61 protein-coding genes and 1 pseudogene (1 of these 62 only partly in view) are annotated in these 57671 nt (G+C 34.7%); 27 read left to right on the top strand and 35 right to left on the bottom strand.

The features are described from left to right. The first annotated feature begins 1670 nt into the window (after positions 1–1670). The 4 genes from AC0ONG_RS09250 (at position 1671) to AC0ONG_RS09235 (ending at position 5448) form a co-directional block, all read left to right on the top strand. Positions 1671–2135 (top strand): hypothetical protein, encoded by a 465-nt coding sequence (locus tag AC0ONG_RS09250; protein WP_474203558.1) that lies wholly within the window; start codon positions 1671–1673, stop codon positions 2133–2135. A gap of 280 nt (positions 2136–2415) precedes the next feature. Continuing rightward, a complete protein-coding gene (locus AC0ONG_RS09245) occupies positions 2416–3099 on the top strand; it encodes an exosporium leader peptide-containing protein (RefSeq protein WP_474203557.1) in 684 nt (227 codons plus the stop codon). Between the two features lie 289 nt (positions 3100–3388). Beyond that, positions 3389–4255 (top strand): exosporium protein D, encoded by an 867-nt coding sequence (locus AC0ONG_RS09240; protein ID WP_474203556.1) that lies wholly within the window; start codon positions 3389–3391, stop codon positions 4253–4255. A 554-nt stretch (positions 4256–4809) separates the two neighbouring features. Continuing rightward, positions 4810–5448 carry an exosporium leader peptide-containing protein gene (locus tag AC0ONG_RS09235; protein WP_474203555.1) on the top strand — a complete coding sequence of 213 codons (639 nt, stop codon included), beginning with the start codon at positions 4810–4812 and terminating at the stop codon, positions 5446–5448. 81 nt (positions 5449–5529) lie between these two features. On the opposite strand, the gene AC0ONG_RS09230 is transcribed toward AC0ONG_RS09235, so the two are convergent. The 8 genes from AC0ONG_RS09230 to AC0ONG_RS09195 form a co-directional block, all read right to left on the bottom strand. Then, entirely contained in the window at positions 5530–5721 is a 192-nt protein-coding gene (locus AC0ONG_RS09230; protein ID WP_474203554.1) for a DUF3954 domain-containing protein, read from the bottom strand. A 71-nt stretch (positions 5722–5792) separates the two neighbouring features. Then, complete coding sequence (locus AC0ONG_RS09225; RefSeq protein ID WP_268502259.1) at positions 5793–6155, bottom strand: cell division protein SepF; 363 nt, start codon at positions 6153–6155, stop codon at positions 5793–5795. A gap of 10 nt (positions 6156–6165) precedes the next feature. Then, positions 6166–7143 carry a DnaD domain-containing protein gene (locus AC0ONG_RS09220; RefSeq protein WP_474203553.1) on the bottom strand — a complete coding sequence of 326 codons (978 nt, stop codon included), beginning with the start codon at positions 7141–7143 and terminating at the stop codon, positions 6166–6168. 117 nt (positions 7144–7260) lie between these two features. After that, positions 7261–7545 (bottom strand): hypothetical protein, encoded by a 285-nt coding sequence (locus AC0ONG_RS09215; RefSeq protein WP_000861868.1) that lies wholly within the window; start codon positions 7543–7545, stop codon positions 7261–7263. A gap of 181 nt (positions 7546–7726) precedes the next feature. Then, positions 7727–7948: an RNA polymerase subunit sigma gene (locus AC0ONG_RS09210; protein WP_474203552.1), complete on the bottom strand. Its 222-nt coding sequence runs from the start codon at positions 7946–7948 to the stop codon at positions 7727–7729. Positions 7949–7978: 30 nt separating this feature from the next. Further along, positions 7979–8494 (bottom strand): helix-turn-helix domain-containing protein, encoded by a 516-nt coding sequence (locus tag AC0ONG_RS09205; RefSeq protein ID WP_000022028.1) that lies wholly within the window; start codon positions 8492–8494, stop codon positions 7979–7981. A gap of 67 nt (positions 8495–8561) precedes the next feature. Further along, on the bottom strand, positions 8562–8861 hold the full coding sequence (locus AC0ONG_RS09200; RefSeq protein ID WP_199689320.1) for a MerR family transcriptional regulator: 300 nt from the start codon (positions 8859–8861) through the stop codon (positions 8562–8564). A gap of 33 nt (positions 8862–8894) precedes the next feature. Then, entirely contained in the window at positions 8895–9098 is a 204-nt protein-coding gene (locus tag AC0ONG_RS09195; protein WP_016091031.1) for a helix-turn-helix domain-containing protein, read from the bottom strand. Between the two features lie 184 nt (positions 9099–9282). Here AC0ONG_RS09195 and AC0ONG_RS09190 point away from each other — a divergent pair, with 184 nt between their 5' ends. The 3 genes from AC0ONG_RS09190 to AC0ONG_RS09180 all read left to right on the top strand — a co-directional run bounded on the left by AC0ONG_RS09190 (position 9283) and on the right by AC0ONG_RS09180 (position 11765). After that, complete coding sequence (locus AC0ONG_RS09190) at positions 9283–9639, top strand: helix-turn-helix domain-containing protein (RefSeq protein WP_000004574.1); 357 nt, start codon at positions 9283–9285, stop codon at positions 9637–9639. A gap of 450 nt (positions 9640–10089) precedes the next feature. Further along, positions 10090–10602 carry an ImmA/IrrE family metallo-endopeptidase gene (locus AC0ONG_RS09185; RefSeq protein ID WP_474203551.1) on the top strand — a complete coding sequence of 171 codons (513 nt, stop codon included), beginning with the start codon at positions 10090–10092 and terminating at the stop codon, positions 10600–10602. A gap of 26 nt (positions 10603–10628) precedes the next feature. Then, complete coding sequence (locus AC0ONG_RS09180; RefSeq protein WP_474203550.1) at positions 10629–11765, top strand: site-specific integrase; 1137 nt, start codon at positions 10629–10631, stop codon at positions 11763–11765. A 424-nt stretch (positions 11766–12189) separates the two neighbouring features. Here AC0ONG_RS09180 and AC0ONG_RS09175 read toward each other — a convergent pair whose 3' ends face one another. Both AC0ONG_RS09175 and AC0ONG_RS09170 read right to left on the bottom strand, forming a co-directional pair. Beyond that, positions 12190–12315 (bottom strand): hypothetical protein, encoded by a 126-nt coding sequence (locus AC0ONG_RS09175; RefSeq protein WP_000709202.1) that lies wholly within the window; start codon positions 12313–12315, stop codon positions 12190–12192. After that, complete coding sequence (locus AC0ONG_RS09170) at positions 12312–13385, bottom strand: response regulator aspartate phosphatase (RefSeq protein WP_017763084.1); 1074 nt, start codon at positions 13383–13385, stop codon at positions 12312–12314. The genes AC0ONG_RS09175 and AC0ONG_RS09170 overlap by 4 nt, the downstream gene beginning before the upstream one ends. 186 nt (positions 13386–13571) lie before the next feature. On the opposite strand from AC0ONG_RS09170, the gene AC0ONG_RS09165 reads away from it, so the two are divergent. Next, a complete protein-coding gene (locus AC0ONG_RS09165) occupies positions 13572–13919 on the top strand; it encodes a YolD-like family protein (protein ID WP_000541073.1) in 348 nt (115 codons plus the stop codon). A gap of 260 nt (positions 13920–14179) precedes the next feature. On the opposite strand, the pseudogene AC0ONG_RS09160 reads toward AC0ONG_RS09165, so the two are convergent. The 4 genes and pseudogenes from AC0ONG_RS09160 to AC0ONG_RS09145 form a co-directional block, all read right to left on the bottom strand. After that, positions 14180–14380: pseudogene (locus tag AC0ONG_RS09160) on the bottom strand (HNH endonuclease); the annotation flags it as partial. After that, complete coding sequence (locus AC0ONG_RS09155) at positions 14362–14535, bottom strand: hypothetical protein (protein ID WP_001012095.1); 174 nt, start codon at positions 14533–14535, stop codon at positions 14362–14364. The pseudogene AC0ONG_RS09160 and the gene AC0ONG_RS09155, both read right to left, overlap by 19 nt. Positions 14536–14566: 31 nt before the next feature. Next, positions 14567–14830: a hypothetical protein gene (locus AC0ONG_RS09150; protein ID WP_000478848.1), complete on the bottom strand. Its 264-nt coding sequence runs from the start codon at positions 14828–14830 to the stop codon at positions 14567–14569. 198 nt (positions 14831–15028) lie between these two features. Then, on the bottom strand, positions 15029–15304 hold the full coding sequence (locus AC0ONG_RS09145) for a stage V sporulation protein S (RefSeq protein ID WP_000427801.1): 276 nt from the start codon (positions 15302–15304) through the stop codon (positions 15029–15031). A 612-nt stretch (positions 15305–15916) separates the two neighbouring features. Between AC0ONG_RS09145 and AC0ONG_RS09140 the strand changes: the two genes are divergently transcribed. After that, positions 15917–16465: a hypothetical protein gene (locus tag AC0ONG_RS09140; RefSeq protein WP_000536156.1), complete on the top strand. Its 549-nt coding sequence runs from the start codon at positions 15917–15919 to the stop codon at positions 16463–16465. Between the two features lie 155 nt (positions 16466–16620). On the opposite strand, the gene AC0ONG_RS09135 is transcribed toward AC0ONG_RS09140, so the two are convergent. Beyond that, positions 16621–18222, bottom strand: a complete 1602-nt coding sequence (locus AC0ONG_RS09135) for an esterase/lipase family protein (protein ID WP_001238696.1) — start codon at positions 18220–18222, stop codon at positions 16621–16623. Positions 18223–18775: 553 nt separating this feature from the next. On the opposite strand from AC0ONG_RS09135, the gene AC0ONG_RS09130 reads away from it, so the two are divergent. Next, on the top strand, positions 18776–19615 hold the full coding sequence (locus AC0ONG_RS09130) for an arylamine N-acetyltransferase family protein (RefSeq protein WP_000988895.1): 840 nt from the start codon (positions 18776–18778) through the stop codon (positions 19613–19615). Between the two features lie 96 nt (positions 19616–19711). On the opposite strand, the gene AC0ONG_RS09125 is transcribed toward AC0ONG_RS09130, so the two are convergent. Both AC0ONG_RS09125 and exsG read right to left on the bottom strand, forming a co-directional pair. Beyond that, positions 19712–19921 carry a hypothetical protein gene (locus tag AC0ONG_RS09125; protein ID WP_000824195.1) on the bottom strand — a complete coding sequence of 70 codons (210 nt, stop codon included), beginning with the start codon at positions 19919–19921 and terminating at the stop codon, positions 19712–19714. A 218-nt stretch (positions 19922–20139) separates the two neighbouring features. After that, entirely contained in the window at positions 20140–20292 is a 153-nt protein-coding gene (gene exsG / locus AC0ONG_RS09120) for an exosporium protein ExsG (RefSeq protein ID WP_000395679.1), read from the bottom strand. 207 nt (positions 20293–20499) lie between these two features. Here exsG and AC0ONG_RS09115 point away from each other — a divergent pair, with 207 nt between their 5' ends. The 7 genes from AC0ONG_RS09115 to AC0ONG_RS09085 all read left to right on the top strand — a co-directional run bounded on the left by AC0ONG_RS09115 (position 20500) and on the right by AC0ONG_RS09085 (position 27970). Further along, positions 20500–21444 (top strand): excalibur calcium-binding domain-containing protein, encoded by a 945-nt coding sequence (locus tag AC0ONG_RS09115; RefSeq protein ID WP_044784199.1) that lies wholly within the window; start codon positions 20500–20502, stop codon positions 21442–21444. 215 nt (positions 21445–21659) lie between these two features. Next, positions 21660–22367 carry an iron-sulfur cluster repair di-iron protein gene (gene ric, locus AC0ONG_RS09110; protein WP_000683171.1) on the top strand — a complete coding sequence of 236 codons (708 nt, stop codon included), beginning with the start codon at positions 21660–21662 and terminating at the stop codon, positions 22365–22367. A gap of 208 nt (positions 22368–22575) precedes the next feature. Continuing rightward, on the top strand, positions 22576–24981 hold the full coding sequence (gene nirB / locus AC0ONG_RS09105; RefSeq protein ID WP_000746934.1) for an NADPH-nitrite reductase large subunit: 2406 nt from the start codon (positions 22576–22578) through the stop codon (positions 24979–24981). 15 nt (positions 24982–24996) lie between these two features. After that, entirely contained in the window at positions 24997–25314 is a 318-nt protein-coding gene (gene nirD / locus AC0ONG_RS09100; RefSeq protein WP_000616697.1) for a nitrite reductase small subunit NirD, read from the top strand. A gap of 58 nt (positions 25315–25372) precedes the next feature. Further along, positions 25373–26797, top strand: a complete 1425-nt coding sequence (locus AC0ONG_RS09095) for a uroporphyrin-III C-methyltransferase (protein ID WP_001014927.1) — start codon at positions 25373–25375, stop codon at positions 26795–26797. Further along, on the top strand, positions 26794–27504 hold the full coding sequence (locus AC0ONG_RS09090) for a sirohydrochlorin chelatase (RefSeq protein ID WP_000676489.1): 711 nt from the start codon (positions 26794–26796) through the stop codon (positions 27502–27504). The genes AC0ONG_RS09095 and AC0ONG_RS09090 overlap by 4 nt, the downstream gene beginning before the upstream one ends. Next, positions 27497–27970, top strand: a complete 474-nt coding sequence (locus AC0ONG_RS09085; RefSeq protein WP_000282583.1) for a precorrin-2 dehydrogenase — start codon at positions 27497–27499, stop codon at positions 27968–27970. The genes AC0ONG_RS09090 and AC0ONG_RS09085 overlap by 8 nt, the downstream gene beginning before the upstream one ends. 187 nt (positions 27971–28157) lie before the next feature. Here the strand turns inward: AC0ONG_RS09085 and AC0ONG_RS09080 are convergent, their stop codons facing one another. The 8 genes from AC0ONG_RS09080 to moaA form a co-directional block, all read right to left on the bottom strand. Then, positions 28158–28535, bottom strand: coding sequence for a hypothetical protein (locus tag AC0ONG_RS09080; RefSeq protein ID WP_000043368.1), 378 nt, complete (start codon positions 28533–28535; stop codon positions 28158–28160). Between the two features lie 347 nt (positions 28536–28882). After that, positions 28883–29800, bottom strand: a complete 918-nt coding sequence (locus tag AC0ONG_RS09075; protein ID WP_136997253.1) for an AEC family transporter — start codon at positions 29798–29800, stop codon at positions 28883–28885. Between the two features lie 587 nt (positions 29801–30387). Beyond that, the gene (narK, locus tag AC0ONG_RS09070) at positions 30388–31557 is read right to left on the bottom strand and encodes a nitrate transporter NarK (RefSeq protein ID WP_000678170.1); all 1170 of its coding nucleotides are present in this window, start codon (positions 31555–31557) and stop codon (positions 30388–30390) included. A gap of 80 nt (positions 31558–31637) precedes the next feature. Then, a complete protein-coding gene (gene moaD / locus AC0ONG_RS09065) occupies positions 31638–31871 on the bottom strand; it encodes a molybdopterin converting factor subunit 1 (protein ID WP_000573687.1) in 234 nt (77 codons plus the stop codon). Continuing rightward, positions 31868–32338, bottom strand: coding sequence for a molybdenum cofactor biosynthesis protein MoaE (locus AC0ONG_RS09060; protein ID WP_000951544.1), 471 nt, complete (start codon positions 32336–32338; stop codon positions 31868–31870). Before AC0ONG_RS09060 ends, moaD begins: the two co-directional genes overlap by 4 nt. Positions 32339–32382: 44 nt before the next feature. Next, entirely contained in the window at positions 32383–33672 is a 1290-nt protein-coding gene (locus tag AC0ONG_RS09055) for a molybdopterin molybdotransferase MoeA (RefSeq protein WP_136997251.1), read from the bottom strand. A gap of 42 nt (positions 33673–33714) precedes the next feature. Then, positions 33715–34728, bottom strand: a complete 1014-nt coding sequence (locus AC0ONG_RS09050) for a molybdopterin-synthase adenylyltransferase MoeB (protein ID WP_136997249.1) — start codon at positions 34726–34728, stop codon at positions 33715–33717. 17 nt (positions 34729–34745) lie between these two features. Further along, positions 34746–35759, bottom strand: coding sequence for a GTP 3',8-cyclase MoaA (gene moaA, locus AC0ONG_RS09045; protein WP_136997248.1), 1014 nt, complete (start codon positions 35757–35759; stop codon positions 34746–34748). A gap of 325 nt (positions 35760–36084) precedes the next feature. Here moaA and AC0ONG_RS09040 point away from each other — a divergent pair, with 325 nt between their 5' ends. Next, positions 36085–36777, top strand: a complete 693-nt coding sequence (locus AC0ONG_RS09040) for a Crp/Fnr family transcriptional regulator (protein ID WP_000013863.1) — start codon at positions 36085–36087, stop codon at positions 36775–36777. A gap of 136 nt (positions 36778–36913) precedes the next feature. On the opposite strand, the gene narI is transcribed toward AC0ONG_RS09040, so the two are convergent. From narI to AC0ONG_RS09020, 4 genes are read right to left on the bottom strand one after another with little or no spacing between them, the layout of a single operon-like run. Further along, complete coding sequence (gene narI / locus AC0ONG_RS09035) at positions 36914–37603, bottom strand: respiratory nitrate reductase subunit gamma (RefSeq protein WP_000969224.1); 690 nt, start codon at positions 37601–37603, stop codon at positions 36914–36916. A gap of 17 nt (positions 37604–37620) precedes the next feature. Further along, on the bottom strand, positions 37621–38151 hold the full coding sequence (gene narJ, locus AC0ONG_RS09030; protein WP_000814227.1) for a nitrate reductase molybdenum cofactor assembly chaperone: 531 nt from the start codon (positions 38149–38151) through the stop codon (positions 37621–37623). Between the two features lie 19 nt (positions 38152–38170). Continuing rightward, positions 38171–39646 carry a nitrate reductase subunit beta gene (gene narH / locus AC0ONG_RS09025; RefSeq protein ID WP_000692656.1) on the bottom strand — a complete coding sequence of 492 codons (1476 nt, stop codon included), beginning with the start codon at positions 39644–39646 and terminating at the stop codon, positions 38171–38173. Further along, entirely contained in the window at positions 39636–43319 is a 3684-nt protein-coding gene (locus AC0ONG_RS09020) for a nitrate reductase subunit alpha (RefSeq protein ID WP_136997517.1), read from the bottom strand. Before AC0ONG_RS09020 ends, narH begins: the two co-directional genes overlap by 11 nt. A 551-nt stretch (positions 43320–43870) precedes the next feature. On the opposite strand from AC0ONG_RS09020, the gene AC0ONG_RS09015 reads away from it, so the two are divergent. Genes AC0ONG_RS09015 through AC0ONG_RS09005 form a run of 3 tightly spaced genes read left to right on the top strand, consistent with a single transcriptional unit; the run spans position 43871 to position 48272 of the window. Next, the gene (locus AC0ONG_RS09015) at positions 43871–44833 is read left to right on the top strand and encodes an AAA family ATPase (RefSeq protein ID WP_001135803.1); all 963 of its coding nucleotides are present in this window, start codon (positions 43871–43873) and stop codon (positions 44831–44833) included. Next, positions 44833–46047, top strand: coding sequence for a DUF58 domain-containing protein (locus tag AC0ONG_RS09010; RefSeq protein WP_000812152.1), 1215 nt, complete (start codon positions 44833–44835; stop codon positions 46045–46047). Before AC0ONG_RS09015 ends, AC0ONG_RS09010 begins: the two co-directional genes overlap by 1 nt. After that, the gene (locus AC0ONG_RS09005) at positions 46044–48272 is read left to right on the top strand and encodes a transglutaminase TgpA family protein (protein ID WP_000631745.1); all 2229 of its coding nucleotides are present in this window, start codon (positions 46044–46046) and stop codon (positions 48270–48272) included. The genes AC0ONG_RS09010 and AC0ONG_RS09005 overlap by 4 nt, the downstream gene beginning before the upstream one ends. A gap of 83 nt (positions 48273–48355) precedes the next feature. On the opposite strand, the gene bsaA is transcribed toward AC0ONG_RS09005, so the two are convergent. Next, positions 48356–48838: a glutathione peroxidase gene (gene bsaA / locus AC0ONG_RS09000; protein WP_000219434.1), complete on the bottom strand. Its 483-nt coding sequence runs from the start codon at positions 48836–48838 to the stop codon at positions 48356–48358. Between the two features lie 224 nt (positions 48839–49062). Between bsaA and AC0ONG_RS08995 the strand changes: the two genes are divergently transcribed. The 4 genes from AC0ONG_RS08995 to AC0ONG_RS08980 all read left to right on the top strand — a co-directional run bounded on the left by AC0ONG_RS08995 (position 49063) and on the right by AC0ONG_RS08980 (position 52916). Beyond that, a complete protein-coding gene (locus AC0ONG_RS08995; RefSeq protein WP_000844984.1) occupies positions 49063–49272 on the top strand; it encodes a DUF3925 domain-containing protein in 210 nt (69 codons plus the stop codon). Between the two features lie 95 nt (positions 49273–49367). Continuing rightward, complete coding sequence (locus AC0ONG_RS08990) at positions 49368–50339, top strand: MBL fold metallo-hydrolase (RefSeq protein WP_000754983.1); 972 nt, start codon at positions 49368–49370, stop codon at positions 50337–50339. Between the two features lie 85 nt (positions 50340–50424). Then, a complete protein-coding gene (locus AC0ONG_RS08985) occupies positions 50425–50859 on the top strand; it encodes a hypothetical protein (protein ID WP_001190001.1) in 435 nt (144 codons plus the stop codon). Between the two features lie 110 nt (positions 50860–50969). Beyond that, positions 50970–52916: an ABC1 kinase family protein gene (locus tag AC0ONG_RS08980; RefSeq protein ID WP_000465998.1), complete on the top strand. Its 1947-nt coding sequence runs from the start codon at positions 50970–50972 to the stop codon at positions 52914–52916. Positions 52917–53019: 103 nt separating this feature from the next. On the opposite strand, the gene AC0ONG_RS08975 is transcribed toward AC0ONG_RS08980, so the two are convergent. Together AC0ONG_RS08975 and AC0ONG_RS08970 are read right to left on the bottom strand one after the other, a co-directional pair. Then, complete coding sequence (locus AC0ONG_RS08975) at positions 53020–53700, bottom strand: DUF3600 domain-containing protein (RefSeq protein WP_000050700.1); 681 nt, start codon at positions 53698–53700, stop codon at positions 53020–53022. Further along, positions 53697–54275: a sigma-70 family RNA polymerase sigma factor gene (locus AC0ONG_RS08970; RefSeq protein ID WP_098578243.1), complete on the bottom strand. Its 579-nt coding sequence runs from the start codon at positions 54273–54275 to the stop codon at positions 53697–53699. The genes AC0ONG_RS08975 and AC0ONG_RS08970 overlap by 4 nt, the downstream gene beginning before the upstream one ends. A gap of 206 nt (positions 54276–54481) precedes the next feature. Between AC0ONG_RS08970 and AC0ONG_RS08965 the strand changes: the two genes are divergently transcribed. Both AC0ONG_RS08965 and AC0ONG_RS08960 read left to right on the top strand, forming a co-directional pair. Beyond that, the gene (locus AC0ONG_RS08965) at positions 54482–55468 is read left to right on the top strand and encodes a quinone oxidoreductase family protein (RefSeq protein ID WP_000644643.1); all 987 of its coding nucleotides are present in this window, start codon (positions 54482–54484) and stop codon (positions 55466–55468) included. A gap of 29 nt (positions 55469–55497) precedes the next feature. Beyond that, complete coding sequence (locus AC0ONG_RS08960; RefSeq protein ID WP_000535582.1) at positions 55498–56136, top strand: zinc dependent phospholipase C family protein; 639 nt, start codon at positions 55498–55500, stop codon at positions 56134–56136. A 44-nt stretch (positions 56137–56180) separates the two neighbouring features. Here the strand turns inward: AC0ONG_RS08960 and AC0ONG_RS08955 are convergent, their stop codons facing one another. The 3 genes from AC0ONG_RS08955 to AC0ONG_RS08945 all read right to left on the bottom strand — a co-directional run. Further along, positions 56181–56564, bottom strand: a complete 384-nt coding sequence (locus tag AC0ONG_RS08955; protein WP_000581472.1) for a VOC family protein — start codon at positions 56562–56564, stop codon at positions 56181–56183. Between the two features lie 56 nt (positions 56565–56620). Continuing rightward, the gene (locus AC0ONG_RS08950; RefSeq protein ID WP_000375201.1) at positions 56621–57430 is read right to left on the bottom strand and encodes a sugar phosphate isomerase/epimerase family protein; all 810 of its coding nucleotides are present in this window, start codon (positions 57428–57430) and stop codon (positions 56621–56623) included. A 189-nt stretch (positions 57431–57619) separates the two neighbouring features. Beyond that, a protein-coding gene (locus AC0ONG_RS08945) for a DEAD/DEAH box helicase (protein WP_000588599.1) crosses the window boundary here: on the bottom strand, positions 57620–57671 show its final stretch. The gene runs 1118 nt beyond the window's last position; only the last 52 of its 1170 coding nucleotides appear in the window; the start codon falls outside the window, past its right edge — the gene reads right to left on this strand; it ends in the stop codon at positions 57620–57622.

Below are 57671 nucleotides of genomic sequence, written 5' to 3'. Positions count from 1 at the left end.
AGTTACATACCACTTCTATTAAAAGGAGGATTTTGTTAAAAATTAATGAAAGACAACTCAATTGAGCAATCTATATCTAAAAGGATTAATTATGAAAATTTTGAAATACATATTACTTAGCATTGGTTGGATTGCATTATTCGGAATATGGTGGGCTACATTCTTTCATTAAATGCATCTATCCACTGAATAAAACTCAATATTCCGTCCATACTATAGATAACCCATCTTTAATGTGCTGTAACCAGTTAGATCTTATTTAAGACTGAGCAGTTAGCTTTTGCTAGCTGCTTTTTTATTAAAACAAATAAAATTCGATATTCTAACAATACTAATCACAATACAACTTGCTTCTTACCCAAGTTGTATCTACTTGAGCAGTTAACTTTTGTTAGCTGCTCTTATATTGAATAAATTTCTAAAACATGTTAACAATATAGATACACCAAGGTTGAATACGAATGATCATTATGTTCTTCTTATTCACAGAGCAGTTAGCTTTTGCTAGCTGCTCTTTTAGTTATTAGGAATTTATAGGTAATTCAAATTTTCATTCCCTCGAATAAAATCCAATATTCCGTTAATACTAAGTACAAGCTGCTTTTTCCCCAAAGTAGTCCATTGTTGCAGGGTTTGTGAGAGCAGTTAGCTATGATAACTGCTCGTTTTTAGTTTGTCCGAATAAAATTCTAAATTCTGTCCAATACTATAAATGGGCTGATACAGCTTGAATTAACAGTGACCTCTGTAATTTTCTTTTCCCCTTTCTCTGAGGGCTGAGCAGTTAGCTTTTGCTGGCTGCTCTTTTGTATTGAGTTGATAATAAAATTTAGGTCTTATTTCTTTTCTACATCATATACTTTTAACCTAAACATCCAGCTCAAAGTGTTACCTCCTATCTTAAAGAGCACTTATGCATGGTGCTCTTTTTTATTTTATTTTCTTTCATTTCCGAATAACATTTTCGACTCTGTTCATACTATTTTTGTAACTTAAAGTTACAAACTATTTCTGTAAGCGCAGCGTTTCTTTTGTACAACAAGCAGTTAGTTTTATTAACTAGCTGCTTTGTTGTGCAAAAGAAAGATTTTGTTTTAAAACTGCACCTATCTAAAAAACATACATATAATATCTTGGGTATCCTTTTTCCATATTAGTTTTGGTCAGAGAGCACTGTCAAAAGTGCTCTTTTAATGTATTGCAATGTATCACGTTTTACATACAATAAACATAGAATGCAACGAGCATGCAAGACAAAGTTTTTAGATAATCTTGTACATTTTTTGTACGCGGTTTTTTTATTAAATAAGAATTCTGTTTGAATTTCATCAACCTTATTGATTCCTTTGCATACATTATTATCAAAAAGAATTTCACAGGTTTCTCTGGTCCAGTTACCTTGAATTCCTTGCACACCTTGTGGAAATAACCCGTTTTAAATAGCGGGTTATTTTATTACGTTTCCTAACTTACAGTAATGTCCTTGAAAAACATTCATATATATTTATCGAATGCACTTTGAAATCCCCACAGTATCAAATACTTTTAAGAATTGACTGACCAATGCTATACAGCTAATTTTCACAAACTTATTAAAATTAACATAGATACACAAAAAGTTACGTTTTATAGAATAAAAAATTATCTTACACAAAGGAGTTTGATTATTTGTGAATTACCAAAATGATAATAACTCTAAAATTCACAAACCTTGCACTTGTCCATCCCCCACGTCTAACAGTTTAAATGTTGTTCAAACTACCCCAACAATAGTTTCTGTAAATTCTGCGATTCCACTAGATACCGTGGTAAATTCTAATGGTACAGCAATCTCATTCACACCACCAACAACTGTTTTACTTGAAGGTGGAAGAACCTATTTGGCAATCTATGAAGTGCAAGTTATTATTCAACCAGGAGGTAATTCGGCAGGTATCACTATGTATCTGAATAATAATCCAATCATTGGCTCAGGTACTTCTCTAGGATATACTGCAGGATTCACTTCTATATCAGCACCCGCAATTTTCACTACACCTTCAGGTATAACAAGTACTCTTACTGTTAATGTAGGACCATATTCTAATACATTAAATACGTTGGGCTTAACTCTTGCTGTTGTAGCATTAACATAATAAAATCTAATACTCTCTAAAATGATTTTCTTTGTCCTTTAACTGTGGTTTTTGAGCTAGCCTCTAGGAACTCAACATAAATACATATAGAAAAAGAACATTATTTGGATCGATAGTACTGGGTGACTCGGCTGGCACACTTGCTGAGTCACCTATTTTCCTATAATAAAATAACGATTTTATGAAAATTCCATTGTCTAATTCCTCACTTGTCCATTTCGCTTTTCTCTATCCCCGCATTTACTATTAATAATACTAACTATTCAGAGGTGAAAATATAATGGACGATTTTTTATCTTCTGCTGCAATAAACCCTAATTTAGTTGGACCTACTTTACCACCTGTTCCACCATTCACACTACCAACTGGGCCGACTGGACCCACTGGACCCACTGGACCTACTGGGCCGACTGGACCCACTGGACCTACTGGACCCACTGGACCCACTGGACCTACTGGACCCACTGGACCTACTGGACCCACTGGACCTACTGGACCCACTGGGCCGACTGGATCGCTATCAATAGCTTACGGAACTTTTTGGCAAACGGAAATCATTACAGTCCCTTTCGAATCCCCTTTTTCTTTTAATCAGGCTGACCCTATGGTAGGGGGAATTTCTCTGTTAAATCCTACCACAATTAGTATCACACAAGCTGGGGATTATCGGGTTTCTTTCATTTCCTCAATTAACTTGACTGTAGCTCTTTCATTTCCTTATTCCCCTATCATTTCTATACTATTAAATAACAGTCTGATTCCAAATTTCAAAGCTACTTTTGGTCTCTCAATACAAGATTTAGAGGACGTAGATTGCGATCAACTCACGGGGGAAACTATTTTATCAATTCCAGCCAACTCAACACTTCAACTTATAAATAATAGCTTTTTTGGCAACAGGGACATTCGTACGTGCGATAATGGAATAAATGCTTTAGAATTAACCATTATTAAATTAAACTAGTACTCCTTTAAAACTAGGTGCTATTATGGCATCTAGTTTTCTGTTTCCAATGAAATTTTTATACAAAGAATACACCAAAAATCAAAAATAAATTCATAAAATATTTTATATTCTTTTCTTTTTAGAATAAATAGTCTTTACAGAGCACTTTCCGAATTGCTCTTACATTTACATATCAAATAATGTTTTTAATTAATTACAAGAGCGGATTTTCTTATTTTGTACAAGCACTCTATTCTTTTTTTAATAAAATATAGAGATATCTCAAAGAAAGGAGAGCGACATAAGTATGGCTGATTATTTTTATAAAGATGGTAAAAAGTATTATAAAAAACAATCGTACACTCACCATCAAAAAGATAACTGTTTTATCGAAACCCATACATTAACTGGTTCGAATACAGCTTTAAATTTCAACGTACCGGCTAACACTACAAGAACTGCTTTTGAAGATTCCACCAATAACCACAATAAAACATTACTTGATCTTCGCATTCCCGGTACTTCCCAACCAATTGAAGTAACTATCCGAACAAGAAGTTCTCGTCTACCGATTAATGTAACAATAGTTGCAGGTGAAACCAGGGTATTCCAAGTAGAGGATTTCCATAGCCTCACTCTCACAAATAATACTAATATCAATAGCAATATTGGTATATTCATTCAAAAAACATTTTGTATCTGTTGCAATAATCAAAATGATTCTCGTAACAAGTATTATAAAGAACAATCAAATTCTCACTATCAAAAAGATAACTGTTTCATCGAAACTCATACCGTAGCTGGTTCAGAAACTACCCCAACCGAAAATGCACCTTTAACTATTATCGTACCCCCTGACACTTCAAGAAGAGTTTTTGAAGATTTAACTAATAATCACAACAAAACATTACTTCAAATATCTGTTCCCGAAGATGTCTCCCCCATCGAAGTCACTATTCAAACAAGAAAATCTCCTACACCAATTATCGTGACTCTTGCTACAAATGAAACAAGAGTATTTCAAGTAGAAGATTTTCAAAGCCTTACTCTCACAAATAATACCGATTTCCTTAATTTCATTGAAGTATTGATTAAAAAGACATTTTGTATCTGCTGCAATGATAGAAATGATTCGTGCGATGAATATTACCGTGATTACGAATGTGAATGTTAGATTGACTCCCCAAAAGAATCCTTATAAAGGGTTCTTTTTCTTTTACCTTAGTATCATCTAATCATTCACATTTGTTCAACATTTCATCGCTTAACAAAATTCCAATTTAATTAATATCCTACAAAATAATACTTTCATTAAAAAATCATTCATATTTCACTTTACGAATAATATTTTTTATATCGTACATACTATCTGCAAGCCGATTTCCCACGGCTGTACTCTTTCCAAACGGAGCTCTCTCCTCCGTACCACTTGAGAACAGGCGGGTAACTTAATTAGTTGCCTGCCGTTTTTACTTATAATCGTAAAACTTCTTGTCCATACTTTTGAGAGAAAACATCTTATGCCATTTGGAGCGACCTCCAGCACATGATATTTGTACGGCCGTTCCTATAAAAGGAGCGGTCTTATTTTATCTTTTCTTGCCCCTTTTCTATTCAAATAACGCTTTTTTTTAAATCCCATTGCCTAATTCCTCGTTTGTCCATTTCACTTTACTCTACCTTCACATTTACTATTAGTAATACGAATTTTTCAGAGGTGAAAATATAATGGACGATTTTTTATCTTCTGCTTCAATAAATCCTAATTTAGTCGGACCTACTTTACCACCTATCCCACCATTCACACTACCGACTGGACCTACTGGATCTACCGGGAACACCGGACCTACCGGCAGTACTGGGCCTACTGGACCTATCGGGAACACCGGACCTACTGGCAATACTGGACCTACCGGCGACACCGGACCTACTGGTAATACTGGGCCTACTGGCATAGTTAATGTATTTTTTACAGGTGACAATGAACCTGTACCTCCTTTTACCATTCCTACTTTAAATCTTCCCCTAATAACTGTATTACCTGGACAAATAGTCATACTTGATATTTTTGCTACAGGAGATTTCTTTCCTTTTGAAATTGGATCCGAGTTTGGCGCAGGTATTGAAATTAGATTATTGAGAGATGGGGATCCGATAACAACTGGAAATGAAAATATTTTTAATATAATTACAACAAGTCTATTCGCTCAAATAACCTTAAATCCATCTGTCATGTGGGTAGATACTCCACCTCCAGGAACCTATCAGTATAGCCTATTCATCACCACAAGTAGACTTAATACAGATGACACTAGAGATACTCTAGGACCTCGTGCTATTAGAGCAATAATTGTTAACACACTTTAATGCTTAAGCAAAATTGTATTAACCTAAAGTCCCTTTTGATACTTACAGGGACTTTTATAATTTAATAAAATTCAAATTTGATTAAATTAACTGTGTTTTTCGTTCTTCCATACGAATTACTTTTCCATTTTGATATACAAATGATTGTTCACCAAATCCACCTTTGGGGGGTTCTATTAGTTGGACCTGACCATTTTTAACAACATATATTCCGTTTATTTTCAAATCTATTTCAGCTGTCATTTCTACAAGATTTTCTTTAATAATTCCCATTAAGACCACTCCCGTGTGTTATGATTATTTTGTCGAAGCAAGTCGGGAGCAATCTCGACTTTTTTATTTTGTTATAAATATTCCACAACATTATCGGGAATAAATGATTGTTCTAATGATAAATAAAGTCGTATTGAAATCGGTTCTTTATTATCTCTCGCAGACTTGCAAAGCTTCTCCGCTTCTTCCCAATCGAACTGCTTATCTTCCACTCGCTTAAATCTCCAAATTCCGATTGTATATTCCTCAAATAATTCATACTGATCATTTGGCGCTGTTGTTGGTTTTAATTCATCAGTAGCTCTTACTTGCTTTGGTACTTGAACAACTACATCCGTAAAGCGAACTTTAGAATTTAATCGATGAATGTTTGCTTTCTCAGTATCGAATGCTACTACAGGCTCAACATCAAATATTGTTAACTGCTTTGGCATTACAATCCTCCTAAGCCTCTTTTTTATATTTAGCTAATACTTGTTCTAAACGTTTACGTTCACCCTCTAAATCCGTTTCATCGTGCTTTCCAGGCTGAGATTGCTCTTCTGTATCTTGAGTATGTAACCAATCAGGGACGATTTCTTTTCTAGTATTGCTTCTTCCACCACGAGACTGGTATTTCTTACGGAATTGAGCTTGTGCAGCTTCAACATCAGTAATACTCTTATACCCCTTAGCATGCCAATCTCTTAAAATACCTTGTACATAAGACATATTAGGTGCATTCTTTTCTAAAGCTATTTTCATTGCTTTGATAACAAGCTGTGCATTCAAATCTTCAATCCACGCATTAATCCCTTCAGCCACAAATGGTTTAAGAACTCCAAAGTTTTGCTCATAAAATGCTATTGGATTTTCTTCTGCAACTTTTTTATCACTTGAGCAGCTTGCTGCTTCTTCTTTTGTTTTTGTTTCTTCTTTTTCTTTTGTTTCTGTTTTTGTTTCTTCTTTTTCCTTCATAGGGTCTTCGAAGTCCCTTATAAGCCACTCAAAACGAGCTTGGAAGTATTCCTTAATACGAGGAATTTTAAAATCTTGCTGCTTTTCTAACTCTAAACATGTCTCATAAAAATCAATTAAAAAATCTTCACACTTAATATTCTGGATTTCTTTTAACACACACTTTTCAATATTCATATTTGTAATAGCATTGAATTTAAGCCAATTAATCAACATAATTTCTTTGGTCTTTTTGTTGTAATGAATTTTCCCGTAATCAGCAAAACGCTCTAGCAGCTTCTCAACCGTTTCACGGTTATACCCTGTATCCATTTCTATCACTCGTAATGGCAGCTCATAGATACCACTCTGAGAAGTTTTGCTATTAGTCATTAAGTATAAGTAGAAGTATTTCTCCTCCGGTGTAAGATCTAAAACGAAAGCATCTTGCCAATATGAAACTTGAACAGGTCTATAAACTGCCATATTATTCATCCTCCATTGTTTTACTTGATTTGCTTTGATATACTTAATCCAATTCTATTTTTAGAAAGACTCTCTATAAGAGTCTAAAATCTATCACTCTGCCAAGTGATAGATTTTTTATTTTCTTCGACTAACTACTGATGCATTGATTCCCTGCCCTTGAAGGTTTTTAACAACTACACGATAACTCTTTGATACATCGTGATCCTCTTTTTCATTACGAAGGCTCTTGAATTCTTTTGCGCATCTATTTAATTCTTTCTCCCAATGATTTGCTTCATCTAATGAACCAGCATTGAACATGTTATGAATACATGTCACCATACAGTTATGTAATTCATTTGCAAAAGCAAAATCACCTGGTAGAACTAAGTCGAACAGACGATTACATTCTACTTTCATAATTTGCTCCCCATTTTTAATAATTTGATACTGTACGCATCGTTATGACCAGAAAGAAAAAGCAGAATCTATTAAAAGATGGGGGCTCAGCCTTTCTGATCATAACGACAAGCACAATTGCTTGTCGCATTAAATTAAAGTATGCTATAATTCATATGTTAATTTTCTTGGCTATCGCGGGCTATGCGGTAGTCTTTTCTTTTTTATTTTTGTTTTTCAAAACGAATGCTGCTTCTATAATTCGAATTTTTATCTCCATTAATTTCTTCTCTTGTTTTAAATCCCTAGCTTTCATATAGTCTCCACAAACTGATGCAATTCGAATATCACCATATAAATTTGCTTCTTTACGAATTAGAGCTTTATATTGATTTAAAGTTGGACTTGCATAATCAATCGTCATAACTTAAACCTCCCCAATAAAATAATTAAATTAAGCTTTTATATACTTCCTAGCTCGTAATGATACTTTCCAGTACTTAAAGACTTCTTTCATTGAAATACCATATTGATCACATAGGACCGCTACGAGGCTCATCATTGAACCTGTAGCATCCAAGATTTCATGCATTAATTTTTTCAAATCCTCTTTCTCACTTTCAGACCAAGTTTGTGAAGGTTTAAACCAACATACTGTATTGAGTTGTTCCAAAGCTTCATTTGTCTCTTGATAAACCATGTATCTCATACTTGTAGGGTGAAGATCTATTTGCTCTCCGTTGAAGAACGGAATACTTACATCCCCTGTTGCTTCACTCCACATTTTAAAAAACAACTGTGGATCATCAATTCCTTCAGTAATACATTTTCGTAAATCTTCTGGTAAACGTCGTTGTTCAGTTTCATATTTTGCTAGTGACTCACGACTCACGGGGATTTCTAAGGAGAGTTGTTCTTGGGTGATTCCCTTTCGTTTTCGTGCCATAGCAACTTCTTTTCCTATGGACATCGTTTACTTCCCCCATTCGTACCTAAAGCAATATTTATTTGTGACAACTTACTATGGTAATTTATTATTAGACGGATTCTTTAAATGGATTGTAATACTCTGTATTGTTTTCTACCCATTCAGTGTGATTTTCCATCCACTTAAAAAGAAGATGTGTAGGAATAAGAACTCCTGCTTCGCGACATACTGGAAAATCAGAACGGTTTAATAACTCAGATGCTTTGGTACGTTTAATATGTAATAGTTCCATTAATTCTGTAATAGTTAAAAATGGTGGTAATTCTTTCATTGGTTGAAGATGCTCAGTTGCTTTTTTTACTTCTTCACGGATGATTTGACGGAATGATTCAATGTCGAAATTAATCATAGCTCTCTCCCTATTTTGCTATTTTAGCAAATTTTATTTTAAAAAAAGATCCTCTATTTTGCAATCTAATACTTTTGCTATGAATGGCAAATGATTTGCCTTAAACATATACTTTCCTTTTTCGTATTTCATATACGTGGAAGCATTCTTAAAACCAAGAACTTCTGCTAGATCTAACAACGTAATCTGTAGTTCCAAACGTCTATTTTGAATAAAATCCAAATTCAACTTCTCCAAACTTCCATCTCCTTTTTTGCTAAAACAGCAAATGTATACCTATATAATATTTTGCTATTACAGCAAAGTCAAGCTTTTTTTGCTATTTCAACAAATCACTTTTTCCATTTTGGAAAAAATGATAAAATACCTTTAGATAATCTTAAATTTGACATAATAACGTTTTTAGGAAGTTGGTGAAAAAATGTCAGAATCCACAATTGGCTATCGAATAAAGCAATTACGTGAAAAAAGAAAATGGTCACAAATAGAATTCGCAAAAAAAATGGGGATTAATAACAGTGTGCTATCCAGAATTGAAAGTGGAAAAAGACCTATTGAGGACTCCTTAATTAGCAAAGCTGCTGACATTTTTAACGTTTCTTCTGACTATCTTCTAGGAAGAGAAAGTGATTCTAATAATAGATTATTTGTGGAAAATCTTTTTGAAGATCAAAACTTAGGTCTCTGGTTTAAAGATATTAAAGACGCCTCTCCAGAGAAACAAGAAGAACTTAAACAATTTTGGGAATTTATCAAACAAAAAGAAAACAAACGTTAATTATATGAATAAGCAAAAAAACTCAATAAGTGTAGTTATTTTTGTTTATTCATTTCCTTTTTAAATTATTAAATAATAATATAACATTTTATAGTTATACGCACTAATCTGATAGGACAAGTATTACACCTCTAATATTACCCTCATTTTATCTGCTAATTACCTGAATTCAAGCGTATGTCTAATATATATAAAACTCTAAATGATTTAAAATTTTGAATATACCTAAAGCTACTCCTACTTTCTGTATAATTATATTCTTATTGAGGAATTATTACTGTTCGCATAACGGATACTTCCTCTCACATATAGCCAGTTCCTTAAGTTGTTAATAGATAGTGGATTATAATTATATCGATACCCTATCTTATAAGTTTGCCTTCCAATTTTTACTTTTCTATTATAAAATAAGAACAAACGTTCTTATTTTATTTGAATGGAGTGTAAATTTTGTTTCAATCGCAACCCTATTACAATACACAACTTGAAGACTATATCCAGCACTTGTACCAATCCTTATCTATTTTTGTTCCCGAGCAAATTGATATGATGGAGATTGCGAAAAAGCTAAACATTTTGCTGTACTTTGCTCCGTTTGGAAGTCATGCAATGGAAAGAAATCAAATAGCTAACTTAGTTATTGATAATCGTATCTCTCAGCAAGAACAATGGGAGGATTTTGGCCATGAGGCCTGTCACATCCTATTTCATTCTGGTAATCAATTATTAATGCATCAAATGTTTCTAGATTATCAAGAAGCAAAGGCTAAAAACTTCGCACAACAATTTTGTGTACCTACTTTTATGTTAAGAAAGCTTCCTCCCCTACAGTTAAAAGCATATATAATCTCAGAAAAATTCAATGTAACAACACAGTTTGCTAAAAAAAGGCTTTTACATTATGAAAATCAATTATTAGCAAGTAAATTACAGAATCAAATATCACAATACTGTAATTTTTAGAAATAACGATTCAGGAGGTGTTGAATATGAAAGGAAGTTTTCGTAAACGTGGAAATACCTGGTCTTTTACAATAGATATCGGTATAGATCCGGCCACAGGAAAACGCCAGCAAAAAAGTAAGAGTGGATTTAGAACAAAAAAAGAAGCCCAAAATGCTGCTGCAACTATGATTACGGAGATAGAGAAAGGCATATATTTTGATGACAAACAATTAACTGTTTTAGATGTATGGGAAAAACTAAAACCTCTTAGAAAAGCTGAATTAAAAATTACATCTTATGAAAAAGACATGAGCTTAATTAAACTCTATATCCTTCCCCCTTTTGGTTATAAAAAAATTAAAAGTATTAAACCTGTAACGATTCAAAGCTATTATGCTGAACTTAAAGAAAAAGGCCTGTCAAATGGTACAATCAGCAATATCCATCGCTGTTTCAGATGCATATTCAAACATGCTGTAGAATGGGAAATCATGCATGAAAATATAATGAATAAAGTAAAAAAACCACGTGAAGAGCATGGCGAAATGAAAACATGGTCTAGTGAAGAATGTAATCGATTCCTCCAGTATCTAAAAGAAAAAAATATTAAGTACCATATGTTCTTCTTACTCGCGATCTATACAGGTATGAGACGTGGAGAATTACTTGCACTAACGTGGAAAGATATTGACTTTGATAATAAACGTATCCTGGTTAATAAATCACTTGTAAAAACAGAAAAAGGACTATTTAAAGCTGCTACAAAAACTAAATCTTCAAATAGAAGCATTAGTATCTCTTCTTTTGTTATAGAGAAGTTACAATCCTACTACTCCTATAAAAAGAAAGAATTTTTCCGCTGGGGTATACACTTGAATGATGAGGCGTTTATTTTCACCGGCAATACGATACATTCGCCCTTACATATAGATGCTCCCCATCGCTTTTTGAATGATCACTATAAAAAAGCTGGTGTTCCTCGAATTCGTATACACGACTTACGACATACTCACGCTACACTCATGCTTCAGGCTGGAGAACACCCTAAAATCGTACAAGATCGCTTAGGGCATTCTTCTATTCAAATGACTTTAGATAAGTATAGTCATATCACACAGAACATGCAGCAACAAGCAGCGGAAAACTTCGAGATCATAATAAAATCTAATGAAAACACCTGATAACAAATGAAAAGATTTAATGTGAGCAAAATGTGAGCATCGAGGAAAACCAACACTTATAAACCTTGATATAATAAGGTTTTCCATACTATATCGTAGAATCTTGGGAGAAGAATGAGCAGTTTTAGGGTTGTTTATTTGATAAAATATAAAAAACACAAAAGTGCCAAACCCCTTATACCACAAGGGTTTTGGCACTTTTTAATATCTAAAACAAATTTTATTGAAATAATTATTTTTATAGATTTTCATACTTTTTTATATAGTACGTGAACATATACAGTACAAAAATACACCTTTGTATACACATTTTTAGAAACATCCTACGTTTATCAAACAATAACCAAAAGACGTACCTGCAACCTCATCATATAAATAATAAATATTAAAAAGAGGACACTATAAGCGCCCTCTTCCTTAGGTTTTAAATATGTTCTCCATGATCCATAAACACTTCAATTGCTTCGTTTTGTGGTATGTCTTTTACATTAGTAAGACCAAAAGTAAAAACAGCGGATAACATCATCATTAATAAGATTGCTTTTTTCATTTTAGCGCCCTTCTTTCTATGCTCTTTTTGTCTGCATCTAAAGCGATGTGCAAATACTTGCTTGCTTTTCTGTGATTTTCTGAACCATAGAATATTTCACCTAAAAGAGAAGCATATTCTTTTACCCAATCATATAATTCTTCTTTTTCAAAATACGAAATACCTTCTATAACCACATTTTCTAATTCTTCTTGCGGTACATAGTTATGTACTGCTTTTAAAATTCGGAAATGATGACGATAACATAAGTCGCTAATCTTATAGCCATTCTCAATATATTCATTAGCGATATGACTATAACCTAACTTAAAATGTTCTCTTGCTAAAAGAAACATAGTTTTAGCGTTATTTTCTAATGAATCCTCTAAGTGTTTAATTGCTAACTCTGGCATGTTTTGACTTGCGTATAAAAGTCCTAAATTATGCTTAACTCGTTTAATAAGAAGTTCATCATTAGATTTTTGGAAGGTACCTAGTGCTGAAAGTAAATATTCCTCTGCACTTTCGAATTCATTTAGTCGAATGTGTGCCATTCCTAAAGTATTTAAGCATGCTGCAGTTTTTAATTCATACCCTGGACTAATTGAAAATACTTCATTCGCCTTTGTAGCAAATTGAACTGCTAGGATCGGTTTTAATACGTGATAGTAATGGACTGCAAGCCAATAATTAAATTCAGCTTTTTCAATTTCATCATGCATGTACTCTAAAAACGTTTCAGCTTTTTCAAATTGCATTCTTGCTTCACTATGGTTTGCTTTATTAATAGCGTAAATTGCTTTAAATAAATGATGATAGTACTCTAAAAATGTTTCTGTAGACTCTGGTAAAGGCTCGATTTTGTCCAGAATATCTTTTGTACTATCCATATCCCGAATTAGCAGTTTATACCGTGCATTCAATAAAGCGTAGTAGACTAATATTGTTTGGTCTTCCTTAATATTATTGATTTTATTTGCAATATCTTCTTTTATTTTCTGAGACTGTAATACACGTTGTGAAATCATAGCTTGATACCATTCGTTTAATAATTTTGTGATTTCTTCTTTAGAAATAATGTCAACACTCATCTACTTCTACCCCCTTTTGTTAAATGTTATCATGACATGCTTGTTTGCATAAATAAGTTTTTGAATATTCTAACTTGAAAAAATTATTTTTGAATATTCATGTTAACAAAATGGTCCCTTTTCAAACCTTAAAAAAGAACACATGTTTGTAGTGGAGTTAAAAAAACAAACGTGAGGTATTACATCATGGGATATAACAGCTTTCCTGTAGTACGTGGAAGAGGTATGGTGAAATGGAATCCGTTTGCTTCAATACCGGAGCAATACGAGGAAATACATAGAATGTTTGAGGAACAATATAAAGTACCTAAACCTTTTTTAACACAAGATACTATGGAACGAATAGAAAGAGCGTTAATGCAATCTTTTCACGAGGAAGAAGAAATACATATCTCATACTATCGTGATGGAATGGTGCAAGACATGTACATAAATGTATTACATATTGAACCGATGACGAAAACTATATATTGTACAGATGCCTTTGGTTTGAATACTAAGTTTAAGTTTGATGAATTGGTGAATATAAATTAAAAGAAGCCGCCCGACAGGACTGAAGTGCACCCCAATTGTTAGACACAGCCTAACAATTGGGGTGCACTTCACATATATAGGTGGCTTTTGTACGACAAAAAAAGAGCTCTGCTATACAGCAGAGCAAAAGAAAAATATATAACCCTATAAAAATAATACAAATTATTGATACTTTCAAAAGACGAAATTTAAATTTCCATCACAATAATAGCTATGTTTAAGTATGAAACATTCTACCTTCACTATAGCTATGAATATTCTTATTTTAGAATTCCATAGTATCCAAATAGCTCTTTGAGAGATACCTCAATACCGAACTTCTTCAAAGAATCTTTTCTTTGTTCAAAGAGAAGTTCTAAAACTTTTTTCTTATCTTTGTCTCTTCCATAATGAATCAACCTATGACAGTTCGGACATATACTAACTATATTTCCAACAACATCTAAACTATTTTCAAAATCAATTCATTTATACGATTAATTGTGTAAGAATTATGATGTGTGATTTCTCCTAATTCCTTGTACTGCCTTACGCTTTTTTTCCATTTCACAATTACAACATTATTTTTTTGTAACTGTTTAAATTGCTCTTGTGTTTCAAAGTTTACAAAATTCATATCAATTCCCCTTTGTATGAAAATGAAATTTCTATAATAAAACTTTATAAGCTTTATATATCCATTCTTCATCTTTGTCTTCTTCCACATAAAAGATTTCTATTTTTATTTCCATACCATTTTCCATTAAAACGTGCGCTTCATATTTCCCATCTACATAACTAGCACAATCAATATTGTCTGCTACTATTTCTCTCCATTTATCAGGTAAACTATCATAAAAACGTTCAATGGCCGCTACTAAAACTAAATCTTCTAAATGAGCAGTTTTAAGGTTGTTTATTTTTAAAAACATCAAAAATGCCAAATCCCTTATATCACAAAGGATTTGGCATTTTTAAGTATTTAGAACACCTGCTAAATTTAAGGAGAAATTAACAGACATGCGTCCGGTATAATGCCGTGTCCACACCCAAGGATCGGTTACATAAAATAACGTATCTAACCTGGGAAGTCTATTAGTCTTTTCCCCTTATAGTAACACTCTCTTCTACTAAGACCTTTTCTTTCTAGGGCCTACAATTAATTTAATCGCTGTTCTCTCTTCATTATTAATAGAAATCTCTTGAAACGCTGGAACAAAAGCTAAGTCAATACCACTTGGAGCGACGAACCCTCTTGCAATCGCAATTGCTTTAATCGCTTGATTTATAGCTCCAGCCCCAATCGCTTGAATTTCCACATTACCACTTGTTCTTAGTACACCTGCTATTGCACCTGCGACTGAATTTGGGCTTGATTTTGAAGATACCTTTAATATATTTTCCATGTAAGTTGCTCCTTCTATTATTTAATCTCTCTTTCGTTACAATTTTAAATATTTTAGCGTATCTTTAATTACTATTCACACCAAAAACAAACGATGCTTCATATGTACATTTATTCTATTTTTTCTGACTTCTTCCTGCCCAGCTACACAAATAAAAACAAAAAATAAATAATCTAATATACATACGATTAAATATCATAGCTTCACCAAACGATAACATCCATACAGCAAAAGATAATATTGCTGTTTTGTCATACGAAATTAATATAGTAAAGTGAAACTTTACTCAGTGGGGGGTTTTGTTCATCCCCACCTAACTTCTTTGCTTTCGCTGAATTTTGAGGTGGGAGTCTTACTGCTCGGAAAATAGCGGGATAAACGTTTCCTCGTTACTTCAATCCATTTAGAAATCCCATTCATTTTTCTATCAAATTCTGAACCTTATCATCTTCAAAAAGTGTTAAAGGTAATACCCCAATACTACATTTCATCATTTGACCACTTTATATTCCAAATCTATCTCCTTTTATAGTACAAGCATACACGCCAATTGTGATTCATTTTCATAAACTATTATGTGTTTTACATTTATTAAGAATAGGAGGTAATATATTGGGTTCATACTATCATTCTTCAAACTCGTATAAAAAATGCTCATGCAAATCTTCTTCCAGTTCAAATAAAAAATGTTCATGTGACCATTCACATAAACGAAGCTGTCCTGCATACGGAACTTTTTGGCAAACTGAATTTATAACTGTTCCTTTTGGCAACCCTTTTCCATTTAATCACGTTGGACCTTTAGCAGGAGGCGTTTCCTTACTAAACCCTACTACTATACAATTTAGACAAGCTGGTGATTATAGAGTTTCGTTCATTTCCAGTATTAATACTACTTTAAATCCTGTATTTCCACATATCCCAGTCATAACTATATTTTTAAATAACAATCCACTTGCTAATAGTCAAGGTGACTTCGCTATTCAAATGAATACTTCATCAAATAACGAATGTCTTCAACTCGTTGGCGAAACGATTGTTACAGTGCCAGCTAATTCAACTCTTCAACTTAGAAATAATAGTGGCTTTAATCGTCAAAGTATTGTAACTTGTGACAATGGTATAAATTCAGTTGAATTAACAGTTACAAAACTAAGTTAATATTATTTCTTCACATTCAGATGCTATTTCAGCATCTTTTTTTATTGAATAACAGTTTTCTTCGACTTTTATTATCTCTCATCACGCAAAAAAAGTGCAGAATTCTTTCTAACACAAGATTTCTGCACTTTTATATTATGCTTATTTATTCTTCCTTATTTCTCTACATAAACCGACTTAACAATCGTACGATTATATGGTTTTCCTTCTTTATTCATCCCTTTTATATCCATCGTAACGTTATATACTCCCGGTTGTTTTATATCTTTCAAAGCACCTGTAAATGTATTCGTATTAACATTTTGTAATTCATTAAATTCAGAGACTAACTTACCTTCTTTATTAACGACTCTTACTGTTATGGAAAGATCCCCTTTCATTTCAGGTGCCATTGGTGATTTTTTCAGTTTATACTCAGGTTTATTTACTTTAACTTTTGTAGGTATTTGAAGAACAAATGGTGCGTCATTCTTGTAATCGCTTACAACTAAATATGCATCTTTCGACTGCTTCGCCATCATTTTGATTTTCCATTCGCCTACTTCCAATTTATCAAACTTAAATGTTCTAATTGTCGCCCCATTAAAGAAAGATTCGCCTTCACCAGTAGTTATAGCGCTATCTTTATTTGCATATATTTTTCCTTTTGGAGATACCATTTGTACTTCTACATCAGAAGAAGCAGTTAGTACAGAAACGATTCCTTCCGCTTTTTTATCAACTGTAACGGTTTGCTCTATCCACTGATTTTGTGGTAATTCGCCTCCTAAAATATTTTGATTTGAAGTTGTATTTAATTGTTCTAGATCTTCATTTGAACTAGTGCTGGATGCTACTAAAGCTGGTAATTCCACATTTGTCGTACGTAAATATGGTTCGATTCGTGTAAAAACAGCTGATCCTTTTCTTATATTGTCATGATCAAATCTGGAATCTGTAAATAAATGTGTACCGTACGATAGCTTCGCACTCCATTCATTTACTAGTCCATCATTTGAACCGTACGATGATAAATATAACCCGCCCATAGATAATGCAGAAAATGTTGGCCCCCAGCTAGTCCCAGTAGCCGTATAGTAACGGTTTAATTTAGCTGCTGGGTTATTATCTATTGTTGAACGAAACTTTGCCATTTCACCTATTTGTAACGAGTACGTACCATCATCTTTTTGACCTAATATAGAAGCTAGCCACCCTGCCCACCAACTATATGACAAATCTGCTAAATTTGAGCCGTGATGCGGTGTAGCAAGTGTAATAACATTTCCAACAAATCGATTCGCATCATATTCAACTAATGCGGCTTGTGTATCAATACCACCTTTACTATGCGCTACAATATTAACTTTTTTACCGAAATGATTATATATTTCTTCAAGTTTTTGTGCTAACAGTTTTCCGTTATCCCACTGACTAGCCGAACCTTTCCCCGCAGCATCATATAATTGTATAAACACTGTTTGATAGCCTGCTTTCAAAGCATAATCATACATATCATTTATATCATGATATACTGTCTTTCCATACCAACTATCCGCATTACCATTTCTTCCTTGTACAAAGAGAATTGGTGGTTTATTCTCATCATAATTAGCAGGTTTTTGGCCTAAAAACCATTCCCCAGGTGTAAATACTTCTGTGTCAGGAAACCCCTTTCCAAGCTCTTTTACAACTTCTGCCTGTACATTTGTGCTAATCGTTGGAGCCATGATAAAAAATACAATTAGTAAGGCCACACATCTTCTCATCAGTCTCATATTACTCCCCCTATTTTTTTGAAAGAAGGTGTTCTTTATAATATTTTATATTTTCCCTTCCTTAATAATAGCTAATCTTTAATTTTAAAAAGATGTTAGCCCTATTTTTAGAAGGTTACTAGTTGTGTACCCTCTTCCTTAACTCTCGTTATTCTCTTTGTTTCTACCTCTTCCTTTTGATAGAATACGACAAAAAAGTTTCTCAATAATTGTTAACTTCGCTACATCCAGATATTTTTTAAATCATTATTGTTTATATAAAGCATACAAATCTTGAAAAAATTTTAGTAAAAAAACATTTTATTACTAGTTAGTTATTTAAAAACATAATAAAGATATGTACTTTCTTTTCATTAAATACAAAATAATTTTAAAGGGCCCTATATTGTAAGGCTTTCCTACAATTAAAAATCAAACTGAAATTTCCGAATAAACAATCATATTTCCAGAAACATATATTATGATAATTTCCGCGCACTTGAATTAACCTTGTAGAAGTACTAACCTATCGGTGAGCAGAAGAAAATTCTGTAAAAAGAAAGGAGAATACTTTATGATGACCAATTTACAAAAGGAGTTTTTTGAACGCTTAAAAATTCCTGCAAAAGAAATAACATTTGATGATTTAGATGAAATCTTATTAAAAATGGGAATGATTCTCCCCTATGAAAATCTTGATATTATGGCTGGTACTATTAAAAATATCTCAAAAGATAACTTAATAGAAAAGTTACTTATTCAAAAACGAGGTGGACTTTGTTATGAATTAAACTCCTTATTGTATTATTTTTTAATTGATTGTGGGTTTCAAGTATACAAAGTAGCCGGTACTGTTTATGATCTTTACGATAATAAATGGAAGCCCGATGATGGTCATGTCATTATCATATTAAGTCATGAGAATAAAGATTATGTTGTGGATGCAGGTTTTGCATCTCATCTCCCTTTACATCCAGTCCCTTTTAAAGGAGAAGCCATCTCCTCTCAAACAGGAGAATATCGAATTCGTAAACGAAATACTCGAAAAGGTACGCATATTTTAGAAATGAGAAAAGGAGCTAACGGAGAATCTACAAGTTTCTTACAATCTGAACCTTCAAATGAATGGAAAATAGGTTATGCTTTCACTTTAGATCCAATAGATGAGAAAAAAGTGAATAACATTCAAAAAGTGATTGTAGAGCATAAAGAATCTCCTTTTAATAAAGGAGCTATCACTTGTAAATTAACTACTTATGGTCACATATCGTTAACAAATAAAAATTACACAGAAACCTTTAAAGGCACCAAAAATAAACGACCAATAGAATCTAAAGATTATGCTCGCATTCTTCGTGAATCTTTTGGAATAACGCAAGAGAAATATGTAGGAAAAACACTAGAAAGAGGTTAGTTGACTAGAAGTATTTCATAATAAAGCAGATTCTATATTTAGAATCTGCTTTATTTTATATTTTGTTATAAATTAATTTAATTTTGTTGTTACCCTTTAATTTTCAATTATATACTCATCATCATATTTATCGTATTGTAACCCTTTCCCTATCTTTGATTCTGTAACTTGATCTCTTAAAAACGGTGCAGCACCCATTTTGCTAGTTGCAATTTCAATTCCATATTTTTTCGTTAAATGAGCTAACTCTATTAAAAACCACTCTCTTCGCAATGTAACTGGAATATCAAATGTTTTTCTTTTCATATATAATAGCACCTCTTTTATTTTCATAGCTTAAAAACATCACTGGATGCACTTATTAAAACTACCTTCCACCCCTAACATCCAATGAAACATTATAGTATATGCATGTCCATTTCAAACGTGCTATCACAAATATGATATTAAAGTTTACATAATTATATTATGTAATAATAGAAGAGAAAGGCATGTCCCTTCCTCTTCTATTATAGATATTTAAATTAAGAACATCTTGGTACACCTAAAGCTAAAAATAAACCTGCTACTCCCGCAGTAATCGGTACTTTTAACGTAATAACATCGTCTACCTTCGTTACTAAAAAGTAAGCATTACCTTCTTGTAATATACAAGTTACCAACAATTGAAATTCCATTCAAATCTCCTCCTTTCAATCGATATACTATAATTTATGAAATCTCTTTCAAAAAGTAATAGTAAATATATCTATTTTCCCTTATATGCAAATAAATGTTTATAAGTCTAGTAAAAATATTAATTTTCTAAATTTATATAAAACGTGTAATATCCAATAAGTTCCTATATAATCAATAAGAAAAATCTTACAAATGGAGGTATGAAAATGGCGATTTTGAGTAATATTGGTGCAGCTTTATTTTTTATTGCTTTTATTCTTTTAATCTTATGTATCATTTCATTCTTTAAAAAAAATGGAAAAGCAAAACAATATGGACGTCCTACCGTTATTCTTTTTATGATTTCAATTATATTAATAGTGACTGGTACAACAAAATCTGAACACCCAGTCATCGAATTTTTTGCTATTTTAAGTTTCATTCTATTTATATTCTTCCTTGTACTTGCAATATTATCTGTTATTAAGAAAACAGGTGTAGCAAAAAAACAATTTATTATTACAGCCGTATTATTTGTCATTTTTGTTGCGCTATTAGGTATTTCAGCTCCTTCTTCTGAAAAAACGACAGCAACTAGTACAAAAGTTGCCTCTAACAATGAAGAACAAAAAGATAGCGAAAAGAAAAAAGAACTAGAAAAGAAAGAGGCTGACGAAAAAACTCAAAAGCAAGAAGATGAGAAGCGTCAAGCCGAGGAACAAGCTCGTAAGCAAGAAGATGAAAAACGTCTAGCCGAGGAACAAGCTCGTAAGCAAGAAGATGAAAAACGTCTAGCCGAGGAACAAGCTCGTAAGCAAGAGGATGAAGAACGTCTAGCTGATGAACAGGCTCGTAAACAACAAGAAGAACAAAAACGTCAGGCTGATGAACAAGCTCGTAAGCAACAAGAAGAACAAAAACGTCAGGCTGATGAACAAGCTCGTAAGCAACAAGAAGAACAAAAACGTCAGGCTGATGAACAAGCTCGTAAGCAACAAGAAGAGCAAAAAGCACAGCAAACTCAAACACAACCTACCTCAGGAAATACTAGTAGTGCATATTACAAAAATTGTGATGCAGTTAGAGCTGCGGGGAAAGCTCCTCTATATAAAGATCAACCAGGATATAGTCGTAAACTAGATAGAGACGGCGATGGAGTTGCATGCGAATAATAGTAATAAAAAAGAAGCTTAGTAAAAGCTTCTTTTTTTACTGTAATGCCTTACATTTAATATCCCTTTCTCTTATTTAGATGTGTTCTTAAATAAATTTCATACTATTATTCTCAAAAATGACACATAATAAGTGATTTCAATCACCACATTGATTTTCATTTATCGCTATTCTTAATTTAGTAATTACATTCAAACTTTATGGAGGCGTTCATATGAAACATACATTTACTGAAACTTCTATTGTCGGTGAGATCGTTACACAATTCCCGAAAGCTAGTGATCTTTTTAAATCATATAGAATAGATTTTTGTTGTGGTGGCAATAAACCGCTTATTGATGCAATTCATGAAAGAAATTTATCAGCTACTGAAGTGCTTACAGAGTTAAATACGCTTTATAATAATATGAAACGATTAAATGAATCTGAAATTGATTGGAAAAATGCTTCTTATCGCGAATTGATTGATTATGTTATAAATAAGCATCATCGCTATTTAAATGAAGAGTTGCCACAATTAAGTCCGTATGTGACAAAAGTATTACGTGTTCATGGGGCAAGTCAGCCTCATTTAGCTCAAATTCATAAGCTATTTCATGAACTAAAGATGGAACTAGAACAACATTTAATTAAAGAAGAAACAGAAGATTTTCCATTAATTTTAGAATTTGAACAAAATCCAACTGAAGAAAACTATGTGAAGTTACGTAAAGTAGTAGATGAGTTGGAAAATGAACATAACCACGCAGGCAACATTATTAAAGAGCTTCGTAAAGTTACAAATGACTTTACTCCTCCAGAAGGAGCTTGCGGCACTTATCGACTTGTTTACCAACGCCTTGAAGCACTAGAGTCTGATTTATTTGAGCATATTCATTTAGAAAATAACATTTTATTTCCACGTGCAATTACGAGAGTGTAAATTAAGTGCAGGACATGAGTGTAAATACTTATGTCCTGTTTTTTCATTTGGTAAAGAATATACACATCCCTCTCGAATAAGTCCGAATTTTAACAATTTGTGAATCATTGTAAAAATGTGATAAATATCACATCTCCCTCTTTTTAAATTTTCTATAATAGAAATATAATCCTTTGTTCAACACTTCACATAAAAAGGGGAAACGAAAATGAAAAAACGTTTAGTTATGATCGGAAATGGTATGGCTGGCATACGTTGTATGGAAGAAATATTAAAACATGATAGTGATTCATATGAGATTACTATTTTTGGAGATGAACCACATCCAAACTACAATCGCATTATGCTCTCTCATGTTTTACAAGGCAAAACAAATATGCAAGATATCATTATGAATGAATATAGTTGGTATGAGGAAAATGAAATAACTTTGTATACAGATGAAAGGGTTCAAAGTATTAACCGAGAAGAAAAAATAATTATCACAGAAAAAAATCGTACTCTTACATATGACAAACTAATTATCGCAACAGGTTCTAGTGCTTTTATTTTGCCCGTTGAAGGTTCTACTCTTCCTGGCGTAACAGGATTTCGAACTATTGAAGATACACAATTTATGATTGATACCGCTAATGAAAAGAAAAAGGCTGTTGTCATTGGTGGTGGATTACTTGGCTTAGAAGCTGCAAGAGGTCTTATTGATTTAGGAATGGACGTATATGTCGTTCATTTAATGCCAAGCTTAATGGAGCAACAACTAGATGCCAAAGCAGCTTCTCTATTACGCGAAGATTTAGAAGCGCAAGGCATGCAATTTCTAATGGAAAAGAAAACTGTAAAAATTCTTGGTACAGACCATGTTGAGGGCATTCAATTTGAAGATGGTGAAGTTGTAGATTGTGATTTAATCGTAATGGCTGTCGGAATACGCCCAAATACGCAAATAGCAAAAGATGCTGGTTTAATTGTAAATCGCGGTATTGTAGTCAATGACTATATGCTAACAAATGATGAATCCATTTATGCAGTTGGAGAATGTGCAGAACATGACGGTATCGCATATGGACTTGTTGCTCCTCTTTATGAACAAGGTGCGATATTAGCAAAACATATAACGAATTTACAAACTGATGGATATACGGGCAGTATCGTCGGTACGCAATTAAAAGTTGCAGGTTGTGATTTATTCTCTGCTGGCCAAATTTATGAAGATGACCAAACGAAAGCAATATCCATCTTTGATGAATGTAAACGTTCCTATAAAAAAGTATTAATTCGTGACAATAAAGTCGTCGGTATCGTTTTATATGGTGACACAGCTGACGGTACACGCCTCTTTAGCATGTTAAAGAAAGAAGAGGATATACAAGAATATACAACCGCTTCCCTTCTCCACAAAGCTGGTGAAGAAAGTGTACTTGACGTTGCTACAATGAGTGCGGATGACACGATTTGCGGATGTAATGGTGTTACGAAAGGTACAATCGTTCACGCCATTTTAGAACAAGAGTTAACGACTTTTGAAGAAGTTAAGGGCTGTACGAAAGCCGCAGGTTCTTGTGGTAAATGCCGTCCGCTTGTGGAACAAGTTTTATCTCATACACTTGGAGATGCTTTTGATGCCTCAGCGCAATCTGCCGGTATGTGTGGATGTACAACTTTATCCCGTGATGAAGTCGTAGCGGCCATTCACGAGAAAGGCTTAAAATCTCCAAAAGAAGTACGAAATGTTCTTGGTTTTATACATGAAGAAGGCTGTTCAAAATGTCGTCCTGCTTTAAACTACTATTTACGTATGGCGATTCCAGAAGAATATGAAGATGATAAATCGTCCCGTTTCGTTAATGAAAGAATGAATGGTAACATCCAGCACGATGGTACATTCTCTGTTATTCCACGCATGTACGGAGGCGTTACAACAGCTGATGATTTAATGAAAATTGCTGAAGTTGCGAAAAAGTACGATGTTCCTCTTGTGAAAATTACAGGTGCAAGCCGAATCGGCTTATATGGTGTTAAGAAGCAAGATTTACCTAACGTATGGGCTGACTTACATATGACTTCGGGATATGCATATTCAAAATCGCTTCGTAATGTAAAATCATGTGTTGGTTCTCGCTTCTGCCGTTTCGGTACGAAAGATTCATTAGGACTTGGTATGTTGCTTGAACAATCATTAGAAATGGTAGATACACCTCATAAAATGAAGATGGGTGTAACGGGCTGTCCGCGTAACTGTGCGGAAGTACTGACGAAAGATTTTGGCGTTGTTTGTGTCGAAAATGGATACCAACTTTATATTGGCGGAAATGGTGGTACGGAAGTACGCGAAGCTGATTTTGTAATGATTGTCCCTACTGAAGATGATGTCCTTCGCATCGCTACAGCTTATATGCAATATTATCGTGAAACTGGTATTTATGGAGAGCGTACTGCCTACTGGACAGAACGTTTAGGCTTCGATCACATAAAAGAAATACTGCAAGATGCAAATATGGTCACTAAGTTAAATGAACGTTTCCAAAAAGCTCGTGGCACATATAAAGAAGCATGGGGACAAGCACTAGAAACGAAATCATTAAAAGCGATGTATGAAGTAGAAACTGTGAAATAAGGAGCTGTGATCTATATGATACAAACGAAAGAAAAAATAAAAGTTATGCGTGCGGAAGACCTTCCTATTCAAATCGGTAAAGAGGTGCAAATGAATGGTATGTCTATCGCCCTATTCCGCCTTTCAAATGGAGATATTCGAGCTGTAGAAAATCGTTGTCCTCATAAAAACGGACCGTTAGCAGAAGGAATTGTATCTGGAGAATTCGTCTTTTGTCCACTGCATGATTGGAAAATTTCATTACTAACAGGTGAAGTGCAAAAACCTGATGACGGCTGTATCCAAACATACGAAGTAGAAGTTATTGATGGTGACATTTATATAAACATGTAATTTACGAAAGGAAGCCTCCTCTGGCTTCCTTTTACATAAAAATAGAAGAGGTGCGATTATGAACGGATATGTATATTTAGTTGGTGCAGGACCAGGTGATGAAGGGCTTATTACAAAGAAAGCGATAGATTGTTTAAAGCGTGCAGATATCGTTTTATATGACCGTTTATTAAACCCTTTCTTTCTTAGTTATACAAAAGAAACATGTGAACTTATGTATTGCGGCAAAATGCCAAAGAATCATATTATGCGACAAGAAATGATTAACGCCCACCTCCTTCAATTCGCACAAGAAGGAAAAATCGTTGTCCGATTAAAGGGCGGAGATCCATCTATTTTTGGCCGCGTTGGTGAAGAAGCAGAAACTTTAGCAGCAGCGAACGTTCCATATGAAATCGTACCAGGTATTACATCTAGCATCGCCGCTAGTAGCTATGCAGGTATCCCCCTCACCCACCGTAACTACAGTAATAGCATCACTTTATTAACTGGGCATGCAAAAGGCCCTTTAACCGATCATGGAAAATATAATTCATCCTATAATAGCGACACGATCGCCTACTACATGGGTATAAAAAACTTACCTACAATTTGTGAAAACTTACTACAAGCAGGAAAGAAAAAAGATACACCAGTAGCCGTCATTGAATGGGGTACAACTGGTAAACAACGTGTAGTCACAGGGACACTGTCCACCATTGTTTCTATCGTCAAAGACGAAAATATTTCTAACCCTTCTATGACAATTGTTGGTGATGTTGTTACTTTACGGAATCAAATTGCTTGGAAAGAACGTAAACCATTGCACGGCAAGAAAGTTTTACTTGCATCTGCAACAAATAAAAAAAGCGCAATAAAGCAAATGTTACAAGAGTCCGGTGCAGAAATATATCAAATTCCAATTTTCCAAAAGAAAGAATACACATTAACCTCTGAACAAATTAATAAGATTTTTAACGTTGATCGTCTTGTATTTTGTTCCGCTGAGAGTGTAGACATCTTAGTGCAATCATGTAGTAAATATCATAAAGATATTCGCTCCTTACAGGCAGAGCTTCAGTATATGAACCTTTCTATTCAAGAAAAGCTTATGCAATATGGATTGTTAAGTAAACCTGCGCAATTTTCTTCGAATTCAACGATTTATTTAGGACGAAACATTAACCGAATTGCTGTTATTCAAGAAAAAATTGGTGCTGGTTCCTATATGATGACTCATGAGTACACAATTGATCATCGCTTCGATGAAATTCATTCCCGTATGCTTTCTGAATTCTCATGGGACAGCATTGTATTTGAAGGTCGTGCTTCTATTGATACGTTTCTAGCAGAAATAAAACGCCTAGGCTTTATCAATATTCTTACTCTCCCATTCTCGTATACCGACGTTCCAACTTTACACTATGCGAATAAAGTCGGTTTTCATAATGTAGATGAGCAATTACAAGACATGATTATGAAGAAAGATTTGGTGGTACGATGAAAGGAATTGTATATGTTGGACACGGGAGCCGCTTACAAAAAGGTAACGAACAATTCATTCACTTTATTCAATCTGTTATAAAAGAACGTAACGAACGGATTCAAAAAATAGCTTTCCTAGAACTAACGACACCTACCATTTCGGATGCAGTTACAGAAGCAATACTAGAGGGTGCAACTGCAATAATGATTGTACCTGTTTTATTATTTGCAGCAGCTCACTATAAACGTGATATTCCTTTTGAGATAGAGAAAATACAAAAGCAATATCCACATATAACATTTTCAGTTGTACAACCTTTTAGTACACATCCACATATGGTTGAACTTGTAGTAAAAAGAATACGTGAAACTATGCCAATGCAAGGTAGTAGTGTTTTACTCGTAGGGAGAGGCAGTAGTGATCCACAGCCGTTACATGAATTACAACAAATCGGAGCAGTCGTCGAACGAAAACTCAGTATGCCAGTATCGTGCTCCTTTTTAACGAAAGGAACTCCCTCTTTTACTGCTGAGCTCAAGGCTATAACATCGACTTCATCCCATGTATATGTCATGCCGTACCTTCTCTTTACCGGATTATTACTTCAAAAAATTAAATTGCATGCAAAAAAATACGATCACGTTACAACTTGTAACTGTCTTCAGTTTGATAGATACATGAAGTTAACATTATTAGAACGAATGGAGGAATGCATATATGTATAACATGTACCCTCTTATGTTTAATTTAAATAAAAAAGTGGTCGTTATAGTTGGTGGTGGTAAAATCGCATATCGAAAAGCGTCCGGATTAAAGGATACAGGCGCTTTTGTCACCGTTATCAGCCCAGAAATTTGCGAGGAAATGAAGGAACTTCCTTATATTACTTGGAAGCAAAAAGCTTTTAGTAATAATGATATTAAAGATGCTCATCTTATTTATGCAGCTACAAATCAACATGCTGTAAATATGATGGTCAAACAGGCCGCCCATGATTTCCAGTGGGTTAACGTCGTAAGTGATGGTACAAAATCATCGTTTCACACACCTGGTGTCATCCGACATGATGAATATGTTGTCACTATTTCAACTTCAGGTAAAGATCCATCGTTTACGAAGCATTTGAAGCAGGAACTAACATCTATATTTCCTAAACTTATAAACAAGCTTTCTCGTACTCATAAAATGTAATCTATCACTTAGCTAAAATAGTAATTAACTTTGAACAAACGTTTTTTAGAGGCGTTTGTTCCTTTTGCTTTAGTTTCGCTTTTTAGGATCAGACAAACAATTGGACAAGAATCTGTGAAGAAAAATAGCGGCAACAATTACGGACAAAAAAAGCAGTTGCTTGAGAGCAACTGCTTCAATACAGGTTTTATATTGGATATTCATTCAACCAAATTAGCGCTTGTTCATAATCATCAAAAAATCTCACAGATTCTTTCGTATTAGATTGTTGTAAATAATCCATTATCTCCCCCTCTTCAAGGAGAAATGCAATTGCCTTACTGTTATTCAAAATGATTTCATTGAAGAACTTCTCTTTCCATACTTTTTGAACAGAAAAATGATTTGGCGTGTATCCTTTTCTATCCACCAACAATTTGTATTTCCGCCCTTCAGAAATGAATTGCTGACAAACCTGCTCAAAACCATTAAACCATTCATACACATCATCTGTTTTTATATTTCCAACTAGATGGGTAACAATTATATCTCCTGAAACTGTTGTGCTGATATTCTGTTTACTCAACTTGGAATCCCTCCTTAGTTACAATTTTGCGGAAAAACCGCATAAAATCAATAAAGAAAAAATTCTTACTTGACACTCCCACCCCATCGCTATCAAACTAAGCTCATGTAACGTCAATTATAAGCGAAATTGTGTCTTTTTTCGCAAGTCTATATGTAGATGCTTTAAAGATTTGCATCCGAAATAACCCCTAATGCGTTTCCTTTTTTTGAATTAAACTGCTTGATTATCAGACATGGTACAATTGTAAACGACACCCAATATATCTAAGACTGTTTTCTTCTCATATCGATGGGATTTCCGTCCATCATTTACCGCCTCAAATCTATTCGTTTTTGCACGTATATTCAAAACAAAATATATGACAAATAAATAACGACAGTTACTGTAACAATGCTGAAAAGTGTTGAAAATAAAACGATTTGTGCATGTAGTTCAGGCTCTATTTGATACTCCATAGCAATGGTTGATGTATTTCTTGAAGTAGGAAAAGAACCTGCAATAAATAATGATTGTGCAACAATACCATCAATGTTTAGTAGATAGATCATGGCAAGTGCTAATAATGGTCCTATCAGTAACCTTCCAATTAAAGCCCATGTTATGACTCGATGGAAAAAATTAAGCTTAATGTTAGATAATTGCGCTCCTAGCAATATGATTGCTATTGCAACAAAACTATTCGCAAGCTGATTAAGAGGTAGAAAGATAGAATTAGGTATTTGAATTTTAAAAGATTGAAAGAGAACCCCTAATACAAGCGCATGAAGTACAGGCAGTCTTAGAAATGATTGAATAATACTTCCGATTGTTTTTGTTGCTGATAGTAAGTTATATATCCCATATGAATAAGTTAAAAGATTCTGGAAAATCACAATAAAAATTTGAATGGAAACCCCCACTGGATTGTGACTAAAAATCAATTGACTTACTGGTAATCCATAATTACCGGAATTCATTAACGAAATACTATTTTTTAGAGCTGCACTTTCTCCTTTTTCTAACTTTAATGTTTTTGAAATGAAATGACTTACTATGATCAGACTCAAACTATAAAGCATTAAATAGTATGTTATCTGGAGCAACAAACCTGTCTCTATACTAATATCATATATATTCATAAATACAGCCGCTGGCATCAAGCAATAAGTAATAAGTGTAGATAGCTGCTTTAAGTTAAATTGGAACTTCCTTTGTAAAATTGCACCAATTAGCAGCAATATTAATATTGGTAATATTACGTCTAATATAATAAAAATAATCATTTAAAACCTCATTCTACATATATTTTAGTTGGATTAAACGCTCTCTTTTCTTTAACATATCAAATATGACTCATAAAGAAAATTATAGATTATTTATACAAATTCATAACTTTATCTTATTGAACTAAACTGTATTCTTTAGTTTAAGTGTACTTTTTTCACAATATCCGTTAGCCTTACCAAAAAATCTTGCCCTAAAAAAATCTGATACTGCAGTTACTATGCGAAGAATACTTACATCAATTCCATACTTGTCGCTTGAGTCACCTAACACACCTGATACTTGTTTATCTTGAGTGGACTTATATTTTTTTCATCTAAACATCCCGATTCAATTAAATATTTGCATTCTAAAAATGAGTTCGATCTTTAGAATAGATTTAAGATTTCCTTAACTAATCTGCCCTTTAATTAAATAACTTTTGACATCTATATTTTAAAATAAAATTCCATCAACCTTCTGTTTTTCATTTTAAAAGCACATTCTTATAGAAAACAAGCGTTTGTTGAGATAGCAATAAAAACATGTTGAAGCCTATTACTAAAAGAACCATCCCAAAATACTTTGGGACGGTTCTTTTTCCTTATTAATGATTCTTTAACATCACTAACAATTTCTCTTGGCTATACATCCATACTGTAATGATTAAACAAGCAAGTGCGACTTCTGATAACGCCATAAATCCAATTGCATAATGACCTGTTAATTGGAATAGTAATGTTAAAATTAGTGGCGGGAAGAATCCTCCTAGTCCGCCTAAAGCTGAAACGAGCCCATTTACAATACCGGCTTGTTCTGAGAAGTACATTGGAACGAGTTTGAAGATTGTACCATTTCCAATCCCTGCACAAAATGCGACTAGTAGGCAACCAAATGTATACACGTTCATACTAGGCATAAATGATAAAATAATACCTGAAAGTGTTAAACCGATAAATACGAAGATTAATATTTTAAATGGATTAAACTTATCACCGAGCCAACCACCAATCGGGCGCATAATTGTTGCGAGTACAATGAATCCGGCTGTCCGCATACCTGCATCTACTTTTTCTAATCCGAAGTGAGATACTAAAAAGTTTGGTAAGTATACTGTAAATGCGACAAATGATCCGAATGTTAAAAAGTAAAAGATACATAAAAACCAAAGTTTTTCATTTTTATATACACCTTTTATTTGTTCCATTAATGGTGTATTCACCTTTTTCTCCTTACGATCACCTAATAAAAAGTTCATAAGTGCAAATGCTGCAAGTAAAACTAAATAACATTGTACTGTCGTTCTCCAACCAACTGAAGTTGCGATAACAGGTGCTAAAAACGAAGTGATTGCTGTTCCGGCGTTACCGACACCGTAAATACCATTTACAAAACCGTGGCTCTCTTTCGGAAAGTATTTTGGTAAAGAAGTTACCCCTACTGAGAATACAGCTCCACCAATTCCTACAAATAATCCACCAATAATTAAATCCATCATAGAATTGGCAACACTAATATAAAAGACAGGAAATAATAATAGAATAAAACTAATAAAGAATAATTTTCTTGCTCCGAAACGATTTGTCCAATAGCCAATTGGAATACGAAGAACAGAACCTAAAATAACCGGTACTGCTGTTACCATAGAAATTTGTCCCGCAGTTAATGGAATATCCGCTTTAATATAAGGCATTAATGATGATAAAATAACCCATACCATAAAACCGATAACTAGATTAGAAGTTTGTAAACTTAATTGAAAATTAGGACCTTTCATCCTGTTCCCTCCTATGTATGCATAGTTATATTCATTCCCTCCAGCCTAATCACGTCCTAACATGATTAGGCTGAAAAGAATCAACCACCACTTACTGGCGGAATCATTGCTATGACATCGCCAGTTTGAATGATATCATCCTCATTTGCATACTCTTCATTTATAGCGACCATTATCTCACTTGAAATTGCTACGTTGTATTTCGTAATAAGGACTTCCTTTAGTTCAGCAACCGTAATATTTTCACAACCTATGTGTAATGCTGACTTACTTACTTCTTCTTGTAAATGTGCAAATAATAGTACTTCAATCATATTCTCATCTCCTTTCCAGGCTCACCATTTGCATACGCTACCTTCTCTAACTGATCACCTATCCATGACTCACCATCTTTCCAAAACTCTTTCTTCCATATTGGAACAATTTGTTTTATACGCTCCATAATATATTCGTTCGCCTCATAGGCAGCTTTCCGGTGTGGTGTAGAAACAGCGACGACAACAGCAAGATCAGAAATTTGTAATGTACCAATGCGATGTGTAATGGCGACATTTGTCCCAGGCCACATCTCTCCTACTTCGGTGCCAATTCTCTTAAGCTGTTTCTCCGCCATTGACTTATATGCTACATACTCTAAATATAGCGTACGACGGCCTTTCGTAAATTCTCTAACAGTACCAATGAAAGTCGCAACTGCGCCACATTCACGACGAATTACTTTGTTTGTAACTTCTTCAATTGAAATAGGTGTATCAATTACTTCATAATACGTATGTGCCATCTTGCACCTCTTATCTTTGTATAAGTTAGCAATCTATTTTTCTATTATTTGTATGATCGAAGTGGTTCTTCCCACGGCCACTCACTTCCGGCGCTTGATTCTAATAACAGTACCGAGACAGTTATTCCTGCTTTAAATCCTCTCGTTCCTCCCGGCAGGACGATACATGCATTCGCCCCTGCAAGTGAAGAAATTGCACTAGATTTGTCTAAACCAACTGGTGTAGCTTGCAATGTTCCATCTACAATTTCCACTTTCCCTCGTACAAAACGAGTAAATGGGTTTGCTTTCAGAAAGCCTTTCTGTAATATTGCCTCTGTACGATATACGTGCGAATCTTTTCTATGCAAATATGTTCCAATGACTGGCCGAACATATAATTCACAACCGACATAACAAGCTGAAGGATTACCAGATAGACCAAATAATAGTTTTCCTTCTAGCTCAGCTACAGTTGTCACACTTCCTGGTCGCATCGCTATTTTGTTGAAAAGCACATTAGCTCGTAATTCCTCATAAATAGCAGGTAAATAGTCATAGTCTCCTACCGAAACGCCACCAGTTGTAATTAAAATATCGACTTCTTTTATCGCTTTTTTCACAGTGTTATAACACGTCTCAAAATCGTCAGCGAATTGTCCATAATACTGTACAACTCCGCCCGCTCGTTCAACTTGAGCAGCTATCATATAGGAGTTACTATTTCGAATCTTCCCTGGCTTTAATTGTTCATGTACTTCAAGCAGTTCGCTTCCTGTCGTTACAATTCCGATAACCGGCTGTTTTACAACGTAAACGGTACTATAACCAAACGTAGAAAGAAGCGCCACTACTCCAGGGTTAATAACAGTCCCTTTTTTCACAAGGATGGTATTTTGTTTTACATCTTCACCTTTAAAAGAAATGTTATCCCCAGCAATAAAGGAGCGTTTCAATTTCATATAAGTCTTTTCACTTTCTTCAAATCCTTCAGTTAGCTCTAACATAACAACTGCATTACATCCGGCTGGAATTGCGGCACCTGTCATAATACGGACAGTTTGAAATGGTTTCACTTCTTCTGGAAAAACAAAACCTGCTCCAATTTCGCCAATCACTTCAAACTGAATGGGGTTACTACTACTCGCTTCTTTTGTATCTTCTGCTCGAATCGCAAACCCGTCGTATGGAGAGCGATCAAAGTGAGGGACATCATGATCTGCAATAACATCTTCTCCAAGAATTCTTCCGTAACTTTCTATAAGAGAAACCTTTTCTATTTCACCTTGATGAGCGTATTTCATTACACGTGCCACTGCTTCTGCCACCGGAATTGGTATACGTTTTTCTAACATTCTTTTTCACCTCGTTTTAATAAGGGGCAACGCTCTTTCTGTTCATCCTATATATTTTGCGTATAATCGTTTTGCTATTTTCACATCATTTGTTCCATGAATAAATGCCCTACCGTCTGTAAATAAAACGAAACGATATTCATCAATTAGAAATGATAGTAAGTAAGGCGTTTTTTGGACATGTACACTTTTTTGTAATCGTGTTTGAATTTCGTTTAAATTAAGATCTCTCTTTATTCCTGAACGGATTTGAACTGTATTCCGTCCGCATAGCACTTCCGTTTTCATCTGCGCTTCAAATGCTAGACTTGGATACGTTCGTGATTTCCCACAAGATGGACATGTACTTTTTTTCTGTCTATTTACTTTTAATGAAAGATATTGATTGTTCCAAATATCAAATGATAACATCGTTCCTCTTAACGACTCATAATCATCCACCAATATTTTCATCGCCTCTGTTACTTGGTGAGCAACGACCATTTGTACAGCTGGCTGAATGATTCCGGCTGTATCGCATGTTGCACCGCCCATAGGATGATCCATTAGACAGCGAAAACATGGTGTTTTCCCAGGAAGAATTGTATACGTTACACCGTAACTTCCAATGCATCCACCATATATCCAAGGTATATTTTCTTTTTGTGAAATGTCATTTATAAGTAGGCGCGTATCGAAATTGTCAGTCGCATCTATGATGAGATCCACTTCTTTTGTTAACTCTTCTATTTCTTGCATTGTGACATCCGTTACAACTGGTACAATTTTTACTTCAGAATTAATCTTCCTTACATGTTCTGCCGCTGCAATTGCTTTCGGTTTGCATTGCTGCGCATCTTCTTCTATGTATAACTGTTGCCGCTGTAAATTACTCCATTCCACGTAGTCACGGTCAGCGATTGTCAATTTCCCAATTCCCATCCTAACGAGTGTTTCTGCATTCGCAGCTCCTAATGCACCTGCACCAATTAGGAGCACATGCTTTTCTCTTATTTTTCTTTGTCCTATTTCACCAATTCCAGAAAACAATATTTGCCTTGCATATCGCTCTTGCATAGGGAATCCTCCTCTCACTATCCGCCAATGTAGGACATTTCAACTTTTGGACGTTGATTTGTACTTTCCGCCGTTCTTTCATCTGAATATCGATCTGTTCTATATCGCCATGTATGTTGTAAAATTTTTAATAGTAATGCATCAGAAATATTTCCTCGAAGAAGCGTTCGCAAATCCGTTCCTTTCGTTCCAAATAGACACGTGAAAAACTTGCCGTCTGCCGAGATACGAGCTCTCGTACAAGAAGAACAAAATGACTCAGATACTGAAGTAATAAACCCAACTTCTGCATCGCTCCCTACATATCGATACAATTTCGCAACTTCTCCAAAGTAACGAGGCTGAGCGGGCTCAACTGGATATACGCGATTAATCTTCTCTATTAATTGTTCCTTCGTAATAACTTGTTCAAAGTTCCAGTCGTTTGTACTGCCCACATCCATAAACTCTATAAAACGGAGCTGAATGTCTTGTTCTTTAAAATAACGAGCCATACGAAGAATTTGACTATCATTCATTCCTTTTTTTACGACCATATTTACCTTTACTTCTAATCCAGCAGCCTTTGCTGCTTCAATTCCTTTCAGTACAGGTTTTGTATTTACATTTCGTCCATTAATTTTTTTGAAGACATAATCCTCTATCGCATCTAAACTAATATTTACACGTTTTAATCCCGCTTCTTTTAACGCCTTTGCTTGTTTTGCTAAATGAATACCGTTTGTTGTGAGTCCAATATCTTTTAAGCCTTCTAGCTTTGCAAGTCTTGCAATTAACATCGGTAAGTCTTTACGCAATAACGGTTCACCGCCAGTAAGCCTAATTTTATTGACTCCCAGACTTATAAATAATCTGGCTAATCTTTCTATTTCATCAAACGTTAATAAAAGCTCTTCCTGTAAAAAAGCGTAATCAGGTCCGAACACTTCAGCAGGCATACAGTATGTACACCTAAAATTACAACGATCAATAACTGAAATACGTAAATCTTGAAGTGGCCGTTCTAAAGAATCTTTCATGTTCTCGTGCATCTATATCCCTTCTTTTCTGCTGTAATCCTTAGTAAGCTTTCATTTTTTTATTTGCCTTCATTATAAAAAAGAAGCTACATATTCAATGTGACTTTTCTCACATTACTTTCCCCATTCAAAAATTCTTCACAAATCCGTTCGAATTTTGTTCACATCTTTAATCTCATCCACTTTGTCTATTGAATTTTTCAAACTAAAAATTGAAAATCACTTCCCCCTTACGGTCATTGAAATTTCAATGTATTTTTAAAATAGCTCTTGCATTTTCATCATACTTACACTCAAAATAGGAAATGTATTGCTTATAAGAAGAAAGGTGATCACTGTGGCAAACAGTATGACATTATCTCAAGATTTAAAAGAATTACTTGCATCTGTTGAATATAAAATGCAAATTAAAAAAGGTAGTTTTATTTTTCAAGAAGGTATGGAGGCAACAGAGCTCTATATCATCCACTCAGGAAAAGTACAAATTAGTAAATTAAGTGCTGACGGGCAAGAATTAACACTCCGTATTTGTTCGGCATACGACATTATTGGAGAATTAACATTATTCACGGACAATGCGAAGTATTTATTAAATTCAAAATGCCTTGAAGATGTTGAAGTAGGGGTTATAAAGCGTGAAACCTTAGAAAAAGCATTGCTCCAAAAACCCGCACTTGTATTTGAATTTATGAAATGGATTAGTGAACATTTAAGAAGAATGCAAACGAAGTTCCGAGATTTAGTATTACACGGCAAAAAAGGTGCCCTGTATTCTACTCTTATACGAATGACAAATAGTTACGGTGTATTAAAAGAAAATGGGATTCTCATCGATTTACCATTAACGAATCAAGAACTTGCTAATTTCTGTGCAACTTCACGTGAAAGTGTAAATCGAATGTTAAATGAATTAAAAAAGCAAGGTACAATTTCTATTCATAAAGGAAAGATTACAATCCACGATTTACAATTTTTAAAATGTGAAATTGCTTGTGAAGATTGCTCTGCCTCTGTTTGTAGCATTGATTAGCATCTTATTTAGATGCTAATCTTTTTTCAATTTAAGCTACTTATTAACGGTTATTCCCTATATAAACAAAAACGAGGCCTTCCATATTAGACCTCGTTTCGTTTTAACCATTAGCTCCTATCCGTTTACAGCAGTATTATTTTTTCAACTCATTAGGAATACGTCTTCTGTAAATTACATAACTACGGCTTACATATTTAATTGGGGCACTAAATACATGTACAAGTCTTGTAAATGGCCATACTGCGAATAAACCCATTCCTGCAAGAATATGAATTTTAAACCATACTGGTACTTCCATCATATATTCAACTTTCGGTTGGAGAATAAAGAGACTTCGGAACCAAGGGCCAATCGTTGTACGATAATCAAATCCTTTTGAATCTATATTTAAAAATGTTGAAGAAAGTCCTGCTAGCATTACGATAAGTAATAAAATAAGCGCAATATAATCTCCCTTTGTACTCGTTGCAATGATACGCTTTACTGTTACACGGCGGTACGTTAATATAATTAAACCGATAATAGAAGCAATACCTGCCGGAAGCCCAAAACTAATTGCTACTACATGATACATATGCTCAGAAATACCTATTGAACGATATACAGCTTCTGGAATTAAAATCCCCATAACATGGCCGCCAATTACGAACATGATCCCAAAGTGGAATAATAGACTTCCGACCCGGAGCATCTTCTTTTCTAATAGTTCACTAGATTTTGATGTCCATCCAAATTGATCATAGTTGTATCTAAAAATATGTCCACCGATAAAGATCGCAAAAATGATATAGGGAAACAATACCCAAAGAAATTGATCCATCATTTTGACAACGCTCCTTTCTAATTTGTCTGTACACCCCATGTTTCGATAGCGAGTAGCACAGACGCAAGAATTGGTTCATACATACTACCCGCTTCTTTTAATTGAACATGTAATGCTTGTATATTTTCCGTGTATTTACTCATAATTGGTTCACTGTCTTGCTCATTTGCATTTGCAAAAAACTCAAGTAAAAGTGGTAAATAGTCAGGTAGTTCTTTATCTGTTACGCTAAAACCTGATTTTTTATAATGTTGTTTTAACTCTAGTAATTCAATACCTCTTTCTCTTTGTTCACCAGTGTTCATATAAGTAAGATACATATTTGTTTTCTTCCCAAAATCGAATGTATATACGTAACTATCAATGAGTTGATCATTCGTTTTATCTAGCGCTTGCTTTATAAAGCCTGTAAGTGACGCTTTAACGTCTTCCTGTTCTATTGTTTCAACCTCTTCTTGCAATTCAGTTAAAGCTTCTCTCCACCCTAGTTCGGGATAGGAGAGAAGAAAAGAAGAACAAGAAAAAGCTGTTTGTAAACTTTGTTTCATAATTTTCTGCCCCCTTTATTTAAGAAATTGTCATACAAGAGCCTGGACCACCTGTGAATGATAAACCACAGCTTCCTTGTTCGCTATATAAATCTGCCACTTGTTCACGGTGAGATGTCGGAATAACGAAGCGATCTTTATATTTCGCGATGGCAAGAAGACGATACATATCTTCTACATCCTGTTTCGTTAAACCAAGTTCTTTTAATACAGCTTCATTTGGCTCTTTATTAATTTGAAGTGCTCTCATATGCGTTCGCATAACAGCCATTTTCTTCAATGTAAGACGAATGTGTGATTCATCCCCCGCAGTGAGTAAATTCGCTAAATATTGAATTGGAATACGCATATTATCAATAGCAGGGAAAATCTCTTCTGCTTGCCAGTTACTACCTTTTCCCTCCACCATATTCATAATCGGGCTAAGCGGCGGGATATACCAAACCATTGGCATTGTACGATACTCTGGGTGAAGAGGTAGAGCAATTTTCCAATCGATAATCATTTTATAAATTGGCGATTGTTGCGCCGCTTTAATCCATTCTTCAGGAATTCCTTGTTTTTTCGCTTCAGCTGCCACTTCTGGATCATTTGGATCTAGAAAAACAGTAAGCTGAGATTCATATAAATCTTTTTCGTCTTCAACAGAAGCTGCTTCTTTTACTTTGTCAGCGTCATATAGCATTACCCCAATATACCGAATACGTCCTACACATGTTTCCGAACAAATCGTTGGCATACCCGCTTCAATACGTGGGAAACACATTGTACATTTTTCAGCTTTATTCGTTTGCCAGTTAAAATACACTTTTTTATATGGACAAGATGATACGCAGAATCTCCATGCGCGACATGCATTTTGATCGACAAGAACAATCCCATCTTCTTCACGTTTATACATCGCACCAGATGGACAAGATGATACGCACGAGGGATTCATACAATGTTCGCATATGCGTGGTAAATACATCATAAAGACGTTTTCAAAATCTGTTTTAATTTCTTCTTCCATTTTCTTTACGTTCGGATCTTGCAATCCTGTTATATGTCCGCCTGCTAAATCATCTTCCCAGTTTGGACCCCATTCAATTTTGTCGATAAATTCGCCTGTAATTGCTGATTTCGGACGAGCAACTGGTTGATGCTTACGTTGCGGACTATTTGTTAACGTTTCATAATCATAATTCCAAGGTTCAAAATAATCATCAATTGTTGGTTGATCTGGATTGTGGAAAATGTTCATAAGACGTTTCATTTTCGAACCAGATTTCAGCTGAATTTCACCATTTTTCAATTCCCAACCGCCTTTATATTTCTCCTGATCTTCCCATTGTTTCGGATAACCAATTCCAGGCTTCGTTTCTACGTTATTGAAGTACATATATTCAGCACCTGGACGATTTGTCCAGGTGTTTTTGCACGTTACGCTACAAGTATGGCAGCCGATGCATTTATCTAGATTCATTATCATTCCGACTTGTGCTTTAATCTTCAAGCCAATCTACCTCCTTCAGTTTGCGAATTACAACGTTTAAGTCACGCTGGTTCCCAGTCGGACCGTAATAGTTAAATCCATAACTTAATTGACCATATCCACCAATCATATGTGTCGGTTTTACGTGAATTCGAGTTGGACTATTATGCGTTCCCCCGCGGTTACTTGTTAATTTCGTACCAGGTACGTTAATGTGACGATCTTGTGCATGGTGCATAAACGCCATTCCTCTCGGTATACGATGCGTTACAACAGCACGGGCTACAACAACACCGTTACGATTAAAGCACTCAATCCAATCATTATCTGCTACACCAGCTTCTTCAGCATCCTCTTTATTCATCCAAACAGTTGGACCACCTCTAAACAGCGTTAACATCGGTAATGAATCGAAATACATACTATGAATGGACCACTTATTATGCGGCGTTAAATAATTTAACGTAATCTCTTTTCCTTCTACTTCAGGTCGTGATTTACGGAACGGTTTATGTTGCAGAATCGGTTTAAACGTTGCCATCGTTTCACCAAATTCTTTCATCATGTCATGATCTAAGTAGAAAGATTGTCGTCCAGTGATTGTTCTCCAAGGGATGAGGCGTTCCACATTTGTTGTAAACGGTGAGTAACGACGTCCACCTTTTTCAGAACCTGTAAAGGCCGGAGAAGTAATTACTGTTTTTGGCTGCGCTGTAATTTGTTCAAATGTGAAGCATTCTTCTTCACGTTCTTCTGCTAAATCACGTAATTTTAAATCCGTTTGTTTTTCAAGTGCTTCCCATGCTTTTACAGCCATATGACCATTTGTTGTAGAAGAAAGTGTTAATACCGCTTCAGCAGCATTGATTGCTTCTTTTATGTCTGGGCAACCTTTTGCAATAGAATCCGTTCGAACAACTCCTAATCGGCTCTTTAATTGCTCATACTCTTTTTCTGCGGACCAAGAAATCCCTTTCGTACCAATCGGTTGTTTTCCCGCATTTGGTCCTAGCGAAGTCATTTTGTCATAAATTGTTTTATAATCTCTTTCAACAACATGAATTTGTGGCATTGTTTTACCTGGTATTGGCTCACACTCACCTTTGCTCCAATCTTTAATCTTGCCAAGTGGTTGCGCTAATTCTTGCGGTGTATCGTGAAGAAGTGGCGTTGCAACAACTTCTTTCATTGGTTCAAGATCAATTTTCTTCGCTAAATCTGACACAGCTTTAGAAAGTGAAGTGAAAATATCCCAGTCAGAGCGCGCTTCCCACGGTGAACCGATTGCTGGATTAAATGGATGCACAAATGGATGCATATCTGTACTACTTAAATCATGTTTTTCGTACCAAGTTGAAGCAGGTAAGACGATATCAGAATAAAGCGCTGTTCCAGCCATACGGAAATCTAAGTTAATGAGTAAATCTAACTTCCCTTCTGGTGCTTCTTCATGCCATTTAATTTCTTCTGGTCGTAATGAATCACTATCGTCATTCATTAACCCGTTTGTTGTACCTAATAAATGTTTTAAGAAATATTCGTGCCCTTTACCAGAACTTGAAATTAAGTTCGCACGCCATACGAATAAGTTGCGCGGGAAGTTGTTTTTGTTATCTGGATCTTCAATCGCAAATTTTAGTCCTTTTTCTTTTAATCTTTGTGCAACATATTTTCCGATTTCTTCTTGCGTTGTTGCACCAGCAGCAACAGCTTCTTTATATAATTCAATCCCATTTTTCTCGAATGTCGGATACGAAGGTAGCCAGCCAAGTCGTGCCGCTAATACGTTGTAATCACCGTGATGTTGATAACGAGAGTTGCCTTCTACTGGTGATGCTAGATGTCCAACCGGTGTATCTTCATAGCGCCATTGATCTGTTACGAAATAGAAGAAAGATGTACCATTTTGTAATTTCGGTGGCCCTTGCCAATCTTTTGCCATCGCGATTGTTTGCCATCCTTCTGCTGGTCGTAATTTTTCTTGCCCAACATAATGCGCCCATCCCCCGCCGTTTACTCCTTGTGCTCCAACTAGAAGAACAAGATTTAAAACTGCGCGATAAATCGTATCAGAATTAAACCAATGGTTAATACCAGCTCCAACAATAATCATCGAGCGACCATTTGTATCAACGGCATTTTGTGCGAACTCACGAGCGATTTGAATAATTAGTTCTCGTTTCACTCCTGTCATTTTCTCTTGCCATGCAGGTGTAAACGGTACATCATCATTGAAGTCTTTCGGCTCTTGTCCGCCAAGCCCTCGGTTCACGCCGTAATTTGCTAACGTTAAGTCGTATACAGTTGTAACGAACACTTCGCCTTCTTCTGTCATAACCTTTTTCACTGGAATTGTACGTTCTAATACTTTGTTTCCATCATCAGAGAAGTACGGAATTTGTACAGTTCCAATCGATTCTTCCATTCCAAGTAAAGAAAGACGTGGGTCAATCTTTTCACCTGTTTCTTCATCTTCTAAACGCAAGTTCCATTTCTTTTCGTTATCCCAACGTGAGCCCATTGTGCCTTGAGGTGTTGCAAAATCATTCGTATTCTCGTTCCAAAGAACAGGCTTCCATTCTCCTAACTTCGTTTCGCGTCCAATATCAGAAGCGTTTAAGAAACGATCAGCAACGAATTGATCTCCTTTTTGTTTCAATGTGACAAAGAAAGGAAAATCAGTATATTGCTTCGCATACTTTGTGAAATATTCCACTTGATTATCTACGTAAAACTCTTGTAAGATCACATGCCCCATTGCCATCGCAAGTGCACCATCTGTACCTTGTTTTACACTAATCCAATCATCGGCAAACTTTGTAGATTCAGCGAAGTCAGGACTGACAGAAACGACTTTCGTTCCTTTATATCGAACCTCTGCTAAAAAGTGAGCATCTGGTGTTCTCGTCATCGGTACATTTGAACCCCATGTCATAATGTAACCAGAGTTATACCAGTCACTACTTTCTGGTACATCTGTTTGATCGCCCCAAATTTGAGGAGAAGCTGGTGGTAAATCTGCGTACCAATCATAGAAACTAAGCATTGGCCCGCCCATAAGTTGCATAAAACGACTACCAGCAGCATGACTTAACATCGACATAGCTGGAATTGGTGAAAAACCAACATTTCGGTCTGGACCGTATTTCATTACTGTGTAGAGTAATGAAGCAGAAACAAGTTGTAACACTTCATCCCAATTCGCACGAATGAATCCCCCTTTACCACGTGCCTGCTTATACTTGCGTGCTTTTTCAGGGTTTTCCATAATGCTTTTCCAAGCATCTAGTGGTGACTTGTTATTTTGTAATTCCTCTTGCCACATACTCCAAAGAACACCACGTACATACGGATATTTCACACGAAGTGGACTATAAATATACCAAGAAAAACTCGCTCCACGCGGACATCCTCGTGGTTCAAAATCAGGCATATCTGGACCTGTAGTTGGATAGTTAAGCTCCTGTCCTTCCCAAGTTACGATTCCATCTTTCACATATATATTCCAGCTACATGAACCAGTACAGTTCACACCATGTGTAGAACGAATTACTTTATCATGCTGCCAACGCTTTCTGTACACATTCTCCCATTCACGATCTTCATATGTTTCTTGAGTATGATTATCGTTATAACGATCTATTGGTGAAAAATATTTTAAACGTCTCATTAGTGCTGAAGGTTTCTTCTTCATACTGTTCACTCCTTTAATACGTCTCTCTTACATACCCTTACTATAAGAGAGGTTGTAAAATACAGATGTGACATTTCGCACAGTTCAAGAGATTGTCAAAAATTCAGTAGAAAATAAGTTTGTGAGAAAATCTTTTATTCCGTTTTGAAGGGTTATGATTAATCGTGATTATTAGGAGAATGGTATTTTGAGGTATCGACTATTTTGCAAAAGAAAAACGCAGGAGAAATTCCTACGTTTTTCTTTATAAATATATAAAAAAGAGTTTTGATATTATTTCAAAACTGCCATAAGAAAGAGTTTAGAAATTGTATATAAGGAATTTTTTCTTTAACAATACTATTTTATATCCAGACATATTTTACATAAAACTACAAATCATTATTTACTGTATTGCCCTTAGTTACGGAAACAATTATACTAGATGTAATCGAAATAAATATTCTGAATATTCTTAGAATTAATGACAAAATTTTTACTACCTGCAAATATAATTATAAATTTGTCCACTAAATAGATTAGAAAACGATAATAAAATTAGGAGGATTACGATGCCCCAGCTTGATTCATTACATCCCACTGTAGAAAAAATAATCAATAATATTGAAAAAATAATGGTCGGAAAACGAAAAGAAACAATCTTAGCTTTGACAGCTCTCTTAGCTGAAGGTCATGTGCTATTAGAAGATGTTCCTGGTGTCGGCAAAACAATGCTAGTACGTGCTCTTTCTAAATCCATTGATGCGGATTACAAGCGAATTCAATTTACACCTGATTTACTGCCATCAGATGTAACAGGAGTTTCTATTTATAATCCGAAAGAGCTCCAATTTGAGTTCAAGCCTGGACCAATTATGGGGAATTTTGTACTTGCTGATGAAATTAATCGTACATCTCCTAAGACACAATCTGCTTTACTTGAATGTATGGAAGAAGGCAATATTACAATAGATGGCATTACAAGGCCTTTACCAAAGCCGTTCTTTGTCATGGCTACACAAAATCCGGTCGAATATGAAGGAACATATTCTCTACCAGAAGCTCAGCTCGATCGTTTCTTATTGAAACTAAAAATGGGATATCCTACACCAGAAGAAGAATTTGAAATTTTAAACCGGATGGAAAAAACAAATCCACTCTCTCAATTACAGGCCATTACTACAATAGAAGAATTACTTTATTTACAACAAAGCGTACGGGTAGTAAGTATGGACAAAGCAATTAAGCATTACATTGTAAAGCTTGTTAATCAGACTCGTACGTATAGCTCTATACAGCTAGGAGCAAGTCCACGTGGCTCAATTGCTTTAATGAAAGCTTCACAAGCTTATGCATTTATCCATGGCAGAAATTATGTTATTCCAGACGATGTTAAATTTTTAGCTCCTTACGTTTTAGCGCATAGGCTCATTCTAAAAATGGAAGCAAAATTTGAAGGGATAACAGGAGAACAAGTTATCGCAAAAATCGTTGCACGAACTACCGTGCCGACTCAAAGGACGATGAACCCTTGATGAAACAAATGCTGCGAGCGCTATATCACGTTATGAAGTTATTGCTACTCCCTTTATGCCTAGTCTTAACATTTGTGTACGCTATGTTTCAAGGAGGGTTTGTAAGTTGGTTTTTATTTTACAGCACAATTCCCATTGCTCTTTATTCACTACTACTCCCCTTCTACGCTTTACGGGACGCTGAAGTAAAACGAACAACAAACCAAAATGGATATGTAGTAGGAGAACAATTTGTAAGCACGATTACAATAAAAAGAAAATTTCCTTTTCCCTTACTTTATTTAGTTATAGAAGATGAACTACCACCACAATTTATAAGTTGTAAACAAACAAAGATGAATAAGGTAGTACTCTTCCCAGGATTGAAACGAAATATTTCGTTTCAATATGTTATTGACACAATCCCTAGAGGCGAGCACACTTTTTCAAGCGTTCGTGTCAAAACTGGCGATTTATTCGGCATGATGGAGAAAGAAGTAACTTTTTCAGTTCCAGATACATTTTTAGTCTATCCCCAGTATGTAGATATAGCGTATCGACAATTGGAAAATCATTTCGAACAAGGAGCGCTTTCAGCAAATATAAATTCTGCAAAAGACTCTACAATCTCTGTCGGTGTCAGAGACTATAAACCTGGAGATCGCTTTTCATGGATTGATTGGAAAGCAACTGCACGAACAAACAATATTATGACAAAAGAGTTTGAACAACAGCGCAGCCATAATATCATGATATTCATAGACAGAACCGAGTCTCCTCTATTCGAATCAGTCGTCACATTTACTGCCTCTATCGTAAGGGCTGTCTTGAAACAAAATTCACCAGCATCATTCGTGTCTATCGGAAAAGAACAAACTATTTTCCCTTTAGATAATGGAGATACGCAGTTACAACAAATCCTTTGTCATTTAGCAAAAGTACAAGCAGACAGTGTATTCCCGCTCTCCCAGAGTGTAGAAATAGAACTAAGAAAAATTTATGAGCCCGTCACGGTTATACTCGTGACAAGTAATCTTTCTCCCGATATTCAAAAGGCGGCTGATTGTGCTGCTATAAGAAATAGAAAATGTATGATTTTTGTCGTGAAAGAAAAAGCGAATCAACTTTCACACCGAGAACTCAGTATATTAGAAACTCTAAAAAAACGACAAATATTTGTAAACACGGTTTATGAAAACCGGTATACAAACGTGTTTTTTGAGGTGAGCAAATGATAACATTACAAGCAAAATACAAGTGGGATACGAACAAATTCTTCATGCATGCATGTGTATTTCTTCTTTTACTAGAATGGATAAGACCTCTTATAGGTATTACAAATGTAGGTAGATTAGATATTTTCGTAACATTTATAGGAATTTGCTTCGCTCTCTCTTTTTTTCAAACGAGGTGGCAGATTCCAATAAAAATTGTCACAGTCCTATTTATCATTCATTCCCTATATTATAAAAATGCTTTTATAAATCCATCTTGGCTAACAACACTCTTTTCTGATATGTCTCGAAATTCCTCCCTATTTTTCCAAGGGAATTTACTAGATATTTCTCCAGTTTTTCCGACGGTTTTATTTTTTCTCTCATTTTGGTTTTTGAGTTCTTTCACTTCATTTTGGATTATTCATAAAAAACGTGGGTTTTTATTTCTTGTATTGACTATTATTTATATCGCAACTTTTCATAACTTACATTTATACAATGCAAACTACGCTATTATTCGTACTGTTGTCATCGGCTTTTTTATGCTTAGTCTTCTTCAAGTAGAACGAATAAAAGAGCGCGAACACTTACAAAATTATGCTAGGGAAATCTCAAAATTACTTAGACCACTTACAATATTTATTGTATTATTAGCAACCATCGCATACTTTGCTCCAAAATTTGGCCCTCAATGGCCAAACCCAATGGATTTTTTAAAATTCAACACATCTGAAGCAAGTAAAGAACAAAAAGTTTCTACAATTGGGTATGGTTTAGATGACTCGCGATTAGGTGGTCCTTTTAAGGCGGATCCTACAATTGTTTTCACAGCACGGACGCAAAACAAACAATATTGGCGAGTAGAAACAAAAGATTTTTATACAGGAAAAGGCTGGGAAATTTCTGAAAATCCGAAAAAGGTTTCTTTTAAAAATAAAAACGACGTCGTAAGCTGGTACGAACAAAATACAAAAACGGAAACGACTGAGGCAACAATTACCATGCTAAAAAGTTATCCTCACCTTACCTATCCAGCAGGATTAGTATCAGTTGAGGCTTCTTCTGATGTATCATACAGTGTTAACTCGTTTTCAGAAAAAATTTATACAATGAATGGAGACTCTTCTACTACTTTACATTCGTATAAAGTAACATATGAGATCCCTGAGTTTTCCATAGAAAACTTGAAAGCTGTAAAAACAAATGAAGGTCAAGAAACAAATCCTTATTTTATGACAAAGTACACACAACTTCCCGAGTCATTACCACAGCGCGTAAAAGACTTGGCTGCCAATCTTACAAATGATAAAGACAACCGATATGATAAAGTATTAGCTATTGAAAATTACTTCACAGACAACTCTTTTACATACGAATCAACGAATGTCTTATTTCCTGCCAAAAGCCAAGATTATGTAGATCAATTCCTTTTCGATACAAAAAGCGGCTACTGTAATAATTTTTCGACGTCTATGATTGTACTACTTCGTTCTGCCGGGATTCCTGCTCGCTGGGTAAAAGGCTATACAGAAGGAACTCTTGACAATACACTTGCCTCTGCAGAAGGTGCGGATGTTTATACAATCACGAACGATAACGCACACTCTTGGGTCGAAGTATATTTCCCAGGATACGGATGGATTCCATTCGAACCAACAAAAGGATTTACCAATCCCTATAATTTTATAAATAATACGCCTGCTCCTATTTCACAAAATAGCGAAGCAAATAATTCTAATAACGAGCAAATACACCAACGAAATAATGAAGCAAAACTTAAAAGTTTAATAGAACATACAGAAGAAGCTTCTACTAAAAAGGTCACAAATTCTAAAACTAGTTTTTCTTGGTGGTACGTATTCCTCTCTACGATACTAATTAGTATTATGGGATACATTCTCTTTATCACTAGAATGAAATGGATGACATTTCTTATTATTCATTTCTATAGATACCGAAAAGATGATGCTGTTTATCAAAAAGCTTACGGTGCACTTTTAAAACAATTTGCGAGAATTGGCATACCACGGGGTGAAAGTCAAACATTCCGAGAATACGCTCTCCATATCGATACACTTTACAAATCGGCCGATATGCAACAACTTACTGCCAGTTATGAGAACGCTATATATCAACAGGGGCAGGCTGCAGCAGAATGGAAGACATCCGTACACTTATGGGAAGTGCTTATGAAAAAAGCAGGTTCTCTACCTAAATCAGATGGCTTTGATACAGTTATTTAATCTTGAAAATGTGAGTTTAAAGAAAACGTCTCAAAGAACTACATTGTTCTTTGAGACGTTTTTTAATAAAGTGAAACTCCTAATTATTCTCCAAGTACCTTCTCAATCTCAACCTCTAAATCTACCGGCTTCGTCTGCGGCGCAAAACGCCCTACTACTTTCCCGTCTTTTCCGATTAAAAACTTCGTAAAATTCCATTTCACTGCTTTCATACCGAGTAAACCTGGTGCTTGTTCTGTCATGTATGTATATAAAGGATGAGCCTTATCACCTTTCACATCAACCTTTGCAAACATTGGGAAGTTTACACCGTAGTTTAATTCACAAAAACTAGTAATGTCCGCTTCTGTACCTGGTTCTTGTCCCCCGAATTGGTTACAAGGAAACCCGAGTATTTCGAGTCCTTGGTCTTTATATTTATCATACACCTCTTGTAATCCTTTATATTGCGGTGTGAAACCACATTTACTAGCTACATTTACAATAAGAAGTGCTTTTCCTTCGTAATCTTTTAACGATTTTTCTTCACCTGTAATTGTTTTAGCTGAAAAATCATAAACTGTCATTGTCTTTGCCCCTCTCTTCACTATCATTCTATGTTTATACTATACTACATTCGTGAATATACAGCTCTTATTACGTACTTATACGCTATAATGATAGCGCTTTATTTCCGTTCGAAAATTCGGCACAAACTACTAGACTTTTATGATGGAAAGTTTTACAATCGAAATGTGAACAAAATGTGACAGTTTATATTCCATTATAAAAGAAAAGGATGGTGTTCATTATGAAAACTGCACAACATGAAACGATTTCAAATCGCGAGTTTTATTTCGTACTATATATGATGTTATTGTATGTTACTGGCTGGGTAATCGATGTAAATGGTTTATTCTTAAGCTCCTACTTTAATTTAGCAGGAGAAATTATGCTTCCATTAGTTGGTGGGATTGTTGGACTGTTCATTATGTCTATTAATAAACAACAAACGAAATAATAGTATTACAAAAGGCAGAAGACGAGCTTTCGTTTTCTGCCTTTTTTCTATTTTAGCGTATAATAGAAACATGTAATATATAAGGAGTGGTAAATATGAAAAAAGTAGAGCAATTATCTTCTCACCTATATCTTATTGATGATTTCGATTTACAGCATAATGAACGAACAGGTACGTACGTTTTATTAGGTGACGATATTACTTTAATTGAAACTTGTGCAGCCCCTTCTCTTCCGTATATTTTAGACGGCTTACAACAATTACATATTGATTTAAACGAAGTTAAAAACATTATCGTTACACATGTTCATTTAGATCACGCCGGTGCTGCTGGTTTAATGATGGAAAAATGCCCAAATGCTACGTTATATGTGCATTCTCGTGGTGCTCGTCATATGATTGATCCAACAAAACTTATTTTAGGTGCAAAAGCTGTGTACAAAGAAGATTTCGATAAACTCTTTGATCCAATTCTTCCAATTGAAGAAGAACGTGTTCATATTGTACAACATGGTGATACGTTAAAAATTGCAGAAGACCGCATCCTTACATTTTATGATACACCAGGGCATGCGAAGCACCATATTAGCATTCACGATTCATTAACAAACGGGATTTTTACTGGCGATACAATTGGAATTTATTATAGAGAACTCGCAGACGTTGATGTAGAGTTATATCTACCATCAACGTCCCCTTCACAATTCCAACCAGATGCGATGATTGCTTCTAAAAATCACATTCAAAGCATGAATGTAGATACTATTTATTTCGGTCATTACGGCGCATCCTCTCATGTTACAGAAATATATAATCAACTGGAACATTGGCTACCTATTTTCGTTCATACTGGTAAGGAAGTCTTTGAACAGTATAATGATTTCGATGAAGCGACTAAAGCTTTACAAACTTTATTAATGGATAAAATCTCTTCTCATCTTACAAAGTTAAACGTTCCAGCAGATCATTCCGTTTATAACATTTTACATCTAGATATAGAAATTAGTGCGATGGGCATTATTGATTATTTCACGAAGCAAGAAAAAGCAAACTCCACTATTAACTAACAGTAAAAGAAGAGATATACAACAGTAGTTATTGTATATCTCTTCTTTTTTTGAATATATTTTGAGTAAAGGATGGTGGAATATAATGCAAAGAGTAATGCTATACCTCTGCTTCACATTATTTATCGTCTTATTATTATTTGTTGGAGTGAAGATTCAATTTTATTTAGATACAGACGCGCAAGTGAACTTTAACGTTTATCCAAGATTATTCTACTTTACACTCTTTCCTCTTTTGGTCGGCATTTTATTACGATTCCTTCAATCCATTAATCACGAAACAAGTAAACAAAACTGGCGTTTTCAACCGGATAAGTTTATCGCTATTACAGTGCCTACAATATTAATTTCCTTTTCTCCAGCACTACTTTTCTCACCACTTGGCGAATACCTACCTTATTTAGCTAATGTTATTCTTATAAATACAACTTTTGTTACGATAATTAGTTTAATAGCTGGTTATTCACTATTAGATTGTTTTATACAAAAGGACAATGCAACGATGAAAAAATATAATTGAATGCTCTATTTAATCGTGCAAGTCAAGGATTGTACCTCCTTGGCTTGTTTTTAGAATAATTATATTCCTGTATAATACAGTTATCGAATAAAATTCGGAGGAATGATACAATGTTTTTTCAATTTTTTCTACTAGCAATCATTATGTCTTTTATTAGTGGTCGACTAATTGGTACAAAACTAAATCTTTTCAAACAAGCAAGTGCAGCAACTTTAGGTGTTTCACTTACGTCAGCTCTGTATTGGTTTTTATATTTACGCTATCAAGATGAATCGGTTGTCGGTGTTGATAGATATTTTTGGCTAGGAAGCTCATTAATTGTATCCATGCTTTGTTACCTAGTTTTTGAATTATTTGATCCTATTAGACGAGGCGAAATGGATGACGTAGTAACGGAAAGCCGAAATCCTATTTCAAAATTCTTCGCAAAGGTTGGTAGACAAAAAAGATATATGCGTGTCTCTTCTATTGCAATAAAACACGGAATGGGTAAATATTTAGCTTTAAAGCGCTCGCCAGAAGCAGATCGTAAGCTCGCCACTTCACTTCGAAATACACTAGAAGAATGCGGCGGTGTATTTATTAAATTCGGACAAGTTTTATCAACTCGCTCTGATTTATTACCACCTGCTTTTATTCACGAGTTATCAAACCTTCAGGAAAATGTAACGCGTTTATCACAAAAACAAGTTGAAGAAATATTAAAAAAGGAACTACATATACCAAAAGATGAAATTTTCAGCTCCTTTGAAATGGAACCGTTAGCTGCCGCCTCTATTGGCCAAGTACATAAAGCGAAGTTGAAAGAAAACGACCAGGATGTCGTCGTTAAACTACTACGTCCTAATATTTCTGAGACAATTAAACGTGACTTAGATATTTTAATTCATTTTTCTTTATGGATTTCCAACAAATCAACTTGGGCTAAAAATATCGGATTTCTTGATTTAGCACATGGCTTCTCCATCGCAATGAAAGAAGAAATTGATTTCAAAATTGAGGCTCGTAACTTCGAACAAGTGTCTGATTCACTAAAAAATAGCGAAACGAAAGTAAAAATACCGAAAGTATATAAAGAATACAGTAATTCAAAAATACTTGTGCTTGAATTTTTAGATGGAGTAAGTGTTAAAAGTGGGTCAGCATTATTAAATGAATTACAAATTGATACGAAAAAAGTACAACGACAACTCTTTGATTGTATTTTAGAGCAAATTTTCTTTAAAGGTATTTTCCATGCAGACCCTCATCCAGGTAATGTGTATATTCTTCGTGATGGCACACCTGCATTACTTGATTTCGGTTCCGTCGGGCGATTAGGAACACTACAACAAGATGCATTCAAGCGACTACTTATCGGCTTTGAGCGCAAAAATTCTTATGTCTTGCTTGATGGACTGCTTCAATTAGTTGAAAAGAAGCCAAATGTTGATAAAGAGGCATTAGAACAATCTATCAGTCAATTATTAATCCAAAGTACGTATGGTTCTACAAATGGTTCTGAAGAATTCATTCAGGGGCTATTTCAAATAATCGCTGAGTTTGAATTAGCATTTTATCCAATGGTTGCAGGGGCTTTCCGTTCTCTAATTACGCTAGAAGGAACGATGCTGCAACTAAATCCCGAATTCAATTTAATGGACGAAGCGAAACGCTTTGCGAAAGATCATGCAGCTAGTTTCATGTCAGTTAACAATTATTCTAGTTTAAAAGAAGCTGCAACAAACGAATTACTCGCTATGTTACCTGCCATGCGACGCATTCCTAGAAAACTAGATGATTTAAGTTCAAAACTAGAAAACGGAGAACTATCCGTTAAGGTTGGCTTTTTCTCTGACGAAACAAATGCATCGTTTATTACTACATTTATCTCACAATTCCTCATTGCATTTATTGGAACTGCATTTGGTGGGATTTCGGTAGGCGTATTGCATTTAGCAAACAGTGCGACAGAGCCAAATGATCAATTTTTAAGTGTCGTTGGTTACGGTGGTTTATTTATAAGTGCGATATTACTTGTAAGAGTCGCTATTCATGCGGTAAGGAAATTTAAGTAATAATAAAATGAGTATACAATCACGTAGATTGTATACTCATTTTTTATTGTTTACATATTCAATATGTAATAGTTAAACGAAAGAAAGCTTTGAGCTTTTTTACTTATCTCACCTTTTCATCTACATACTCCATAAACTGCTCCGCTTTAATAAATCTTTCTTTGTACGCCTCAGGTACTTCTTCTACTGTTATCCCGCCACTCGATTTCGTTTTTACTAACACAGTTTGATATGACATTAATGCCTCCATATATTGTTCATACTCTTCAGGAGTTAGTACTTCTTTACTAGATTTATGGCCATTTAATTTATCAAAATACGGATGAAGCTCCATTACTACCTTTTTCAATTCCTCTTTTTTAGCTGGTGATAATTGATCGTAATCTATATTACCGTTCGAATCTCCGTACGCAAGCTTTGCACTAGTTAATTTTTTCATTTCTTTTGTAAACTCTTCATATTCCTTCGTACCCATTTCATCTTTCGCTTCTGATAATTTTGCATTAAAACGCATATACGTTTCTAATGTCATTGCTCCGGCATGTTTTTTTAAATTCTCAAAAGATCCGTATATACCATCCGCCATAATAGATTGATACGCAAAACCAGTCGTCGGTATTAAAAGAGCTGCTGCAAGCACTCCTGCAATAAGATGTTTCTTTCTCTTACGCCCTCCTTGATTCATTTTAATTTGAACGATTACTTTTTCTTTTAACTCCGGCGGGGCAACAATCCCCTTCGCTTCTTCTCGTATAGATTCTCTAACTCTACAATCTAAACTCATTTCACATTCCCTACCTCTCCTAAAAAGATTTCTTCTACTTGCTCTTTTTGACGTAGTTTCTTTAATGCCGAATGAATTCTAGATTTCACAGTACCAATTGGAATATGTAATATTTGTGCTACTTCTTCTTGTGAATAATCGTGTAAGTATCTTAAGATAATAACTTGTTTCAATTTATACGGTAATTTATGAATGAGTTCAATTAGTTTTTTGTTTGATATTTTACTTACAACATCGTTAGAAAAATCAATTTGTACTGGTTTTCTTTGCTCTTCTGCTTTTTTTATAATGCGTAGTCGCATCCACCTCTTTCTTCTATAAGAGTGAATTTGTTTAATCGCAAGTCCAATTAGCCAAGGACGAAATGGCTTCTCACTATCATACTTACGAAGCGATTCATATAGTTGTATGTATATTTCTTGAACGACATCATCTACATCTGTTTTATCTTCAATTAAAAAATGTGCTGTTTTATATACTTCTTGAATCGTTTTATCATACAATTCGCTATACGCTTCTTTATTGCCTGATAAAGTTAATTGAATTAAATGTGCGTAATCTATTTCACCCTTCATATTCCAGCCCTCCTTTGTCTTACACTATATATTGGCAGGTAATTCATATTTCGTTCGATTTTTTAAAAGTTTTTTTATATAAATTAATATTATGATTCATTGAGTTCATAAGCTTCACTTATAAAGTCGCATAACTATTATATAATTTCCCAATTTCTAATGAACATTTAAAATGTTTTATATAGTCAAATTTAGGAGGACATATAATGAAAGCTATCGTTGTAACGTCGTTCGGTGGTCCTGAAGTGATGAAATATACAGATGTGGATATACCCGCTATTTCAGAAGATCAAGTTTTAATTCGTGTTGTTGCTACTAGTGTGAATTTCGCCGATATTAAATCCCGTTATGGTAAAAAAGGAAATAAAGCACTACCTTTTATACCAGGGATAGATGCCGCTGGTATTGTAGAACGTGTCGGTTCTCAAGTGAAAAATATTCATCCTGGACAACGTGTCATTGCTTTTCCTCAAAATGGATCTTACGCAGAATACGTTGTCGCAAACGAAAACCTTACTTTCGTTTTACCTGATGAAGTCGATTTTCAAACTGCAGCTGCTTGTCCGATTGTATCTTTTACAAGCTATAATTTACTCGCAAATGTTGCAAGGCTTCAACAAGGCGAGTCTGTACTCATTCATGCTGCGGCTGGCGGAATTGGTACAACAGCTATTCAACTTGCAAAACGATTAGGGGCTGGAACCGTTATTGGTACTGTCGGAAGTGAAGTAAAAAGAAAAATAGCTTTAAATGCTGGAGCTGATTATGTTATTTGTCACCAAGATGAGGATTTTGTAAAGAAAGTCAACGAACTGACAAACGGTGAAGGGGTTGATGTAATTTTAGACTCTATTTCTGGAACGGTTTCAGAAAAAAGTTTAAATTGTCTCGCTTATTATGGTCGCCTCATTCATTTCGGTAATGCTAGCGGTGAAATTGGTAATTTCCAAACGAAAGATTTACACGCAAGTTGTCGCTCTATACTCGGTTTTAGCTTTGGCACTACACGAAAAAAACGTCCTGAACTACTCCAAGAAACTGCAAATGAAGTTTTCCGTTATTTACGTGATGGCAGTCTAAAAGTAAAAGCAACGAAATCTTTTCCGCTTCAAGATGCAGGGAAAGCACATGAATGGGTCGAAAGTAGAAAAAGTACAGGGAAAGTAATACTAACTGTTCAGTCCTCTTCCTGAAATGAATACTTGAAACCGAGGTGTCATTCATGGGATCACGAATTATGCATGCTATTATCGCTATCAAGATTGCCGAAAAACTATATATCCAAGATAAAACTTCTTTCATACTTGGAGGTGTAGCCCCTGATGCGGTTCATTCAGCAGAAGAAAAAGGAACTTCACACTTTTACGCTGGTACAACGAAAAACTATACGAGAAGGATAGATTTCAATTCTTTTTTTCAAAAATATAAAGCTCATATGGATTCCCCTTTTCTCTTAGGCTATTACACCCATCTCATTGCCGATGACAATTGGCTAAGCGGCTTTTTTCTACCTTGGCTAAAAAATAGAATCGAAAATGACGAAACGATCGCACCCCTGTACTATAACGATTTTAAATTATTAAATGCAAAGTTGCTTCATCATTACGATACAGAACAGCAACTCTTCTCTCTTCTCAACCAAGAGGCTCACATCATGGATATTGAAGAAGTTTCTAAAGAAAACGTTTTTTCTTTTCGAAAGTATCTTTTTGAAGATATGTTGTATCCGGAGCAAAATTTGCATGAAGACTTACAAGTGTTTACGTTTGACCAAATCGTTGGTTATATTGAGACAGCCATTGAAAAAGGCGTATTTTATATTAATCAATTCTCTAATGAAAAATCCACTTCAAACATGTAATCCCCCTCAATATATTTGAGGGGGATTTTCACATAGTAATATTACTATTTGTTCTTTTCCATAACCGCAAAATAATTCCCTTCGCTATCAGCAAAGTTAAATACTTTACCAGAAGGCATAGTTACCATTTCTCCAACAGTAACATTTTTATTTTTTAAATCTGCATATAATTGATCCAGATTTTCTGAGAAGAACATTAAGGACGGTGTACCAAGATTTAATTCTGGGCTCATTTTCGAAATAACTTCTTTATTATGTAGTATAATGCTCGTTTCAGCACCATTAGTCGGAGCGATTTCAATCCATCTCATTCCTTGCTTGTTATCTTCCTCTGCTACTACATGAAACCCTACCTTTTCCGTCCAAAAATTTACTGCCTCATCTTGATTATTTACATACAGCATAATTTGTCCAACTTTATGGATCATTTCATTTCCCCCTAATGTTTTTTTATATTCTATGTAGGTTTCCACAGGTGCTATCGTTATTCCTTTTGAGTTGGTATGTACTTCTTTGCAAAATTTATCGACTGACTCATCCCATCCAGTTCGTCAAAATAATCATTTCTTTCAATCATGTTATATCCGTCGAATCCAATTTCATCTAATACTTTGAAAAATATATCGAAATCCACTTCACCATTTCCTACTGCTACTTCTATATACTTACTTGAACGATCGCTTTTCACTTCTTTACAATCTTTAATATGAGTTTGTACTATATAATCTTTTAATAGTAATAAACTTTCTTCCGGATTTTCATTTACATCACTTATTAAATTTGCTGGGTCAAAGTTAACAGCTAGTCCTTTCGAGTTTACAGTTTCTAAAAATTGTTTTAATACTATTGTTTTTTCAGATCCCGTCTCAATAGCAAAGACTCCCCCAAGTTTGAATGCTAATTCCCCTATCTCATAACAAACCCGTATCATTTTATCATAGTACTCACTTTTTTCATCATCTGGAACTTTCCCAATATGAGCTGTTATTATCTTTGCTCCCAGCTCCAAACCTCTGTCAGTAATATATTTAATCTGATCTATTGCACTGTCAACTTCTGTTCCTGTAATTCCATTTTCTCCAAAACTAATTGCTAATGATGGAATCTTTATTCCATTAAAAGATAAGCTTTTCTTTAAAGCAGTCCATTCTACCACTGGAATATTAGCTAAGTTGAAGTTTTTATTCATAGCATATAATTGAATATATTCTAAATCCCATTCCCTTGCTTTTTGTATTCCTTCGTTTACTTCAATATGTTTCGTATTCAAAAACATTCCTAATTTCCTATCCATATATGTACCTTCTTTTTATTATTTCGCATCAATTTAATATTCGACTTTTTTTATATTACTTCCTTTTACATATGTTGATTTAAAAAATGATGATAGATACATTTTAATAACCATTAATAAACCTCCTTGTATTATTCAATTGCAAATAAAAAAAGACGTAACTACAAATAGTTACGCCTTCCCCATTATTTATCTAGGCTTTTTCTTCCCAGTAAATGCTGGTTTCTTTTTCTTTGGTGCT

This window comes from Bacillus sp. TCT6 (assembly GCF_056033845.1).
Note: the sequence above shows the minus strand (reverse complement) of the source record. Positions and strands in the feature narration are given on the sequence as shown.

What these genes read in the sequence shown, in the direction of transcription:
- AC0ONG_RS09245 (WP_474203557.1), top strand. Translation starts at nt 2,416, where the DNA reads ATGGACGATTTTTTATCTTCTGCTGCAATAAACCCTAATTTAGTTGGA.
- AC0ONG_RS09240 (WP_474203556.1), top strand. Translation starts at nt 3,389, where the DNA reads ATGGCTGATTATTTTTATAAAGATGGTAAAAAGTATTATAAAAAACAA.
- AC0ONG_RS09235 (WP_474203555.1), top strand. Translation starts at nt 4,810, where the DNA reads ATGGACGATTTTTTATCTTCTGCTTCAATAAATCCTAATTTAGTCGGA.
- AC0ONG_RS09230 (WP_474203554.1), bottom strand. Translation starts at nt 5,721, where the DNA reads ATGGGAATTATTAAAGAAAATCTTGTAGAAATGACAGCTGAAATAGAT.
- AC0ONG_RS09225 (WP_268502259.1), bottom strand. Translation starts at nt 6,155, where the DNA reads ATGCCAAAGCAGTTAACAATATTTGATGTTGAGCCTGTAGTAGCATTC.
- AC0ONG_RS09220 (WP_474203553.1), bottom strand. Translation starts at nt 7,143, where the DNA reads ATGGCAGTTTATAGACCTGTTCAAGTTTCATATTGGCAAGATGCTTTC.
- AC0ONG_RS09215 (WP_000861868.1), bottom strand. Translation starts at nt 7,545, where the DNA reads ATGAAAGTAGAATGTAATCGTCTGTTCGACTTAGTTCTACCAGGTGAT.
- AC0ONG_RS09210 (WP_474203552.1), bottom strand. Translation starts at nt 7,948, where the DNA reads ATGACGATTGATTATGCAAGTCCAACTTTAAATCAATATAAAGCTCTA.
- AC0ONG_RS09205 (WP_000022028.1), bottom strand. Translation starts at nt 8,494, where the DNA reads ATGTCCATAGGAAAAGAAGTTGCTATGGCACGAAAACGAAAGGGAATC.
- AC0ONG_RS09200 (WP_199689320.1), bottom strand. Translation starts at nt 8,861, where the DNA reads ATGATTAATTTCGACATTGAATCATTCCGTCAAATCATCCGTGAAGAA.
- AC0ONG_RS09190 (WP_000004574.1), top strand. Translation starts at nt 9,283, where the DNA reads ATGTCAGAATCCACAATTGGCTATCGAATAAAGCAATTACGTGAAAAA.
- AC0ONG_RS09180 (WP_474203550.1), top strand. Translation starts at nt 10,629, where the DNA reads ATGAAAGGAAGTTTTCGTAAACGTGGAAATACCTGGTCTTTTACAATA.
- AC0ONG_RS09175 (WP_000709202.1), bottom strand. Translation starts at nt 12,315, where the DNA reads ATGAAAAAAGCAATCTTATTAATGATGATGTTATCCGCTGTTTTTACT.
- AC0ONG_RS09170 (WP_017763084.1), bottom strand. Translation starts at nt 13,385, where the DNA reads ATGAGTGTTGACATTATTTCTAAAGAAGAAATCACAAAATTATTAAAC.
- AC0ONG_RS09165 (WP_000541073.1), top strand. Translation starts at nt 13,572, where the DNA reads ATGGGATATAACAGCTTTCCTGTAGTACGTGGAAGAGGTATGGTGAAA.
- AC0ONG_RS09155 (WP_001012095.1), bottom strand. Translation starts at nt 14,535, where the DNA reads ATGAATTTTGTAAACTTTGAAACACAAGAGCAATTTAAACAGTTACAA.
- AC0ONG_RS09150 (WP_000478848.1), bottom strand. Translation starts at nt 14,830, where the DNA reads ATGTTTTTAAAAATAAACAACCTTAAAACTGCTCATTTAGAAGATTTA.
- AC0ONG_RS09145 (WP_000427801.1), bottom strand. Translation starts at nt 15,304, where the DNA reads ATGGAAAATATATTAAAGGTATCTTCAAAATCAAGCCCAAATTCAGTC.
- AC0ONG_RS09135 (WP_001238696.1), bottom strand. Translation starts at nt 18,222, where the DNA reads ATGAGACTGATGAGAAGATGTGTGGCCTTACTAATTGTATTTTTTATC.
- AC0ONG_RS09130 (WP_000988895.1), top strand. Translation starts at nt 18,776, where the DNA reads ATGATGACCAATTTACAAAAGGAGTTTTTTGAACGCTTAAAAATTCCT.
- AC0ONG_RS09125 (WP_000824195.1), bottom strand. Translation starts at nt 19,921, where the DNA reads ATGAAAAGAAAAACATTTGATATTCCAGTTACATTGCGAAGAGAGTGG.
- exsG (WP_000395679.1), bottom strand. Translation starts at nt 20,292, where the DNA reads ATGGAATTTCAATTGTTGGTAACTTGTATATTACAAGAAGGTAATGCT.
- AC0ONG_RS09115 (WP_044784199.1), top strand. Translation starts at nt 20,500, where the DNA reads ATGGCGATTTTGAGTAATATTGGTGCAGCTTTATTTTTTATTGCTTTT.
- ric (WP_000683171.1), top strand. Translation starts at nt 21,660, where the DNA reads ATGAAACATACATTTACTGAAACTTCTATTGTCGGTGAGATCGTTACA.
- nirB (WP_000746934.1), top strand. Translation starts at nt 22,576, where the DNA reads ATGAAAAAACGTTTAGTTATGATCGGAAATGGTATGGCTGGCATACGT.
- nirD (WP_000616697.1), top strand. Translation starts at nt 24,997, where the DNA reads ATGATACAAACGAAAGAAAAAATAAAAGTTATGCGTGCGGAAGACCTT.
- AC0ONG_RS09095 (WP_001014927.1), top strand. Translation starts at nt 25,373, where the DNA reads ATGAACGGATATGTATATTTAGTTGGTGCAGGACCAGGTGATGAAGGG.
- AC0ONG_RS09090 (WP_000676489.1), top strand. Translation starts at nt 26,794, where the DNA reads ATGAAAGGAATTGTATATGTTGGACACGGGAGCCGCTTACAAAAAGGT.
- AC0ONG_RS09085 (WP_000282583.1), top strand. Translation starts at nt 27,497, where the DNA reads ATGTATAACATGTACCCTCTTATGTTTAATTTAAATAAAAAAGTGGTC.
- AC0ONG_RS09075 (WP_136997253.1), bottom strand. Translation starts at nt 29,800, where the DNA reads ATGATTATTTTTATTATATTAGACGTAATATTACCAATATTAATATTG.
- narK (WP_000678170.1), bottom strand. Translation starts at nt 31,557, where the DNA reads ATGAAAGGTCCTAATTTTCAATTAAGTTTACAAACTTCTAATCTAGTT.
- moaD (WP_000573687.1), bottom strand. Translation starts at nt 31,871, where the DNA reads ATGATTGAAGTACTATTATTTGCACATTTACAAGAAGAAGTAAGTAAG.
- AC0ONG_RS09060 (WP_000951544.1), bottom strand. Translation starts at nt 32,338, where the DNA reads ATGGCACATACGTATTATGAAGTAATTGATACACCTATTTCAATTGAA.
- AC0ONG_RS09055 (WP_136997251.1), bottom strand. Translation starts at nt 33,672, where the DNA reads ATGTTAGAAAAACGTATACCAATTCCGGTGGCAGAAGCAGTGGCACGT.
- AC0ONG_RS09050 (WP_136997249.1), bottom strand. Translation starts at nt 34,728, where the DNA reads ATGCAAGAGCGATATGCAAGGCAAATATTGTTTTCTGGAATTGGTGAA.
- moaA (WP_136997248.1), bottom strand. Translation starts at nt 35,759, where the DNA reads ATGCACGAGAACATGAAAGATTCTTTAGAACGGCCACTTCAAGATTTA.
- narI (WP_000969224.1), bottom strand. Translation starts at nt 37,603, where the DNA reads ATGATGGATCAATTTCTTTGGGTATTGTTTCCCTATATCATTTTTGCG.
- narJ (WP_000814227.1), bottom strand. Translation starts at nt 38,151, where the DNA reads ATGAAACAAAGTTTACAAACAGCTTTTTCTTGTTCTTCTTTTCTTCTC.
- AC0ONG_RS09020 (WP_136997517.1), bottom strand. Translation starts at nt 43,319, where the DNA reads ATGAAGAAGAAACCTTCAGCACTAATGAGACGTTTAAAATATTTTTCA.
- AC0ONG_RS09015 (WP_001135803.1), top strand. Translation starts at nt 43,871, where the DNA reads ATGCCCCAGCTTGATTCATTACATCCCACTGTAGAAAAAATAATCAAT.
- AC0ONG_RS09010 (WP_000812152.1), top strand. Translation starts at nt 44,833, where the DNA reads ATGAAACAAATGCTGCGAGCGCTATATCACGTTATGAAGTTATTGCTA.
- AC0ONG_RS09005 (WP_000631745.1), top strand. Translation starts at nt 46,044, where the DNA reads ATGATAACATTACAAGCAAAATACAAGTGGGATACGAACAAATTCTTC.
- bsaA (WP_000219434.1), bottom strand. Translation starts at nt 48,838, where the DNA reads ATGACAGTTTATGATTTTTCAGCTAAAACAATTACAGGTGAAGAAAAA.
- AC0ONG_RS08995 (WP_000844984.1), top strand. Translation starts at nt 49,063, where the DNA reads ATGAAAACTGCACAACATGAAACGATTTCAAATCGCGAGTTTTATTTC.
- AC0ONG_RS08990 (WP_000754983.1), top strand. Translation starts at nt 49,368, where the DNA reads ATGAAAAAAGTAGAGCAATTATCTTCTCACCTATATCTTATTGATGAT.
- AC0ONG_RS08985 (WP_001190001.1), top strand. Translation starts at nt 50,425, where the DNA reads ATGCAAAGAGTAATGCTATACCTCTGCTTCACATTATTTATCGTCTTA.
- AC0ONG_RS08980 (WP_000465998.1), top strand. Translation starts at nt 50,970, where the DNA reads ATGTTTTTTCAATTTTTTCTACTAGCAATCATTATGTCTTTTATTAGT.
- AC0ONG_RS08975 (WP_000050700.1), bottom strand. Translation starts at nt 53,700, where the DNA reads ATGAGTTTAGATTGTAGAGTTAGAGAATCTATACGAGAAGAAGCGAAG.
- AC0ONG_RS08970 (WP_098578243.1), bottom strand. Translation starts at nt 54,275, where the DNA reads ATGAAGGGTGAAATAGATTACGCACATTTAATTCAATTAACTTTATCA.
- AC0ONG_RS08965 (WP_000644643.1), top strand. Translation starts at nt 54,482, where the DNA reads ATGAAAGCTATCGTTGTAACGTCGTTCGGTGGTCCTGAAGTGATGAAA.
- AC0ONG_RS08960 (WP_000535582.1), top strand. Translation starts at nt 55,498, where the DNA reads ATGGGATCACGAATTATGCATGCTATTATCGCTATCAAGATTGCCGAA.
- AC0ONG_RS08955 (WP_000581472.1), bottom strand. Translation starts at nt 56,564, where the DNA reads ATGATCCATAAAGTTGGACAAATTATGCTGTATGTAAATAATCAAGAT.
- AC0ONG_RS08950 (WP_000375201.1), bottom strand. Translation starts at nt 57,430, where the DNA reads ATGGATAGGAAATTAGGAATGTTTTTGAATACGAAACATATTGAAGTA.